A 57,290-nucleotide genomic window follows, 5' to 3' on the forward strand; every position below is an offset into this window, starting at 1 on the left:
ACGTAGTGGTGGTCCATCGCGGTGGTGACGCCACCCTTGGCCATCGCGGCGAGGGAGCCCTGCGCGGCCGTGTACGTCATCTGCTCGTCGATGCGCGCCCACGTCGGGTACAGCGCGACCAGCCAGTTGAAGAGGTTGTGGTCGGTGGCCAGACCACGCGTGATCCACTGGTAGAAGTGGTGGTGCGTGTTGACCAGACCGGGGGTCACGAGGTGCCCGGTGCCGTCGATGCGGCGGACGACGTTCTCGAGGTTCTCGGGGGCCTTGCCCGCACCGACGAACTCGATCTTGTTACCGGCGAGCACCACGTGACCCGAGGCGTACTCGGTGTCGTTGGCGTCGACGGTCGCAATCGCACAGTTTTCGATGACGATGCGCTCTACGGCGCTGTCATTGGCTGCCGATGCTGCCATGGGACTTCCTCGTGCTTTCAGTGGCGGTGCGGGCACGGCAAAACCCAGGGGATTTGAGTGCCGGAGCCGGGGGCCTTGACAGCTGACAGTACTGCCGCCCCGTGTGGTGCGTCCGGGTGCCGATTCAGGAAGTTCAAACGTGTCGAGAGTGCTGACAGGTGTCGCGCCGTCCCGGGGCCACTGCGGAGCCCCGGGACGGGCGTGCCACATCAGAGGTTGGTCATGTCCACGGGGATACGGGCGTCTACGCCGTCGCGGAGGACCGTCGCCTCGATCAGACCGTACGGGCGGTCCGCGGCGAAGTAGACCTCGTTGTCGTTCTTGAGACCGAAGGGCTCGAGGTCGACGAGGAAGTGGTGCTTGTTCGGGAGCGAGAAGCGAACCTCGTCGATCTCCGAACGGTGGTTGATGATGCGCGAACCCATCTGGTACAGGGTCTGCTGCAGCGACAGGGAGTAGGTCTCCGCGAAGGCCTGGAGCATGTGCTTCCGGGTCTCGGCGTAGGACTTCTCCCAGTTGGGCATGCGCTGCTCGTCATCCGACCAGGCGAAGCGCCAGCGAGCCGAAACCTGGGTCGCCAGGATGCGGTCGTAGGCCTCCTTCAGGGTCGTGTACTTGTCCTTCACGTAACCCCAGAACTCGGAGTTCGTGGAGTTCATGACGACCAGGTCCTTGAGGCCGGAGATGACCTCCCAGTTCTTGCCGTCGTACGTGATCTGGGTGACCCGGGTCTCCATGCCCTCGCGGACGAAGGAGTGGTTCACCTCGTCGGAGCCGATGAACTTGGAGTTCGCGTCCGAGGTCGCGATCCGGGACCAGGAGTACTCCTCGATCCGGATGCGGGCCTTCTGGATCGGCTCCTGGCTGTTGACGAACCAGCGCGCCAGGTGGATGCCGAACTGCTCGGCGGACTCGATGCCGTACTCCTTGGCGAACGCGTACACCGTGTTCTTGGTGGTGTCCGTCGGAAGGACGTTGGCGTTCGAGCCGGAGTAGTGGACGTCGTCCATGTCGCCCGAGAGGGCGACCGAGACGTTCAGGTCCTTGATGTGGTGGGTGTCGCCGTCCCGCGTGATCTTGACTACGCGGTTCTCTGCTTTGCCGTACTGGTTCTGGCCCAGAATGGTGGCCATGTGCTAGCTCCCTCGGTAAACGGAGTAGCCGAACGGGTTGAGCAGCAGCGGTACGTGATAGTGCTCGCCCGGGTTCACCGCGAAGGTGATGGTGACCTCGGGGAAGAACGCACCGCTGTCCCTTACGCGGGGGGCGTCCTGCTGTGCCTCGGCGGCTTGCTTCTTGGAGAAGTACGTCTCGGTCTCGAAGTCGAGGCGCACGTGGGTGGTGCCCTCCGGCAGCGCCGGCAGGTCCTTGCAGCGCCCGTCGGCATCGGTGGCGGATCCGCCCAGGGCCGCCCACTCGCCGTCGAGACCCGTACGGGCCGACAGGGAGATCGCGACGCCTTCGGCGGGCTTCCCGATGCTGGTGTCCAGGATGTGCGTGGACACCGACGCGGTGGTCTCAGTGCTCATGCTCGGTCTTACTCTCCTTCTACGGATTCCACGAGGCGGGTCAGGCGAATCCGGTTGATCTTGACGAGCTCGCCACGAGCGATTTCCCGCTCCTGTTCCGGCGAGTTCTCGATCCGGACCTTGACCGCGTCCCGCATGAACTCACCGGTCGCACCGGTGGCGCAGATGAGGAAGACGTGGCCGAACTTGTCCTGGTAGGCCAGGTTCAGTTCGAGGAGCTCGGTCTTGAGCTCCTCAGAGGCACCGGCCATGCCGCGCTGCTCGCGGGCGGAGGTCGGGTCTCCCGGCTTCGGCCGGCCGATCGGCGCGTGTCCACCCATCGCCTCGCCCAGATCCTCCGCGGTGAGCTCGGCCATGGCGGCCTCGTTCGCGGAGAACAGGGTGTCGACGCTGGTGAAGGGGCGCTGGGCGAGCAGCTTGCTGCCCCATGCCGAGCTGGCACACACCTCGTGCAGCTCGGCCGTGGCCGCACTGTCGTCCAAGGCGTTGAACCGGGTGAGACCCGGGGTCGGACTCGAAGTCACGGTAGGCCTCCGTGGCCTGTTGTTGCTTTGACGGGCTGCGCATAGCTAACGCCCTCGACAACACGGCGTCAACACTTTGTTGAAACTTCCCGTACACAAAAGCCGCCGCCCGGGTGAATTGGGCGGCGGCTCGTCACGGTGAGTTACTCAGGATTCACTCCTGGTTGGTCCCGGTGGACCCTTTGGGGGTCTCACCGGAGCCCTTCGGAGTGCTCGAGTCCCTGTTCAGGTAGTTGTAGACCGTGAAGCGGCTCACGCCCAGGGCGCCGGCGACCGTTTCCACACCGTGCCGGACCGAGAAGGCGCCGCGCGCCTCCAGTATCCGCACGACGTCCTGCTTGGACTTCCGGTCGAGCTGGGACAACGGTACGCCGTGCCGGCGCTCCAGCGCCGCCAGGATGTGGTCCAGCGAGTCCGAGAGCTGCGGCAGCCGTACGGCGAGCAGGTCCCGGCCCTCCCAGGCGAGCACGACGTCGTCGGGCTGGGCCAGGGACGGATCCATCAGCTCGCCGCCCATCGCGTCCACCAGCGGCTTGACCGCGGCGACGAACGGGTGATCCCTGGGCTCGGTCATGGCGTGTCCTCCCCGGTCCCGATCACATTGACCTGGAGCGAGACGCGCGTGGCTCCGGCTTCCAGGGAGTTGCGCAGCAGCGCGGCGACCGCGGTCAGCACCGCTTCGGACTCCCCCTCGGCCGTGTTGCCGAACGGGCCGACATCCACCGCGTCCAGCTGGGCCGTCTGGATGACCTCGCGAGCGGCTACGGCATGGGCAGGGGCCTCTTCTAGATCGAAGGGCTCGGTCGTGAACTCCACTCTCAATCGCACGCCGCTCAAGCTACCGGGACTGGAAGGAGTGGCGCGATAGCGCCCCCTTGAGGGGTGGCGGTCGGGCGAGGGGCGGGCCGGACTTTTCGGGAGGCGGTACTTGACAACCGGGCCGCCCTGCTTGCAGTCTTCCATCAGGCAGAAACTAACTTCCGCAATACGGAAGGAGCGCACACCCCTCATGGGATACACGGACCAGCGCTTCGATGTAAATCTTTCGATCCTCTTCACGGAACTCCCGCTCCTGGAGCGTCCCGCGGCTGCCGCCGCAGCGGGCTTCACGGCGGTCGAGCTGTGGTGGCCCTGGATCGAGACCCCCACCCCCGCTCAGGAGGAGCTCGACGCCCTCAAGACCGCTCTTGAGGACGCCGGCACCCAGCTGGTGGGCCTGAACTTCTACGCCGGCCAGCTGCCGGGTCCGGACCGCGGTGCGGTCTCGGTTCCCGGTGAGGAGTCGGAGCGCTTCAACGCCAACATCAACGTGGCTGCGGACTTCGCAGCCTCGGTCGGCTGCAAGGCGCTGAACGCCCTGTACGGCAACCGCGTCGAAGGCGTGGACCCGGCCGTTCAGGACGAGCTCGCGCTGAAGAACCTGGTCGTGGCGGCTCAGGCCGCGGACCGCGTCGGCGCGATCCTCCTGATCGAGACCCTGAACAAGCCCGAGTCGCCGCTCTACCCCCTGGTGAGCGCCCCGGCCGGCATCAAGGTAGTGGACAAGGTGAACGAGGCCACCGGCCTCGGGAACGCCAAGTTCCTGCTCGACCTTTACCACCTGGCGATGAACGATGAGGACCTCTCCGAGGTCATCGAAAAGTACGCCGCCAAGACCGGACACGTCCAGATCGCGGACAAGCCGGGACGAGGTGCCCCCGGCACCGGTGAGCTGCCCCTCGAAGAGCTGCTCGACCAGCTCCAGAAGGCCGGCTACCAGGGCTTTGTCGGTCTTGAGTACAAGGCCGCCGACGCCGCCGCCTCCTTCGCATGGCTGCCGGCCGAGGCCCGCGCCGCGAAGTAGGCGGAAAAGTCCGGGCGAACAGCCAGGCACCTGACGAACTTTTCGTACGAAGCATTAAGAGAAGGACCCTCATCATGAGCAACCTCCCCAAGATCGCGTGGATCGGTCTCGGCATCATGGGCTCCCCCATGGCCGAGAACCTCCTGAAGGCCGGCTACTCGGTCACCGGCTTCACGCTGGAGCAGGACAAGCTGGACCGCCTGGCCGCGGCCGGTGGCGGCGCCGCCGGTTCGATCGCCGACGCGGTCAAGGACGCCGACGTGATCATCACGATGGTGCCCGCCTCCCCGCAGGTCGAGGCCATCTCCTACGGTGAGAACGGCATCCTCGAGAACGCCAAGTCCGGCGCGCTGATCATCGACATGTCGTCGATCACCCCGCAGACCTCGATCGACCTGGCGAAGAACGCCGCCGCCAAGGGCATCCGCGTCATCGACGCCCCGGTGTCCGGTGGCGAGGCCGGTGCCATCGAGGCCGTCCTGTCGATCATGGTGGGTGGCGAGCAGGCCGACTTCGACCAGGCCCTCCCGATCCTCGAGGCCCTCGGCAAGGTCATCGTCCTGTGCGGCCCGCACGGCTCCGGCCAGACGGTGAAGGCTGCCAACCAGCTCATCGTCGCGGTGAACATCCAGGCGTGCGCCGAGGCCGTCGTCTTCCTCGAGAAGTCGGGCGTGAACCTCGAAGCCGCTCTGGACGTGCTCAACGGCGGTCTGGCCGGCTCCACGGTCCTGACCCGCAAGAAGGCCAACTTCCTGAACCGCGACTTCAAGCCCGGTTTCCGGATCGACCTGCACCACAAGGACATGGGCATCGTCACCGACGCCGCCCGCAACGTCGGCGCGGCCCTCCCGGTCGGCGCTGTCGTCGCCCAGCTGGTCGCCTCGCTGCGCGCCCAGGGTGACGGTGGCCTGGACCACTCCGCGCTGCTCCGCGCGGTCGAGCGCCTCTCCGGCGCCCAGATCTGAGCTCCGCTCCGATCGGCGGCCCGATCGTAGGGCCGCCACCCGCCCCGCTCGCGGGGCCCTGAGTTTCCGGATGGTGCCGGTGCTGACACCTGTCCTGTCGCGCCCAAGTGCCGGCACCGTCCGGATTACCTCTCCTCCACTCTTTCTTTCAACAAACTGTTGACGTCGAGTTCATGCCGAAATTAGGCTGTTCCGCATGACGGAAGACGGATTCCGTCAGCAGTTCCCCGTACGGAAGGTCACCATGTCGAAGCGCACGCTGACGACCGAGTCTGGCGCCCCGGTCGCCGACAACCAGAACTCCGCTACCGCCGGCGTCGGTGGCCCCCTGCTGATCCAGGACCAGCAGCTCCTCGAGAAGCTCGCCCGCTTCAACCGCGAGCGCATCCCGGAGCGCGTGGTGCACGCCCGCGGCTCGGCCGCGTACGGCTACTTCGAGGTGACCGACGACGTCACCGAGTACACCAGCGCCGCGTTCCTGAACACGGTCGGCAAGAAGACCGAGACCTTCCTGCGGTTCTCCACCGTGGCCGACTCGCTGGGTGGCGCGGACGCGGTCCGCGACCCGCGCGGCTTCGCGCTGAAGTTCTACACCGAAGAGGGCAACTACGACCTCGTCGGCAACAACACCCCGGTGTTCTTCATCAAGGACCCGATCAAGTTCCCCGACTTCATCCACTCCCAGAAGCGCGACCCCTTCACGGGCAAGCAGGAAGCGGACAACGTCTGGGACTTCTGGGCGCACGCCCCCGAGGCGACGCACCAGATCACCTGGCTGATGGGTGACCGCGGTATCCCGGCGTCGTACCGTCACATGAACGGCTACGGCTCCCACACGTACCAGTGGACCAACGCCCAGGGCGAGGCCTTCTTCGTCAAGTACCACTTCAAGACGAACCAGGGCATCCGCTGCCTGTCGGGCGAGCAGGCCGCCGAGCTCGTCGGCTCCGACGCCAACTCGCACCAGACCGACCTGCTCCAGGCGATCGAGCGCGGTGTGAACCCGAGCTGGACCCTGTACGTCCAGGTCATGCCGGCCTCCGAGGCCGCGGACTACCGCTTCAACCCGTTCGACCTCACCAAGGTGTGGCCGCACAGCGACTACCCGCTGCAGCGCGTGGGCCGTCTGGTCCTCGACCGCAACCCGGACAACGTCTTCGCCGAGGTCGAGCAGGCCGCGTTCTCCCCGAACAACTTCGTCCCGGGCATCACCGCCTCGCCGGACAAGATGCTCCAGGGCCGCCTCTTCGCGTACGCCGACGCCCAGCGCTACCGCCTCGGTGTGAACCACACCCTGATCCCGGTCAACGCTCCGAAGGCGACGAAGGCCGACAACTACGGCCGCGACGGTGTCATGGCGCTGCGCAACGGCTCGCGCCACGACAAGAACTACGAGCCCAACTCGCACCAGGGTCCGGCCGAGACCGGTCTGGCGCTGGGCGCCCCGAAGGCCGTCTCCGGCTACACGGGCACCCACGAGGCTCCGGCCCACACCAAGGACGACGACTTCTTCCAGGCCGGTGAGCTCTACCGCCTGATGTCGGAGGCCGAGAAGCAGCGTCTGGTGGCGACCATCGCCGGCGGCCTGTCTCAGGTCACCCTCGAGGACGTCATCGAGAAGAACCTGGCTCACTTCCACGCCGCGGACGCCGACTACGGCAAGCGCGTCGAGGAGGCCGTCCGCGCCCTGCGCGACGCCTGAGCCCACAAGCTGCGCCGGGATCCTGACGGGAGGTCAGGATCCGGGTGCTGAGCCCACACTGCGGACCCGGATGAGGGGTGGTACGCGGTGAGGGCAGGACGAGGACCGTGGCGAGCGTGCGAGCCAGTGCGGTGGTAATGGGTTCCGAGGCCCGTCTCTTGACCTGAGGGAGACGAAGCCGAAGTTCTCGTCGCCGTTCGCCACGGTCCCAGCCAAATCCTCTCCTCTATATACAGGGGCCACGCACAGAGTCCCCTGTACGTAGAAGAGAACCTCCCCCACCTCTCCGCCCGGCGGTGCGAACGGCCTCTTCTGGACGCCGTCCTCACACCGCTCCGCGGGCATCGGGCCGGCTGCGCCGGCCTCCGGCCGTCGGGTTCCGCCCGACGCCACCACAACTCCGCCCGGCGGTGCGAACGTCCTGTCGCGCCAGCCTCGTACCGTCGGGCGGTAACAAGCAACACACACTCAAAGAGCCGAGCCACGGACGGTCCCGTGACTCGGCTCTTTGTCATGCCCGGGGGCGGCGCCCTCAGCAGTCGTCTAGACGAGTTCCGCCGCCAGCAACGCGGCGGTCTTGGCCACCAGCGGGTTGTCGGACGGGGCGTCTTCCTCGGCTTTGGCCGTCAGGACGGCCATCACGATGGGTGCGTTGTCCGGGGGCCAGGTGATGCCCGCGTTGTTGTTGCCCCCGTACTTCCCGCCGCCGGTCTTGTCGGCGAGAACCCAGTCCGCGGGGAGGCCGGCGCGGAACCTGTCACCGCTGGTCGTGTTGGCGAGCAGCCAGCCGACGAGCCGTTCCCGGTCCTGGGGTACGAGTGCGTCGCCGAGCGTGAGGCGTGCGTAGGTCCGGCCGATGGCGCGGGGGGTGGTGGTGTCGGTGACCCGCCACGGTTCCGCCGAGTTGAGTTCGGGCTCCCAGCGATCGAGCCGGGTCCTGCCGTCCCCGATCGAGCGGCAGAACCGGGTGATGGCGGCCGGTCCCCCCAGCTCGCCGAGCAGCAGGTTTCCTGCGGTGTTGTCGCTGTGGCAGATGGCCGCGTCGCACAGTTGGGCGACGGTCATGCCGGACTCGAGGTTCTCGGCCTTTCCGGCTTCCGGTGAGTAGCCCGACTTCTTCACGTACTCCGCGGTGTACTGAATGCGCTTGGCCAGGAACTCGCCGTCGTGGTCGAGGTCCCGCAACACGGCCGCGGCGGCGATCGTCTTGAACAGGGAGCACATCGGGAAGCGTTCGTCGGCCCGGTACGCCACCGTCCTGCCGGTGCGCATGTTGCGGGCGAAGACCCCGAGGCGGGCGGAGTGCTGCTGCTCGAGCTCCCTCAGCCTCGAGGTGATGCCGTCCCCGGCGGGTAAGGCGTGTGCAGTTCCGCCGAGGGGCAGGGCGGCGGAGAGTGCCGCGCCGGCACCGAGAGCGAGCGCGGTGCGGCGGGACGGGCGTGGTCCTGGGGTGCGCAAGATGTTCCCCTTCCGAGGCGGTCATGACGTAGGTCGACACGCACGTCGACGCACGTGGCTGCCGGGCCGGATTCGCTACGGATGCGACACCTGGTACGAGGTGCCCGGCCAATGGCTCCTGCCACCCTTGCCCGGCTCGTACGCACATGCATGAGTACCCGTACTCAGAGACGCCGCAGGAACGAACCCGGCTCGCGTCACAGGAGTCGGCGCACGGCCTGGACGATCGAGCGGCGGCGGTCCTCGGCGCTCTCGGCCTCGGTCGTGGAGGCGGGCATCCCGATGGCATTGCTCGGGTTCCATGCGAGGGCGAGGCTCAGGACGAGGGTGAGCAGCGCGGTGGGGGAGAAATCGGCGCCGATGCCGTCCTCCTTCTGCACCGAGTCGAGCGCCTCCAGCTTCGCGTCGTGTGCCGGTGCCGCGACCGCGGGGTCCCGGTCGTGGCTGTCGCCGCGCTCCAGTCGGTGCCAGGTGGCGAGCCGGATGACCTCGGGGTGCTGCCGGCAGTAGTCGAAGAGCCTCCCCGCGTACCCGGGGAGGTCGTCGGGGGTGAAGGGAACCGCGTTCAGGCCGTGGGTGACGTGGGCGTCGAAGACGGCGTCGAAGAGCTGATCCTTGCTGCAGAAGTACACGTAGATGAGGTTCTTGTTGGCAGCCGCCGCCTTGGCGATCCGGTCCACCCGGGCTCCGGCGATGCCGTGCGCGGCGAACTCGTCGGTGGCGGCCTGGAGGATGCGGGCCTTGGTTGCGTCGGCGCGGGACATGCGAGTCATCGTAACCAGGAGACCAACCAGTTAGATCTTCGCCTGGAGATGCCCCGCGCCCAGGCCGGTCATCCGATCCCGAAGGCGTCGAGGACCGCCTCCGACGCGACCAGCAGAACCGTGCACCACAGGGTGACTCCGGCCATCAGCCAGCGGATCAGCCGCCACCGGGGGATGCCCAGCGCGGCTCCGAGCAGGGAGGAGCCCCAGGTGCCGAAGAGGGCGGGCCCCACGATGCCGAAGCCCACCACGCCGTACCGCTCGAAGACCCTCCGCGCCCGCCGCCCCGTGGCGCCGGAGAGCCGGTCGGCCGGCGGCGATCCGATGGCAACCACGCCGTCGGACGGTGCTCCGTCTGCGGACGGACCCGTCGCCGAACCAGCGCGTTCCGCGGGCGACTTCCGGCCGGTTCGCCAGGACTGCCAGCGCAGCCGCGCCCGTTCCATGGCGAACACCGCCACGACCACGCAGCAGGCAGAGCCCGACAGCACTGCGAACAGGGCGACCGGGCCGGGCAGGGAGAGCGAGAGGCCGACGGGTACCGCGGGCGTGCCGATGGCGAAGCCGGCGAGCAGGGTCCAGACGAATCTCCCCATGCGGATTCCCTTCGGCTGCGTCGTTCGCTTCGTGCGCGCTTCGTTCGCTTCGTTCGCTTCGTGCGTTTCGTTTCGCCGTACCGCCGGCAGCCTAATTGACTAACTGGTTACTTTACGACCGTGACCATGAATCATGGCGACATGGCGCTGGGCGAGTTGGCGGCCGGCAAGTACCGCCCGCCGGCCTGACGCCGCGTACCGCCCGGTGGAACGGCTCCGGGGCCTGGGGCCCGTAGGGAACGCGGAACGGCCCCCGTTCCTCCTGGCGGAGGGACGGGGGCCGTTCGGTGGTGCTGGACCAGCCTGCTGGGACTAGGCGGGCAGGGTGTTGCGGAGTGCGGTCGGGGCGTGACCCAGCTCGGTCGCGACCTCTTCGAACTCGGTGACGTCGCTCATGTCGACCGTCTTGCTCATCGAGATGTTGGTGATGCGCTCGAGGATGGCCTCGACGACGACCGGGACCTGGTGCTCCTGGGCCCACTTCTTGGCCGTCTCGAAGGCCTCGCCCAGCTTGTCCGGGTCGGTGACGCGGATCGCCTTGACGCCCAGGCCCTCGGCGACCTTGACGTGGTCGACACCGTAGACACCCAGCTCGGGGGTGTTGATGTTCTCGAACTCGAGGTTGACCTCGAAGTTGATGCCCAGACCGCCCTGCGCCTGGCGGATCAGGCCCAGGTAGGCGTTGTTCACGAGGACGTGAACGTAGGGGACCTTGTGCTGGGCGGCGACCGCCAGCTCCTCGATCATGAACTGGAAGTCGTAGTCGCCGGACAGGGCGACGATCGGGGTCTCCGGGTCCGCGGTGGCGGCACCGATCGCGGCCGGGATGGTCCAGCCGAGGGGGCCGGCCTGGCCACAGTTGATCCAGTTGCGCGGCTTGTAGACGTGCAGCATCTGCGCACCGGCGATCTGGGACAGGCCGATGGTGGTGACGTAGCGGGTCTCGGGGCCGAACGCCTTGTTCATCTCCTCGTAGACGCGCTGCGGCTTCATGGGGATGTTGTCGAAGTGCGTGCGGCGCAGCAGCGTCGCCTTGCGCTCCTGGGCGGAAGCGGCCCAGGCGCTGAAGTCGGGCAGCTTGCCCTCGGCCTTGAGCTCCTTGGCGATCTCGACGAAGAGCTCCAGGGCCGCCTTGGCGTCCGAGGCGATGCCGAAGTCCGGGGCGAAGATCTTGCCGATCTGGGTCGGCTCGATGTCGACGTGGACGAACTTGCGGCCCTTGGTGTAGGCGTCCAGGTTGTAACCGGTGTGACGGTTGGCCCAGCGGTTGCCGATGCCGAAGACGAAGTCCGACTCGAGGAACGTCGCGTTGCCGTAGCGGTGCGAGGTCTGGACACCGACCATGCCGGCGGCCAGCTCGTGGTCGTCCGGGATGACGCCCCAGCCCATGAGGGTGGAGATGACCGGGACGTTCGTCAGCTCGGCGAACTCGACCAGCAGGTCGGAGGCGTCGGCGTTGATGATGCCGCCACCGGCGACGATCAGCGGGCGCTCGGAGTCGAGCAGGAACTGCAGGGCCTTGCGGGCCTGGGCGCGGGTGGCGCTCGGCTTGTAGACCGGCAGCGGCGAGTAGGTCTCGGGGTCGAACTCGATCTCGGTCAGCTGGACGTCGATCGGGAGGTCGATCAGGACCGGGCCCGGACGGCCGGAGCGCATCAGGTGGAAGGCCTCCTGGAACACGCCCGGAACCTGGGCGGCCTCCAGGACGGTCGTCGCCTTCTTGGTGACCGGCTTGGCGATCGAGGCGATGTCGACGGCCTGGAAGTCCTCCTTGTGGAGCTTCGAGACCGGAGCCTGACCGGTGATGCACAGGATCGGGATGGAGTCCGCGATCGCGGAGTACAGGCCGGTGATCATGTCGGTGCCGGCCGGGCCCGAGGTACCGATGCAGACGCCGATGTTGCCGGCCTTGGCGCGGGTGTAACCCTCGGCCATGTGCGAGGCACCCTCGACGTGGCGGGCCAGGGTGTGCGCGATTCCGCCCACGTTCTTGAGCTCGCGGTAGAACGGGTTGATCGCAGCACCGGGGACGCCGAACGCTTGTTCGACACCCTCGAGCTTGAGGATCTCCACTGCAGCGGCGGCGGCTGTCATACGAGGCATCGAGTTCTCCTGCGGGTCTGGCGGGTCAGGCTTTTCCGTAATCCGGAAGTTTTGTTCTGCTATACGGAACAAGCTAAGCGGCGACTCCCCGCAACGTCAAGGCGGTACGGCACCCCGGAACGCACCAAAAGCCGCCGATGGGGCAGTGAGTTGTACGAAAATCCAGTGCCCGGCCGAAAATCGGAGGTCTGCCCACCCCTCCGGTGGCAGGTGGTGGACCATGGGGCTACGCACAGCGACGACGAGCGACCAGCGACCAGCGACCAGCGACGAGATGAATGACGAAGGGGGTCCGGCCCTCATGGCGGATGCGGTACCGGTGCGCTGCCCGGCGTGCCTGCGCGAGAACGGCTACGCCGCCCCGGTCTTCCCCTGCGCCTGCGGGAACCCGGTCACCCCTCCCCTTGACCTGGCGTCACCGCCCCGGGAGCTGACCCACCGCACCTGGACGGAGAGCTGGGTCACCGTGCGGTGCGAGGCCTGCGGCCGGGAGAGCGAGTGGCCGCATCCGGAGGTGGGGTGCACCTCCTGCGGGACGGTGGTGCTGGTTCCGGTACATCCGCTGGAGCCGGCGGGCGGCGTTCCGCGCACCCCGTCTCCCCCGGCGCCGGGGCGCCCGGTGTCGCCTTCGGGGCCGGCGCCCGTGTCGCCGGCCGGGTCTGCCGCGGCGGACCCCGTCCCGGGACCCCATCCGCTGAACGACTCGGCGCACACCCCCGACGGCCGGCCCCCGGCCGGTCCGCCGCCGGCCGACCCCGCGGTGCCCCGCCCCGCCTTCCGGCCCGTGACCATCCGTACCGCCCGGGACGCGGTGGTCACCGCCGCGCTGTACCTGCGCTGGCTCGGCTTCCAGGACGTGCGCCAGCCCGACGCTCGGCCGATCCCGTCGACGGCGGTGGACCTGCGCGCCCCCGGCCTGGTCGCCCAGGTGGACCCGACCACGGCCCCGGCCGGGCTGCGGGCGGTGGAGTGCGTCTGGCTGAACGGGCTCACGGCCTGCGCGACCAGCGTCTACTTCTCGCTCGCCGGATATACGCAGGACGCGCGCTCCCGCGCCGACGACCTCGGGATACCCCTCTTCGTCATGGACCTCACGGGCATGCCCCAGCCGGTCAACGACCCGGCGGAGGACCTCCTCGGCATGGGGGCCTAGGCTCGGGGGGGTATGACGTGCGTTTGCCTGCCGAGGAGAGCTTGATGAGCCTGTACGACATCCCGCTGACCACCCTGTCCGACGAGCCCACCAGCCTCGCCGCGCACAAGGGCAAGGCGATCCTGCTCGTGAACACCGCCTCGCAGTGCGGTCTCACCCCTCAGTACTCGGGCCTGGCCCGTCTGCAGTTCAAGTACGAGGAGAAGGGCTTCACCGTCATCGGTGTGCCGTGCAACCAGTTCGGCGGGCAGGAGCCGGGCAACGCCGACGACATCCAGACGTTCTGCGCGGCCGGCTTCGGCGTCACCTTCCCGATGCTGGAGAAGTCCGACGTCAACGGCGAGAACCGCCACCCGCTCTACGAGGAGCTGGTGAAGGTCCCGGACGCCGAGGGCGAGGCCGGTGACATCACCTGGAACTTCGAGAAGTTCCTGATCTCCCCCGCCGGCGAGGTCGTGGCCCGCTTCCGCCCTCGCACGGAGCCCGAGGCCGCCGAGGTCATCGCGGCGATCGAGGCCCTGCTGCCGGCCTAGCACCGCCTGGGCCCTCGGTCGTTCCCCTGTGCCTTGCCCCGGGGGCCTGCTGTCAGTTCACCTGCCGCTCCAGGCCCGACCAGTACGGCTCGCGGAGCTTGAACTTCTGGATCTTGCCGGTGGCCGTACGCGGGATGCCGGCGCGGAACTCGACCGTCGTCGGAGCCTTGTACCCGGCCAGTCGCTCCTTGCAGTGCGCGATGATCTCCGCCTCCTGGACGGACTCCCCCTCGGCGAGGACGACGAGCGCCTTGATCGTCTCGCCCCACTTCTCGTGCGGCACGCCGATGACGGCGACCTCCGCGACCGCCGGATGGCTGAAGATCGCGTCCTCCACCTCGATCGAGGACACGTTCTCGCCGCCGGTGATGATCACGTCCTTCTTCCGGTCGGAGATCGTCAGGTGGCCGTCGGCCTCGTCGACCGTGCCGCCGTCACCAGTGTGGAACCAGCCGTCGCGCAGTGCGGCCGCGGTCTCCTCCGGCTTGTCCCAGTACCCCTCCAGCACGACGTTCGACCGGGCCAGTACCTCGCCGTCCTCGGACACCCGCAGCTTGACCCCGAGCGCGGGCAGCCCCGCGCGCGACAGCCTGTGCGCCCGTTCCGCGGCCGGCAGCTCCGCGTCGGCAGGCAGGGTCCGGTTGAAGGTGAGCAGCGGAGAGGTCTCGGTCAGGCCGTAGATCTGCGTGAACTCCCAGCCGAGCTCCTCACCCATGCGCTGGATCGTCCGGCTCGGCGGCGGGGCGCCCGCGCAGACGACGCGTACCCGGTCGCGGCCCGGGATCTCGCCCTCCCAGGTCGCCGCCGCGTCCAGCACCGTGTTCCACACGGCGGGCGCACCGCACATCAGCGTGACGCCGTGCTCCTCGACCCGGCGCAGGATCTCGGCGCCGTCGACCTTGCGCAGCACGACCTGCTTGACGCCGAGCCCGGCCATCACGAAGGGCATGCCCCAGCCGTTGCAGTGGAACATCGGCAGCGTGTGCATGTAGACGTCACGCTCCCAGACCCGGGTGTGCAGGCCGAAGGTGAGCCCGTTCACCCAGATGTTGCGGTGGGTCAGCTGCACCCCCTTGGGGCGGGCGGTGGTGCCCGAGGTGTAGTTGATCGTCGCCGTCGCGTCCTCGTCCGGGTGCGACCAGGGGCGCGGTTCCACCCCGAAGCGCATCAGCACCGTGTCCGTCTCCGCCCCGAGGACGAAGCGGTGGCGGGCCTTGACGCCCGACAGCGCCTCGTCCAGTTCCGGGTCGACGAGCAGCACCGCGGCGCCGCTCTGCCGGACCACGTAGTCGACCTCCTCCGGCTTCAGCCGGAAGTTGACCGGTACGCAGACGCGCCCGCTCATCGGCACCGCGAACAGCAGCTCCAGCATCCGGGCGGAGTTGTGGCTGACCACCGCCACGCGCTCGCCCTCGCCGACCCCCAGCGCGTCGAATCCCGCCTGCCAGGCCCGTACCCGCTCGCCGAGCCTCCCGTACGTCGAATCGGGGACCGGTGGCCCGGGCTGATCCGGCTCGTCCACCACACCCGGACTGGACGAGAACCCCAACTCCGCCCGATCGAGGAAGTCCGTGACGGTCATGGGAATCCGCATTGCTCTCTCCTAGGTCCCGAATCCCGAACAGCTGCCTGTGCCTGGATGACGCGCCGCGCTCCGACGAGGGTCGAGCGGCCCGCCACGAACGAGAACGATCGCGGGTGATCTCAGTCGTGCCAGGCATCGTGCCGTGTCCGGCGTACGGGCCACCAGAGCGCGGCGGGACCGGGTCGCCCGGTCCCGCCGCGCCGTGGCTCAGCCGCGGATGGCCCCGAAGCGGACGGAGCCCCCCGACCGCTCCCCTCCCTCTCCCTCACTGCTGCTGCCCATGGCGGTGAGGAGTGCCTCCCCCTCGGCCACGATCTCGGCCTTGTCCGCCTTGGAGACCTCGGCGAACAGCTCGACGGTGAGCGTCGTCCCGCCGTCCAGCTTCCAGAGCCCGGCGAGGAAGCCGTCGAGGAGCAGCGTGCAGTGCGCCTGGTTCCCGGACCAGGTACTGCCCTTCAGATCGGGCGCGATCACCCGGGAGCGGTCGGCATGGGAGAGGAGCAGGTTGTCGAACTCGGGAAGGAAGCGGGGCGGCGCGGGCTGCTCGGCGTCGGGGCGGGGCCCGTCGGGCAGATCGAAGAGCTCGACGCCGTTCTCGTCCTGGAACACCTCGAGGCCGGGCCTGAGCCGCTCGAAGGCCTCGCGCAGCCGGGTGAGCCCGGCCCAGGTCTGCATGTCCTTGACGGAGGCGGGCCCGAAGGCCCCGAGATACCGCAGCACGACGTCATCGATCCCCGACGCCTCCCCGCCAAGCCCGCTCTCCTCCCCGCCAAGCCCGCTCTCCTCCCCGCCCACTCCACTCGCCTCCCCGCCAAGCCCGCTCCGCTCCCCGCCAACCCACTCGCTCAAGGTGGTGAGGCGGACCTGCCCGCTCTTCCCCCACACCCCGCGCGGGGTGACCTGGACGAGCGGCAGCCGGCAGCGCGCGGCGACGGACAGCGACTGCGGGTCGGCTCCGGGCCACTCCTTGAGCAGTTCCTCCCGTATCTCCGCCATGGTCCGCGGCTCGGCCTCCACGAAGGCGCGCGCCCGCTCGGCCAGCCTGTCCAGGTCCACGCCGACCAGGCCCTTGCGGAAGTAGTTGATCTCCCGGTCGCGGGCGGGCTGGACGAGCGGGCGCAGGGTGAGCGCGTCGCGGACGGTGTGGGTGTGGATGGTGGACCTCATGGTGACCATCCGGACCACCTGACGGGACTCCATCAGCCCGGCGAGTTCGGCCGGCTCGAACGCTGCGAGTCGGGCGTGGAGCTGGAAGTAGGGCGGCTTCACGTTCTGTGCCTGCAGTCCCAGCAGGTGCTGCGTGGCGTCCTGCGCGGACATCTCGGCGCGGGTCAGGAGCAGCTGACGGGCGAGCGTGGCACGGTTCAGCGCACGGGTGTCGAGTACGGGACGCGTCGTCTTGGAGGCCATGACAGCAACGTAGCGGCCCATGCGGACACCTTCTGTCCGCAACTCCGGACCGGTCGCACCCGCGCGCCGGACCCGCATGGACCCCTAGGGGGTGTCTTGCCGATCAGGCCGGGCTCGCAGGGTCTGGCACCGCGCCTCGCCGCGTTGTCGTCACTCGCCGACGCTCCGCGTCGACTCCCTCCTCCGCCTTGCGATCCACAGCACCAGACACCGCTCCCTGATCCGGCCCGATCGACAAGACACCCCCTAGGCCCATTCACCCGGATATCCTGCCCCTTGCCCGTAAACACCCGTTCGACCGGGAGCTGACCTGCGATGCCGGAGCGACCAGACGACCGCCGCCCCTCGCCCGCGAAGCGCGCGGGATGGCGGCGCCCAGCCGCCCCTCCCCCCGCCCCTCCCGCCACGCCCCCGCGGGCCCCGAAGCCGGCCCCGCCGGCCCCCACCCCCGCGGACCACCGCAGCGTGATCGACTCCGCGGTCTACCGCGACGGCGTCCGGGTCGCCTCCCCCACCACCCTCGCCGACACCTTCCGCCGGCTGCGCGAACTGCCCGACGGCATGGCCTGGATCGGCCTGCACCGCCCCACGGAACCCGAACTCCACTCCCTGGCCGGCGAGTTCAACCTCCACCCGCTCTCCATCGAAGACGCCCTGGAGGCCCACCAACGCCCCAAGCTGGAGCGCTACGGAGACACCCTCTTCGTCGTCCTACGGGCCGCCCGCTACCTGGACGCGCTGGAGGAGGTCGACTTCGGCGAGCTCCACATCTTCGTCGGCCCCGACTTCCTGATCACGGTCCGCCACGGCGCGGCCCCGGACCTCTCGGCGGTCCGCCGCCGCATGGAGGAATCCCCCGAACTCCTCTCCCTCGGCCCGGAAGCCGCCCTGTACGCCATCCTCGACGCGGTGGTCGACGGCTACGCCCCGGTCGTCGAGGGCGTCCAGATCGACATGGACGAGATCGAGACCGAGGTCTTCAGCGGCGACCCGGCAGTCTCCCGCCGCATCTACGAACTCTCCCGGGAAATGGTCGAGTTCCAACGCGCGACCCGCCCGCTGGTCGGCATGCTCCACAGCCTGATGGCCGGCTTCGCGAAGTACGGCACGGACGAGGAACTCCAGCGCTACCTCCGCGACGTAGCCGACCACGTCACCCACACCAGCGAACGCGTGGACGGCTTCCGCCAGGCCCTCACAGAAATCCTCACGGTCAACGCCACCCTGGTCTCCCAACAACAGAACGCCGAAATGCGAGCCCTGGCAGAAGCCGGCTTCGAACAGAACGAGGAGATCAAGAAGATCTCCTCGTGGGCGGCAATCTTGTTTGCTCCCACGTTGGTGGGAACGATCTACGGCATGAACTTCGAGGACATGCCGGAACTGAAGTGGGCAGGCGGCTACCCCTTCGCGATCCTGCTGATGGCAGTGGTCTGCGTGAGCCTGTACATCATCTTCAAGAAGCGCGACTGGCTGTAGCCGGCAGCCCGGGTGTGCGGTTGTCGGTTAGGAGTGTGATCGGGCCTCGAGTGATTCAAGCTGTGCAGCGAGGCTGGCTGCGGACCCCTTGCCGCATGACAGGACCACGACGAGTTTGCTGAGCGTGACGCCCTCGGGCCTTTTGGTGTAGGACCACCGCTGGCCAGCGCGCCATAGGGTTCTGAAAAACTCCTCGCGAGCGGCATCGTCCTCGGAAAGGACACTCTCGGCAGCGTCGACAATGAGGATGTGGTGGTCCGATGAGAGCCATCCGAGGTCGCGAAGGCAGTCAAAGAATGCATTCCAGTTCCATCCGAAGCATTCGGGGAACTTCAGCGATTCATCGAACTGCTGAAACGTCGAGATCTCGTCGGTCATATCCTGCCCGTTCAGGCGTGCCACGTAGACACTGCCGGACGTGGGCAGGAGTTCATCGAGGCATACGCCGCCGCCTGCCGTGATGACGTGCATCCACGGGGCGATACGGATTGCCGGTTCCTCTTCTGTCATCAGTTCACCCATCTGGGACTCTCGCCCACAATATACGTCTGGTAGTGAGTGGGAGTGTAGTAGGCGGACCCATCGCTGCCGAAAACCCCTTGGGGAGCGGCTGGGGAGGATCGGCCGTACAAACGGGCAGCACGGCGAAAGGGCCGGGAAGGTGGATCTTTGCAGGTCGAACCACCTGCACAACCGATTTCTGCAGGTCAGCGGTGCGAGGGTGACAACTTCAAGAAGATTTCCTCATGGGCTGCCACTTTGTTTATTCCCACACTCGTCGGAACCATTTATGGCATGAATTTCGAGTCCATGCCTGAGTTGGGTTGGACCTTCGGATACCCCCTTGCGATCTGCTTCATGGGGATGGTTTGCGTCAGTTTGTATGTGATTTTCAAGCGGCGGGACTGGCTCTAAGCCCCTCGCATCACGCTCAGTCAGCCTTTCGCACTTCCCTTTCGCATCACTCGCAGATCGGCCCAGAAGCGGCCTTGGGGAGTCCCTGGGGGAATAGATGCGGGTGATCTCCTCGCCTTGCCATCGACAGGCCCCTGACCAGGCCCTTTTGGGCTCGCGAGGGCTCTGGGGAGAATCCGGGGGAATCGAATGGCCGCGGAGGTGCCCTTCCCCGCCGCCGCCGGGCCGACAGGCCTCTCCGATCGAGAGCGGCACACGCGGAGCGGGTGGCCGCAACCGCACTTTACGGTCACCACTTTGGGCAATCGACCCATCATGGCAAGGATCGAGTCGGGTCATCTGCCGCACAGAACATCACGACGTCGGCCTGCGCCTGCGCAGGACCATGCGTGGAGCCGGAGCACGAGGGACTGTGCGGGTGAAAGTGCCAGGAAGGTCGTCATCCAGGGCGCCTTTCGCGCGTTGGGCACCATATGCCCGCACATCCATGCCTCCGCACAAGTCGCATCGTCAGGCGGACCGTCGGAGTGTTGTTCGCAGCCAGTGCGCTCCTGCTGCCCTCGGTGTTCGTGGCTCCGCTCAGGCAGGACTGCGAGACGCGGTACGCCCTGACCGCAGGCGTACGACTGACTGCCGTGGAGAGCCCCACCCGCTGGCTGAGTTACCGGTTGACCGAGGCTCCGGCGGGTCCGGGCTCCCTGGTGATGCTGGGCGGCCAGCTGTCCTCGAACCGGCCACTGTCGTCATTGGCGGAGGGCGCGGGTACGGGCGTACTGGCGGCCGTGAACGGTGACTTCTTCGACATCCACGGCAGTGGCGTTCCGCTGGGCCCGGTGATCCGGGACGGCCGACTCCTGAAAGGTTCAGCCGAATCGATGAAGGCGGTGGGCACGGACAACCGGGGACGTCTGAGGAAGGGGCGGGTGAAGATGGTCGGGGCCGTCTCTGTCGCCGGCGTTACGCGACCTTTTGGCTGCCTCAACTGCCTTGAATCGCTCCCGGGGTTCGCTGTCTACACCCCGGCCTGGGGGACGAAGGCACGGCCGGCCCACCGGGACGGACCGTTGCGGAGCATCCGCGTGTCGGCCGGTCGCGTGGTGGACGTCCACGCCGGGCCCGACGGGCGCCCTGTTCCACTGGACGGCTTCCTGCTGGTGGCGGTGGGCAGCTCTGCGCGCGAGATAGCGGGGGTGAGGCCGGGCGCCGTGGCGTCCTTCACCGCAGGGCAGAAGCCCAGGAAGAGGCCCTGGGCTCTGGCCATGGGGTATCGGGGCACCCTGCTGCGGAAGGGGAAGATCCCGGTCTTCCGAAATACACCCCGATACTGGTTCCGCGAGCCCCGCACCGCCCTCGGCTGGGACGACTCCGGCCGCCGCCTGTGGCTGTTGGTGGTGGACGGCCGTTCCCTGCGCTCGGCCGGGCTCACCATCGCAGCCACCGCACGGCTGCTGCAGAGCCACGGGGTCAGGAATGCCGTCATGCTGGACGGCGGCGGATCCGCAGAGATGCTTGCCCGGACCTCGCCGCACCAGGACTTGCGCATCGTCAACAACCCCTCCGAGGGTGAGGAGCGGCCGGTGCCGAACGGCCTGGCAGTCCTCACCTCGCAGGCGTTGCCCAACGACCGAAAGCACTGATCCCCAGCAGAGGGCCGATAGTGAATACCGCCATCTGGAATTCGATGCCGCTGATCAGGTGCGGTCGGAGACGAGAGCGGAGCAGAAGGTCGCGGACGGCGCCGTACCAGGGGACGACGTGCCGGAACTCCTTGTGTGGGTCGATCACTTCGCCGTTGACGGTCGACGGCTCGCCGCGTAATACATGCAGCCGAAGAAGGCTTCGACATGGGGTCCTCTCCCGCGGCCCGCGGCCACTGCGGCAAGCAGCCGGGCCACCTGATTCGGATTCGGAACGGAGATCGGATCGACCTCCTCACTGACCACCGGAGCGGTCCGTCTGACCCCGACCAGCGGGTTCTCGGCGAGGTGCCCCTTCTCGACCGCGGTCGCCAGCACCTCACTGAACGCTGCCCGCTTGCGCCGCAGGTCTTGGCCAAGGCAGCCTTCCCGTCCAACATGCGGTCCATCGCGTCCAACGCCCGACGCAGCACGTCGGCCTCCGCCATCGTGCTGACAGGGAGCGAGTCCCTCTTCATCCAGACGATGGCCTGCTACCACTCCTCACGCGGCTCCCTCCTCCCACGCCTACACCACGTTGCCGGTGCTCATCGGGGTGAGGTCACCACGAGCTGGGAGCCGTGTCCCATTCTGCGATGCGTCGTTTGCCTAGCGGAATCGCAACGATGGCAACACGGACGCGGATGATGGGTGGAACGATGCCTCTCGGCCGTGCGGGTACAGGTCGTACACCCTTGAGGCGGACCCCGACCGGCCAAGGGCCGATACAGCGCCGCATCGGCCAGTCCTACGCCCGCCGCCTGCCCGGGTCCGGCCCCTGCGGGCCACCACGACCCTGCCCACCCCGGCCATCGGGCACTGGTGGGGACACAAGCCCATCTCGCTCACCGGCCTTGTGGTCACTCGCACGTTGAACCAGCCATGGACCACCGACCACTTCCTCTGGCTCGGCGGATGATCCTTCGCGTTCCCCATCGTCCACGTCCTGGCCGCCGCCGCGGGCACCGCCGTGGCTGCCGCCTTCCCTCTCGGCGTCGAGAAGCCGGCCGACCGCCACATCCGCCGGGCCCTGTCCCGCCACCCGGCCAAGGCGCGGTTCGGTGAGACCGCGCCGGAGCACTCCTGTTGCTCCTCCGCCGAGCTGCGCGGAGTTCTCGATTCATTGCCTCTTGGTCCCATCCTCCTGCGCCTTTCCGCACACTGCTGCCCGCCCATGAACCCGTTGGAGCATCTCCACATGCCCGGATCCGCCCTCAGCCCCATCGACGAGGAATGCGCTGCCCGACTCACTCCGCTCAGTCGGGAAAAAGTGCGTCAGCTCGCATGTAAGCAGCGGGATTCCTGGTGGACGGTGATCCTGGTAGACCCGGTGGCGATTCCACTCGTGTACTGGGCTGCCCGCCATACGAAGATCACGCCGAATCAGATCACTTGGCTCTCGTTCATGGCGGGACTGGCTGCTGCCTCCTGCTTCTGGCAGGGAGATGCCGTGTGGCTGCTGGCCGGTGCACTCGCCTACCACGTGAGCTTCATCCTGGACTGTGTGGACGGGAAGCTGTCACGCCTCCAGGGCAACGGAAGCGTGTTCGGTGGGTGGCTCGACTACGTCCTGGACCGAGTCCGGGTGACGTGCTGCGCGGTTGCGCTGATGACAGGCCAGTGGCTGAGGCATGACGAGCCCGCGTATCTCCTGCTGGGCTGTGCAGTGATCTTCCTGGACATGTTCCGCTACCTCAACGGAATGAAGGTGAACGAGGTCCGAGCGATCATGCGTAACGAGGTGACGAGTCACCCCGCGTTCGACGGCACGGCGCCACCCCTGTTCATCGAGCACCTGATGCACGACAGGCGACAGGCCGGCACCAGCCCGGTACGGGCCTCTGGGGAGGTGATCGACCTGCACCGGAAGTTCCGACACGCGTTCCCCTGGTACGGCAGCACCAGGGACCTCCTGCTTCGCTCCCGAATCCGTCCACATCTGGTCAGTGGTATCGAGTTTCAGATGGCTGTATTCATCATCGGTCCGATGTCCGGGATGATTGCATCTTCTGTGGTGTTCGCCGGCGTCCCTTATCTCATTTTCGAAATCTTTTTCATCCATAAACTGCTGCTCTCCACACGTGATTTCCGCGACACGATGAACCGCCTTGACGTGGAAGCGGCTTCGCGGCGGGACAATGAGAAACTGGGCAAGGTAGTCCGACAGGCAGGAGATCCCGACTGGCTGGGGATGCCGAGGCCCTGACCCCCGGCCCGATTCCCCGGAAAAGCGCAGCCGTTCGCGGGCCTTCTCCCCCTCACACTGAGTCTCGGGCCACGGGGAGGGCCGGCTCCGGCCCTGCTTCCGAGCCCGTGATTCCGCTCGGAGCGTCGTTCAACCGTCCGCTCTCCCCGGACCGGGCAGAACGGAAGCGGGGTCCTCACGGGTGCATGGCCCGGCTCGGGGTGTCGTGCCGGCCGAGTTCCGCCCCCAGGTCCCCGTCTTCGGTGGTGGGGGTGGTCCGCTGCGTGACGAGCTCCGGGGGGCGTGAGGGCGTCCTCGTCAGTCTGGGGAGCGTCGTGGTTTCGCCCAGGAACACCTGGCGTACGACGCGCTCGGCTGCCCGCCCGTCGTCGAACGTGCAGAAGCGCGCCCGGAACGCGGTGCGCAGCATGCTGCTGCGAGGACCGTCCCAGTCGCCGTCGCAGAACACACGGAGCAGTTCATCGGTGGTGCGGGTGACGGGACCCGGGGTGTCGCCCGGCCGACCGGACACGACGTCGAAGGTGACGCCCCGTACCGCGCGGTAGGTCTCCCAGTCGGGGACGTGCAGGATGATCGGCCTGTCGAGGTGGGCGTAGTCGAACATGGCCGACGAGTAGTCGGTGATCAGGGCGTCGGCCGCCAGGTACAGGTCCTCGATGTCGGGGTGGGCCGAGACGTCGACGACTCCCGGCGGCACGGAAGCGGGCCCGGTGGCCTGCCAGTAGTGGGCACGGACCAGGAGCACGGTTTCGGGAGCGAGTTCGCGGATGACGCGCTCCACGTCGAGCCGGAGGGTCGGGATGCGCTCGTAGTCGCGGAAGGTCGGGGCGTAGAGCAGCGCCCGCTGGTCCGGGCGGATGCCGAACCGGGCTCGCGCGGTCAGGACCTGGTCCGCGGTGGCAGTGAGCAGGACGTCGTTGCGGGGGTAGCCGCTCTCCAGGTTCCGGGCGGCACACGGGTAGGCGCGCGCCCAGGTCTCGGTGGTGTGGGCGTTGGGTGAAAGGCTGACGTCCCAGCGGTCGGCCCTGATCAGCAGGGCGTCGAGATCCTGGCCCTTCGCGGACGAGGGATAGAGGTGCTGGTCCACCCCCATCGCCTTGAGCGGTGTGCCGTGATGCGTCATCAGGTGGACCTGGCCGCGCCGTTTGACGACCTCGTCGGGGAAGTTGACGTTGTTGACGAAGTAGGTCGCCCGGGCCATGACGCTCCAATACCGGCGGCTGCCTGGCACGACGTGGTCAATGCCCGTGGGCAGATCGGCCACCGCCTTCCTGGACACCACCCACACCGCGCGGACGCCGGGGGCGAGCTCGGCCGCCTTGCGGCAGATGGCCGCCGGATTGCACTTCACGCCCCGCCCCCAGTAGGCGGAGTAGACGGCGAGGTCGTCTTGGAGCGGCAGGAGGCGTTGGAGCCGGTAGTACGAGGGGATGAGGGTGTCCCGTGTCCGCCGACGCGCCCCGCGGATGAGGGAGAGCAGGCCGCGTCGGGCGGCGAGTGCGCCGTCCAGGACGGTGAGGAGCGTGGTGCGCCCGTGGGACAGCAGTCGCAGTCGCCGCCCCCTTCCGGCGTGTGCAAGGGGGCCGGGGGGCCGGTGGTCCCGGAAGAACGCGGCTACGGCGGCCGCGTACGGACGTCGCGCCCCCGGGGGCAGTCCGGCGTACGACTTCAGCAGGTGGGCCGAGACCGTGGCGAAGATCGGGGTGTGCGCCGCCTGGAAGGTCGGGAGGGTCCGCAAGTGCGTGAAGAGCGAGCCGTACTGCTCCACCACGTGGGCGGACGGGTGTGGCGCACCCGTTCCGGTCGCTGGTCCCGGCCGCTGTTCGCTGCGTTCCAGGAGTGGCCCGGGGAGCAGAGCGATCGAAGCTGCGGAGGCGAGAGTGCTCAGGGCGTAGAGGCGGTCGTCGGCCGGGCCGCGGTGCTCGAACGGCAGGAGCGCTCGGTGGTGGAGATCCCGCCTGACCACACGGTTCCAGCTGACCTGGGTGACGCCGAGGAGTTCCGGCAGTTCTGCGAGCGTGCACACCGGGCTGTCGCCGAGCTGGGCCAACCGCCGCAGGGAGCGGGTGGCCCTCGGGGTCCCGAGGAAGGGCACCGTGGTGTGTCCGAACAGCAACAGGTCCGGGTCGGCCGTCTCGGCCAAGCGGTCGACGATCCGCTGAAGCGTGCCCGGCAGGAGGACCGACCTGCCGTCCATGAAGAGCAGGTATTCACCTGTCGCCCGCTCCCCTCCCGCCTCGCGCCATCGACCCGGGTCCGACGGATCAGCGGCGCGCACCGTCTGGATCCGGGAGTCGTTGGCGGCCACCGCGGCCAACACCTCGGCGGAACGGTCCGGTTCCCCACCGGTCACGCCGACAACCTCGAATCCGGCGTACGACTGGGCCAGCAACGACTCCAGACTCCGTCGCAGACTTCCGTGAACGCCGTGCGCGGAGACGATGACACTGAGACGGGGGACGGACACTGACGCACATCCAAAGAGCAGCACACGGGTGGAACCGTATTAACGCCCACGGACCCGCGTGGTCACGTTCGGGCGGCGCCCACCTGAAAGCCGGGACGGCCACGCCGGGTTCGCCCCACGGACGGCCGAGCGCACCGTGACCGATGGGCGCCGGGAATGGTTCAGCTCCGAAACAGGGCTTGATGAACCGAGGTTCCTTTCGTGTCGCCGCAATTGAGCATCGTCGTGCCCGTCCACAACGTGGAGCCCTACCTGGCGGAGTGTCTGGACTCCCTGGCAGCGCAGAGCATGGCCGATTTCGAGGTAGTGATCGTCGACGACGGCTCCACGGACGCCGGCGCCGCCGTTGCGGAGAGCTTCACCTCCCGGGACCCGCGGTTTCGGCTCGTTCGCCAGACGAACCACGGTCTCGGTCACGCACGCAACACGGGCATCCGTCACACGGACCCCGCCACGAGGTTCCTGGCGTTCGTGGACAGCGACGACGTGGTGCCCGCGGACACGTACGAGAGGATGATCACCTGCCTGGAGGAGACCGGTTCCGACCTCGTCACCGGCAACGTCCTCAGGCTCCGCGAGGACGCACTCGTCCAGTCGGCCATGTTCAAGAAGGCGATGAGCAAGGACCGTCGGCGCACCCACATCACGCGCCACAAGGAACTCGTCCACGACCGGGTGGTCTGGAACAAGGTCTTCCGCCGCGACTTCTGGGAGAGGCACCGCTTCGCATTCCCGGAGGGCGTGCTGTACGAGGACAGCGCGGTCACGATCCCCGCCCACTTCCTCGCCGCCTCCGTGGACGTCATCAGCGCTCACGTCTACCACTGGCGTCTGCGCGAGGGCTCCATCACCCAGCGCCGCACAGAGATCCGGGGTCTCCGTGACCGGGTCGCCGCCGTCAACACCGTGAGCGCCTTCCTCGCCGAACAGCAGGGCGCATCCGCCGGCCCCGTCGCGGACCTGAGGCGGCACTACCACTCGACCGTGCTCAGCAGCGAGCTACCCCTGTTCATGGCCGTCCTCAAGCGGGCCGGCGCCGAATTCCAGCAGACCTTCGTTGACCTGGCCGCGGACTTCCTCACCGGGGTGGACCCCAAGGTGATCCGGGACATGCCGGTAGCGGCGCGCCTGAAATGGCACCTCGTCGAAGAGCGCAGGACCCAAGACCTTCTGGACCTGCTCGACTTCGACCACGACAACCCGCGCGTGTTCCGCAGTACCGGCCGCCTGATCCGCCGCGCCGTGCCCACCGCGCCGGACGGCCGGGTGATCACCGTGCCCCGCTCCGTGGCCCGCCTCTCCAGGCGCGACCTGCCCCTCCATGCCCGCCTCCGCGAGGCCCGCTGGGAGGATGGCAAGCTGGTCCTGCGGGGGTACGGCTACATTCGGGGACTGGACGCCGGGACTCCCGGCCGCTCACGCAAGGCGGCCTGGCTGCACAACTCCTCTGGCGGACGGCCCCTGCCGCTGCGCGTCACCAGTGTGACCTCCACGGAGGCCACGCGCGCCTCCCGCCAGCGCCTGTACTCCTACGACGCCTCGGGGTTCGAGATCACGATCGACCCGGCGCGCCTGCCGGCCGGTCCGGACACCACCACAACCTGGGTGCCGACACTGGGCGTGCTGACCGGGGGGCGCCTCAGGCGCAGCCGCATCGGCGGCGGCAAGGATCCCTGCGATCAGCCTGCGCCCCTGGACCTCGGAGACGGGCGTCGCGTCGTGTCAACCTTCAGCGGCGGCCAACTCAAGATCGTCGTGGAGAAGGTCGCGGCGACGCTGACCGGGCACAGGCTCGCCGGCACGGACGTGATTCTGGAGGGCAGGGTACGGTCGCACGTCCGACCCGTGGCCGTGCGCGTCACACACGACGTCTCCAAGGCCGTCCACGACCTACCGGTGAGGACCCATGACGTCGAGGCGGACGGATGGCACCGGTTCACCGCGCATCTGCCCCTGGTGACATTCACCGACGGCCGAGCAGAAGAGGAGTCGGGCGGACACGGCGACCGCTGGTCGGTGGCGCTCGTACGGGGCAACGGCAAGACACACCTGATCACCGCCCCGGCGGGCATCGAGGCGGGCCGGCTTCCTCTCGTCGCGGGCCCGGGGAATGACGGCGCGGCACGCAACCTCCATCTCTCCGCTGACCCGTGTGGACATCTCCTCCTCGCTGACCAGGCCGCGTACGTCCTCGCCGACGCGGTCTCCTGGACCACGGACGGCGAACTCCTCATTGAGGGCTCCTACGCCGGTGCCTCACCCTCCAGGCCGGATCTGGTCTGGCAGCACAGCGGCCACCGCAGGGAATTCACCGTCGGCGTCGACCTTCTTGAGGGCGGTCGCTTCAGCACCAGGCTGCGGCCCTCCGCGATGGGCTCCCAGCTGCTGCCCTTGCCGGAGGGGCGCTGGTCCCCCTTCCTCAGGACGATCGCCGGGGGCCGGACGGTCGACATGCCGTTGAGGCTGGCGTCCGCCCGCCAGGAACTCCCCCTGCCCCACCGCGGCGCGGACCGCGTCTTCGCCGTCAACCGGAGCTTCCACGACCGTATGAGCCTGCAGTCGGGCTCCGTGCTGAGTGACAGCGAGCGGGGCCCCTACCGGCAGCACCGGCTGGCGACGGTCCACTACCCGGCGTCCCGTGCCCGCCCAGTCGCGGACGCGGTGCTCTACAACAGCTTCGACGGCCGGCAGTACTCCGACTCCCCTCGCGCCGTCCACGAGGAGTTCGTCCGCCGGGGCGTCGCGGTCGAGCACCTGTGGACCGTTTCCGACGGCCAGGCCACGCCCCCGTCCACTGCACGGACGGTGGTCCTGGGCAGCGCCGAGTGGCACGAGGCCCTCGCGCGATCCCGCTACATCGTCGGCAACACCCAGTTCCCGACCTGGTTCGAGCGGCGGGAAGAGCAGGTCGCGGTACAGACCTGGCACGGCACTCCGCTGAAGCGGATCGGCCTCGACCTCGCCGACATGCCGTTCGCCGACCACCGTTATATCGAAGGACTCGCGCGACGATCGGCCCACTGGAGCTTCCTGCTGGCGCCCAACACGTTCAGTGTGCCCATCATGCGGCGGGCCTTCGGCTACGACGGAGAGGTCCTCGAGGCCGGCTACCCCCGCAACGACCTCTTCTACGCTGCGGATCGCGGCAAACGTGCCGCCCAGGTACGGGAGCGGCTCGGCCTTCCCGAGGGCAGGCGCGTCGTGCTGTACGCCCCGACGTGGCGCGACGACGCCCGGTACAAGGGCGGCGCGTACAAGTTCGACCTGCGCATCGACCTCTCGGCAGCCGAGGCGGCGTTGGGAAGGGACCACGTGCTGCTGATCCGCAAACACCATTGGGTCGGTGATGCCGTGCCCCGCTCGGGTACGGACTTCGTGCGCGACGTCTCAGATCATCCGGACGTCGCCGATCTTCTGCTGGTCGCGGACGTACTGGTCACCGACTACTCCTCGCTGATGTTCGACTTCGCCCACACCGGGCGTCCCATGCTCTTCTTCACCTACGACCTGGATCGTTACCGCGACGAAGTCCGCGGCTTGTACTTTGACTTCGAGAAGCGGGCTCCCGGCCCGTTGATCTCGGACTCAGGGGAGCTGATCGACGCGCTGGAGCGTCTCGCGCGAAACGCGCCCCCCGAGTACACGGCGTTCCGAGAGGCCTTCTGCGACCTGGACGACGGCCGGGCCGCCGAGCGGACGGTGGACCGGATACTGCGAGACCGCTGAACCGCGACGGCATCGCGGCCCTCGGGTCGGGGCAACCGCAGGCGGCCCCCGGCCCCCGCACATTCGTGGTGGAGTACCCAAGCAGCTGGGCGGCTCCCCCACCTCCTGCCCATGTCACGCGCAGACGCCGCCCCCGCACAACAACAGGCACAGCACCCTGACCTCACGGGCCGCGCGTGGTTTCGGCCGCAGGGTGCCGACTGTCAGTCGATTCCCCTGGATTCCCCCAGGGCTTGCCGACACCCTGACGTGCATCGAGGTGCGAGTAGTCCACGACCAGCAGGGCCAGATCGTCGCCCAGCGCATGGCCACGTCGGCCATACCAGTCGACGAGGCCTGCCGCCTGCGAGGAGGCTGGACTTGACCGAAGGCGTCGACTCGATCGACCGCGCACGGTAGGTGCCGATGCTGGGGGTTACGGGCAATTCGGGTGAACCATGATCACGAGACTGGTAACCGTCCGTAGCGAGCTGTTACGTTGCGCATGCATCCGGTTCGGGTGCGAACTCCCGTTCGTCGTATCACCCCGGAAGGGGCGTGTTCGGCATGCGCAAAACTCTCCGTATCCCCCGTATTCCCTCTGGCAACCGACTCCCTATCGCCGTGTCCATCGCGGTACTTACCCTGGTCTATGGCCTCTCGCCCGCGGCGGCCGCCCCGTCGTTGGCCGGCTCGCCGGCCTCCAGTCATGGGTTCACCACCCTCGCGGCGCCCCTCGACGGCGAGGAGCCCTGCCCCGGCGGCGAGGCCAAGCCGTGCTCGGCTTCTCCCGAGGAGCGCGGATCGGTCGACAAGGACCGCGACGCCGCGAAGCAGGAAAGCGCCGCCGCGAAACAGGACATCGGGGCCGCCAAGCAGGCGGCACAGAAGTGTCCGGCGGAATCCAAGTCGTGCATGACGGACCTGATCGGCGGCGGTGCGACGCAGGAGACCGACATGGCGCAGGCCCGCGGTGAGCTGGGCACCATGCGCCCCGAGCCGTCCGGCAACGCCGCGACCGCCCTGACCGGCACGTGTCCCTCCTTCGCCGCCGACCTCCCGGCCGGCCTGTCCGAGTCCTCCGAAATGACTGCTCTGTGTGGGGAGATGAACCGGTGAAGACGATCACCAATGCCCCGGGCCGGCGTACGGTCCTGGCCGCCACCGCGGTCCTCCTCGCGCTCGCCTGCACCACCGGCTCCTCGTACGCCGTCGCGCCGCCCGAGGTGCCGACCCCGATTGCCTACGAGGGCACGACCGCGCTGGCCTCGACGCAGAAGGTCACCGAGTACTGCGCCTCGCACCCCGGCGGCTGCCGGTTCGACATCAACCGGGCCGCGTCCGGCGAGTACTACAGCGCCGTCAAGTCCCTGGGCAACGCGGTCGTGAACTGCACCAAGGACGCCATCACGGTCGCGCGGGAGATCACCCTGCGCACGTCGAGCAGCGACAACCTGGGCGGTGAAATCACCGGGAAGATCTCGATCGAGGGCACGATCACCACCACCGGCGAGGTCACCGCGGGCGTCGACGCGAAGGCCAAGGGCGAGTTCTCCACCCCGGACAAGTCGAAGGGCCCGACTGCCACCGTCGGCGCCGAGGCCGGGGCTTCGGGCAGCGGGAAGATCGGTGGCTCCCTCGGCGTCAAGGGCGCCTTCGAAGGCGCCTTCAAACTCGCCTACCAGCGCACCTGGACGACCGAACAGACCGAGAAGACCACCTACAACACCACCGTCCGTCCCGGCGACGCACTCGTCTTCGGCGCCAGCTCCGCCATGCAGCGCATCGCCGGAGAGATCACCACGGGCAGCGGCCTCGGTATCCGCAAGGTCGTCGTCGACGGCCCTTCCACCGTCAACACCAGCACCTTCATCGCGGACACCTTCACCGTGCCCGGCAACACCTGCGACCGCCTGCGGCCGGAGGGCAAGAACGGTACGGAAGACACCACCGCTCCCGCCCCGCCCCGCGGCCTGACCCCCGCCAACCTGCCCGAGGGCTCCCGGTTGAAGGACCGCGACGTGCTCGTCCCCGGCACGCCCTGACCGTCCTGACCGCATGCCGAACCCCGTGGAGAACGTCATGGAATCCCGTCCGCGCCCTGCCGGACCCGCCCGCACCGCCATCCTCGCCCGTACCGCACCGGTCATCGGCCTGGGCCTGTGCCTCGGCCTTCTCGGCAGCACGACCGCCGCACAGGCCTCCGTGGCCGTCCCGTCCGCCCGGGCGGCCGCACCCGTACCGGTCACTGTCCTCAACGGCGACTTCGCCGGGCCGGCCTTCACCACCTTCAACACCGGCACCAACCCGTACGCCTGGTCGGTCGGTTCCACTGCCGGGCCCGGCACGACGGGCGGCGTCTGGCGCTGGTCGGCCGCCAACGGCGCCCACCCCGGCGGCCTGACCTCCGCGATGCTCCGGCTCCCCAGCGAGGCCACCCACGGCCTCAAGCAGCGGCTGCGCGGAGTGCGCAAGGGGGCACAGGTCACCATCACCTACGACGAAAGTCCCAGCGTCGGCAGCGCCTGCACGGCCGCCGCACTCGAACAGGGCCAGACCTACTCCCTCCGTGGCGAGGGCGGCTCCTGGGCCGGCCGGACCACCCTGCCCACCACTGAGAAGCTGTCCACCGGCTTCTGGAAGCCGGCCTGGCGCACCGGGGTCACCCTCGCCTTCACCGCCGGAGCCAACGAACCGCTGCTCACCTTCGTTTCCGGCGTCCCCGCCGCCCAGAACGCCAACGGCGCCTGCGGCCCGCTCATCACCAACGTCCGTGCCACCCAGGAGGCGCCGCCGGTCGACAAAACCATCCCGGCCGGCGCACTGCCGGCCTCCGAAGCCTTCCTCGGAAACGACCGCCGTACCGCGGCGGACGCCGTCGCCTACTGCAACGGCGCCGCGAACCGTTGCGCGTTCACCGCCGAGGAGGACTACTCGTTCAGCTACTACGCACCGGCCCGCGTCGCCGCCGAGACCTACCTCAACTGCACCCGCAACACCCTCAACCGCACCCGCCCCGTCTCCCCCGCCGACCGCTCCTACGGTGACCTCCCCGCAGCCGCCGGCCTGCCCGGCAGCGGCACCGGAGCCCCCACCAACATGGCCCAGCAGTACACCCAGGGCACGGGTCTCAGCCCCGCCTGGACCACCACGCAGACCCGCAACGTCACCGAGATCGTCCAACCGGCCGAAGCCTCCTGGATCGAGACGCAGGCCGGACGCCGGCGCACCGAAGGCTGGTTCACCGCCACCGTCAAGGCCACCGACCCCAACAACGACTGGCGCCTCCACACCGTCATCGACCACCCCGCCACCGACCTCTCCGACCGCATCTACCAGCGCACCGGCCCCCTGACCGCCTCGGAGAAGCAGCGCTGCCAGTCCGACCGCCCCAACGCACCCACCCCCGTCGGGGCGACCGCCCCCGCCGGCTCCGAGCGCTGACCACGCCCTGACGTCCGAGCCCCGCCACACCGGTCAGTAGGAGAGAAACGCCGGGGGCGGGGCCGGAACCAACGCTTCAGCACCACCCCAGAAGAGCGGGAGTCCCCACGACCGCCATCACACCCGGATGTACCACCCGCGCGCCGCGAGGAGCCGCGCGAGCGGAACGTAGAACAGCAACAGCCACAACAACGCCCACACGATGGATGCGAGCGGACCAGGCATCCACGAAGCAAGGCCGACCTCGGCGCCTACGCTCCATGCCGACCCCTCCTTCCCGTCGTACCGGACGGGAAGGGAACCCAGCGTGGTGATGACGAGCTCGGACAGGATGTAGAAGAACAGCGGGTTGCGGCCGAGAGCCACCAGGGTGTCTCCCACGGGCACCAACCCCCGGCGGACAGCGGCGGTCACGCTGCCGCCGAAGTACGGAAACCAGCTTCTGAGGCGATGGCCCCCGCCGGACCTGCCACCGTCGGCCGGGCGCGGAGGCAAGGGCCACAGCCCGCCGTCGAACGCCAGTAGGGCCAAGCCGAAGCCGGCAGTCATGATCCCGATGGTCACCAGGGCATACGACGGAGTCCACAAGTGCTTGCCGATCGGGATAACGAGACCCAGGACGAGGCCGAACCCGACGCACATCACGCCGCTGGTGATCAGCAGGGACGCACGCCGCCGTACACCGGCGATCACTTGGTAACGCCGCTTGTTCCGGACGATGTCCATGCCGACGACAAGACCTGCCCAGCAATTGACCAGTGCCACCAACGTCGACACGAGCCCTTCGGGGTCGAACTTCGCGCCGTCGTAATTGTGTTCAACACCCCATGCGCTTGTGTCGACGTAGGCTTGGAGCGAGCAGTTCGGTACCAGTGCATGGGCATCGGCGCATTCGGCCCAGGGGCTGTGAAAGGTGAACGTCGCCACGATCCAGACGGCGACACACACGAGCGGGAACCCGCCGAGCAGGAACGCCCGAACCAGAAGGCGGACAACACGGGTGCGCGCGTCTCCGGCGGGTGTCGCAACCTTCCTCTCGGAAGAGACCGGTCTGGTGACGGGCAGCATGGACCAGGCGCACGTGAGGTACAGCAGCGATACCACCAGGTATACGACCGCCAGTCGCTGCAGCACACCGACGAACCGCAAGTGCTCCCATACCCCGGGTGGAAACGGGAATGCGTTGAGAAACATGCCGATCGCATAGAGCAAGAGGGCTCGGCGCGCGATGCGCAGCACATGAGGCCGCCGGTACGGACGGCCCGGATCGTGTACTGCCGATGGCCGAAGGAATGCCGACATGGACACCGGAACCGCCATGCCCATGATGAACAGGAAGCCCGGAAAGACCAAGTCGGCGAGCGTCAGTCCGAATCCGTTCGCGTGCAGCAGAGCAGGAGCCGCCATCTCCGCCACCTGGCTGCCGATGATGATGCGCAACGCGACGGTGGAACCGCGAAAGGCATCCAATGAGTTGAGACGCCGACGGGCTGGTACGGGTTTCGACCCCTCAGTGATCGGTTGCGCCGTCGACGCGTCAGTGGCAGTGGGTATGGCGATGGGAACGGCCGCCGATGTCGTGCCCGACACGACGCCATCGCTTGTGCGGCTGATGTAGGAATCAATCCGCGGAAACATGCGGATGCCCCCAGTCCCGCTCATCCAACCCATGCATACCTCTCACTCGTGCCACGGTTCTTCATGTGTGGATCTCTGCGGCGTGACGTGAGCCGCCGGATCGCGGATCGAGAATTGCCGATCAGCGCAGAGCTTCGGGCATGCCGGCACGGATGGTCGCGCCTTTGCTGGCGAAATAGAAGTCTTCGCTCTCGAAGGCGGCTTGGGTCTGTTCACCGATGTACAGGTCAAGGTGCTTGGCGTCGTCGCAGCCGATGCTGCACAGGTCGTCGACGCGCCAGTGCGCGGATTTCACCCGTGCGCAGATCGCGCCGGATACGCCCGGACCGCAGTCGGTGACGCGGATCCGAGTGCCCGGTGCCAGGTGGTTGGCGGCGACGGACTGCCAGGGCACCAGGGCATTTTCGTGGGAGCCCACCGGGGAGGCGCTGGTCGTGAAGTAGCAGTGGCGGTCGAAGTCCCAGCCGAGATAGTCCCCGCGGGCAGTCTTGCCGAAGCCCTCCAGGCCCACGCGCTCCAGGTAGGCGGCGGGGTAACTGTCCGGGAGGTTGTGGCCGGCGCAGACCTGGCCGCGGATGCTGCGCCGCGGCCCGGGGTAAAACCGCTCGCTGGGAGTGAAGTAGACGGTGAGGGTGTATCCGCTTTGGGGCCCCGTGTGCATCTGCGGCATGTCGATGGTGTTCATCCGGTGGTGCAGACGCAGGCCGGCGTAGCCGAGAGCGGTGAGGGCCAGCAGGCCGCACGCCAGGCCTGCGAGGACTCTCCTGCCGCGCTTGGCGCGCGGGCGGCGTCCGGGTGATGGGGGCGCCCCGGGTGGGGCGGTGTTCAGCTGTGCGGTCATGGATGGATCTACTCCGTGCGTGTCGCAGAGGCAGAGGCTGACGCGGCAGCATCTGTGGTGACCGGGGCCGAGGCGTGCGCCACCTCCGGGCGGTCGACGGTCGTCACCCTGGCATGAGCATTCGAACGAACGGGCAGCGAAGCGAGCCAAAGAGCCGAAGTCACCCCGTTCGCCGCATCCGCCGTCAAGGGCGCGCGAATGCGGCTCATACCTGCGGAGTAATGTCCGCGCGCCACGGGAGACGCTCACAAACGATCTTCAATAGCATCTGGTGGCGTGATCAACGAGCTGCTCAGCCCGCCGCGTCCTCAGCCCTCCCCACCCGTTTTCGACGACCCGCGCGGCCACCGCCGCAGGATCGTGACCGTCGTGGGAGTGGCTGTGTGCTTCCTGTGCCTGTGCGTCCTCGCCGTGGGTGCCAGCGTGCTCTACGCCGACCCCAAGGCGCCGACGACAGGCCCGGCCAAGGCTGACGCGACCACCCGGCGATGAGGGCGATGTCGCCCCGCGGGCACTGGTGGGTCCTGGCCGGTGTCCTGACGGTGTTCCTTGCGGCCCTGGTCCTGGCGACCTCGATCCTGCGTGGCGTCGGTGCGCCGGGCACCACCCGGGACCGGGATCCGGACGGTCTCGTGCCCCAATCCGTGTCGGGCGGCGGCCCCGTCGTCGACACCCGAAGTGGCAACCCGGTCAGCCTGGACGTGCGCCCGGGCACGGTGTCGCTCACCTTCGACGACGGCCCGGACCCCACCTGGACCCCTCAGATCCTCGAGCTGCTGGCCGCCAAGCAGGTACCGGCGACGTTCTTCGTCGTCGGCCGGCACGTGGCCGAACACCCCGAGCTGGTCCGGGCACAGACCGCCGCAGGGCACGAAGTCGGCCTGCACACCTTCACGCACGCCGACCTCGCCACCGCCCCCATCTGGCAGGTGCGCGTGGAGCTCGCCGCCAGCCGGGCCGTCCTGGCCGGAGCCACCGGAACGAGCACGACGCTTCTGCGGCCGCCGTACTCCTCCATGTCCGACGCGGTCAAAGACCGCGACTGGCGCGCCACTCTGCGCACCGGTGCCCTCGGCTACCTGACCGTCCTGTCCACCCAGGATGGTCTCGACTGGGAGGCACGAAGCGCCGAAGACATCGTGCGCGACGCCTCGCCGCAGGACGGTCGAGGGGCCGTCGTCCTCCTGCACGACGGCGGTGGAGACCGGTCCCGGACCGTCGCGGCCCTGGGGCAGCTCATCGACACCCTCAAGGCACGCGGATACCGCTTCACCACCCTGAGCGAGGCGGTCGGCCTGCCGCCCCAGACAGCCTCGGCCCCATGGTTCGACCGCTGGTACGGGAGCGCCCTGATCGGCCTGATCCAGGCAGCCGTCGCCGTGCCCCCCGCTGCCGCGTGGCTGCTGTACGCGGTGGCTCTGCTCACCGTCTTCCGCCTGCTGCTGCTCGCCGTGGCTGCGGCAGCACACCGAAGGCGCACCCATACCCGGGCAGTGCCCGGACCCGTGCCCCGCGTCTCCGCCGTGATCCCTGCCCACAACGAGCAGGCGACCATTGCCTCCTGCGTACGCGCCCTGCTGGACGGCGGCTGCGAGGACATCGACATCGTCGTGGTCGACGACGGCTCCACCGACGACACCGCGGCAGCGGCCCGCTCCGTGGCGGACCCCAGGGTGCGCGTCCTGACCCAGCCCAACCAGGGCAAGCCCGCCGCCCTGAACGCGGGCGTCGCCCACGCCGCGCACGACGTGATCCTCATGGTCGACGCGGACACCATGATCGCCCCGGGCGCGGTGGCCCGCTTGGCCGCCGCCATGGCCGACCCGTCGGTCGGCGCGGTGGCCGGCAACACGAAGGTCGCCAACCGCAAGGGGCTGCTCCCCCTGTGGCAGCACCTCGAATACGTCATGAGCTTCGGCCTGGAACGCCGGCTGTTCGACCTGGCCGGCGCCAGCCCGACCGTTCCCGGAGCCATCGGGGCCTTCCGGCGATCGGCCCTGGCCTCCTGCGGCGGCATCAGCGCCGACACCCTCGCCGAAGACACCGACATCGCCATGGCCCTGTGCCGGGCCGGCTGGCGCGTCGTCTACCGCAGCGACGCACACGCCCGTACCCACGTACCCACGACCATCCCGGACCTCTGGCACCAGCGCTACCGCTGGGCCTACGGCACCCTGCAGTCCATCTGGAAGCACCGGCACGCAGTCAGGGAAGCCGGCACCGCGGGCCGCCTCGGCCGCCGCACCCTCCCCTATCTGCTGCTGTTCCAGCTCGCCCTGCCGCTCGCGGCACCCCTCATGGACGCCGCCGCCCTGTACGGGCTCGCCTCCGGGACCACACCCGTCCCGCTGTTCACCTGGGCCGTCTTCAGCCTCGCCCAACTCGCCCTCGCCGCCTATGCCCTGCGCACGGACAACGAGAGCCTGCGCCACCTGTGGCTCGTCCCGCTCCAGCAGATCTTCTACCGTCTGGCTCTGTGCCTGGTCACCATCCACGCCCTGGTCGCCGCAGCACTCGGGGCAAGCCCCCTGTGGCGGAATCCCTCGACGACCCATGCGGAGGTGCCGACGCATCCAGCGACGGTGTGACCGCCCATCCGTAACGGACATGAGCGAGACCGGCCGCAAGCGCGTCGGCGCCCCAGAGCCCGCGGGTCAGAGGGTGCTGCCGCGGTAACGGTCGAGGTAGGCGGCGGCGAGTTTTGTGTGAGCGTGCCGGGCCAGTCGCCGGTCAGGGGTGGGCGCATGCGGGATTCCGCGGCGTGTGCCGCGTGGTGGGCGGCGGCTTCTGGTGACGGCGTCGCTCGATGCTCGGACCATGGGCATCCCACCACCTGCCGGGGCGCGACCCAGGGCCCCCGACGGGTCGCACATACCCGATCCGGGATTCCGGTATGGAAAAACCGGCATCACAAGTCATATAATTTCGGACATGGAACTGGCGGAGCCCCGGACCAGCTGGACGTTCGTCACGAACCACGCCCGGATCCTCGCCATGATCCTGGGCGATCCGGAGATCCGCCTGCGGGATCTGGCCGAGAGCTGCCGACTCACCGAACGCGCGGCCCAGGCCATCGTCAAGGACCTGGAGAACGCCGGATACCTCACCCGCGTACGCCGCGGTCGCCGCAACCACTACGCGGTCACACCCGGCACCTTCTTTCGCCATCCGGCCCAAGGACACCACGAGATCGCGGGCCTCCTGCAGCTGCTGGCCTCCCCGGACCCAGAGGTCCAGACGGCCGGACACCCTCCAGCGGACGGTGATCACCATGAGCGCAACCTCCGCTGAACGACGAGGCGGCCCGTACCGGGCCCCCAGCGGGCCGTTTTCCTGCCAGACCTTCCCCGGCCGCGGGATCGGGAAGGGAGCACAGCCATGAGCTCGCACTCCTCGCGCCCCCGTGCCCCTACGTCACAGAGCGACGGCACCCTGCGCCCGCCCGTAGTGATTGTCGTCCTCGAGCCCGGACCACACCGGATACTCGCCCGCGTCCGCGGCGAGGTCGATAGCGATAGCGCCGGCGACCTGCGCGAGGACCTCACCCTGGCCCTCGCCTCCAGCCATGACGGCCTCGACGTCGACCTGTCCGCCGTCACCTTCTGTGACAGCTCAGGCCTCCACGTGCTCCTCGACCTGAACCGGCTCGCACTGGAAACCGGGAGATCTCTCATTCTCACCGCTCTCAGCCGCCCCGTCACCCGCCTGCTGATCCTCACCGGCACCCAGCAGGTACTCACCGTCCGCTGCCCACCCACAGCGAACCATCCGCTCCGTCCAGGAGCAGAAGCGGATTTATGGCCCGCAGGAAGAGTGCAAAGACCCATGCGGGCTGCGGCACGGTAGGTGCCTGCGGTGTCGGCGGCAGGACGGGCGCGGTGACGCCCGCACCTTTGGAGGCTGATGTGACGCGTGACCGGATCGGACTGGCCCAGGTTCTGGCAGCCGCGGAGGCCGCCGCGCCCGTGGACTCCCTCGATGTGGTGGCCTGCAACCTGCGTGACCGGTTCGGCGCCAGGTACGTGTCGTTCCTGTTCGTCGACATCGTCGGCCGGCGCCTGCTGCGCGTCCACGACACGGACGACACGGCGTCCCCGTACCGGGAGGAGCGTGCAGAGCAGGTACCACTTGTCGGCAGCAGTCTCTACGACGAGGTCCTGCGCTCCCAGGAACTGGTGTGCGCACCCGACGACGGGCAGGGCCAGCGGCTCCTCGCCCCCGTCACCAACCGCGGCGACACCATCGGCGTCCTGGAACTGTTCCTCAACGACGCCACCCCGGACGTACTGCAGCAGGTCAGGGAGGTGGCACACGCGCTGGCGTACATCATCGTCACCGACCGGCGTTTCACCGATCTCTATCACTGGGGCAACCGCACCACACCGGTCAGCCTGTCCGCGGAAATCCAGCGCCAGCTCTTGCCCACCGCCTCAGCCTGCGAAGCACCGCAGTTCGCTCTCGCCGGCGCCCTGGTGCCGGCCTCCAACATCGCCGGTGACACCTACGACTACAGCCTCAACAACCACACCCTGCACCTGTCGATCACCGACGCGATGGGCCACGACGTGGACGCCTCCCTCATGGCCACCCTCCTCGTCAACGCCTCCCGCGGAGCCCGCCGCGCCGGCGCAGACCTCTCCGAGCAGGCCCGCCAACTTCATCAGGCCCTCCTCGACCACGGCCGCCACACCATGGCCACGGGCCAGCTCCTGCGCATCGCCCTGGACGGAACCTGCGCCCAGCTCGTCAACGCCGGCCACCCCTGGCCCCTACGGCTGCGTGAAGGAGCCGTCACCGAACTGCACCTGGCCGTGAACCTGCCCTTCGGCTGCACCTCACTCAACGGCCCCTACGCGGTCCAGGACCTCGACCTGCAGCCCGGCGACCGGCTCCTGCTCCACACCGACGGCATGCAGGAACGCGACGCCGAAACCGTCGACCTCCCCGCCCTCCTTCGCAAAACCGCGGGCGACCACCCCCGCGAGGTGGTCCGCACCCTGGTCGGCGCCGTCAGCGACGCCTACGGCGGCCACCCGCCCAAGGACGACGCCACCGTCCTGTGCCTCGACTGGCACGGCCCCCACAACGAAAGCGCCCAGACGGACACCTGAATACGGGGGCGGCACATCGACGGAGTGGGTGGAAAGGGGGTGGACGGCCGCAGAGGGGGCAGGCGCCTTGCAAGCCCACCATGTTGGGAGACTCCGTGCTGACGTCCATGCTCGTCCTCGACCAGCCGGTGCCGCGCACCGGCCGGCCCACGACGACAGCACGGGGCGCCACCGACGACTTCCTCCATCACGCCGCCCAGGTCCGGGCCCCTGCCCGGCCCGAGTACACCGACGCGATCCTCTTGGTCGTCACCGAACTCGTCACCAACGCCATCCGCCACACCGACGGACCCGCCACCCTCCACCTCGAACTCCACGACGACCACATCGACATCCGCGTCACCGACACCAGCCCCGAACCCGCAGAACCCCGCCTCCCCCAGACCGACGGCACCGGCGGCTACGGCTGGCACCTCATCAACCGCCTCACCACCCACACCCACACCGAACCCACCCCCGACGGCGGCAAAACCATCCACGCCCACGCCCCCTGGTAACACCCGAGCACAGGAGAGCTCCCGCCCAGCTCCCGGGGCGCCGCATATGGCTGGGCCCGGTCTGGCCTTCCCAGGGGAAGCGTGACACGCTCGAAGGACCAACCAGCCTGGTCTGGTGGGAGACCCCGCGCCGCCAGGAGGCCAACCTATCGGGTGGCCGGCGGATGGTACGGGTGGTCTCGCTCGGCTTTGCGCGGCCCAAAACGGCCGTGCGCTTGACGGCCTTCTCCGCCCGAATCCGGGAGCCGACCGTAATGGGCTCCGATCCGAAGGCGGATCCGACCACCATGCACTCCACCCTGAGCGTCAGCACCACCATGGGAGCCGACCGGATCATCGTGACCATCGCGGGTCCCATCGACATGGACACCATCCCCCGCATCACCGCGGCCACCGACGTCCTCGCCCTGCACGACCGCACCCTCACCCTGGACCTGTCAGCCGTCACCTTCATGGACTCCAGCGGCCTCAACCTGCTCCTCACCCTGCGCGACCGCATACAGGCCGAACAGGGTGCGCTGGAGCTTCACGGCGTCCCCGCCCAGCCGCTGAAGGTCCTGGACATCACCGGCGCACGCGACCTGTTCACCCTCCTCACGGACGCCGCCCGTCTCCGGTCCGAGGTCCGTACGGGCCGACAAGACCTCGGCCAGGCCTGAGCGGCATCACCGGCCGTCCGAAGGGATCCCACCGACATGCGCCCCGCGGTTCCCGCACACAGGATGGGTACGCCTCCCTGCTCCCACGGTCAGGAACCGATCGCATGCCGGCACCATGCCCCCGAAAGCGGCGACTCCACTCACCCACCCGGTTCCCCGCAGCCGGCGGACACTCCTGCATGGGCGAGTGCGCGTGACGGCGCGGGACTCTTCGCCGGACCACACTGCCGACGGGCGCTACGTGGTCATCGACGGCCGACGCTGGCGTGCCACGGACCCGGACCTTCCCGCCGAGACTTCGGCTCGCCTGCGTGCTCACCTGATGGCGGCCCGGCGTGCCGTCGGCGCCGCCCTGCGGGCACACGACGAGGAGGCAGAACGCGAAGCCAGGCGCCGCGTGCAGACGGCGAAGGTCGCCCTCGGCGAACGCGGCACCCCGTGGTGGGACCAGACCGCCTCCGAACGCCGGACACGGTGGCTGGACGGACTCGCCGCACTGGATGGGGATCCCGGTCCGCGTTAGGCCGGGCGACGGGCGCGGGACCGCCAGGACCGCCAGGACAAGCAGGCCTACTCGATGCCCTCGTCGCGGTCGGACGCCGGCCAGACGTACGGCACGTCGTCCGGTACCCCGGGGAAGTGTCTGCCGTAGAAGTCAGGGTCTTTGCGCACCAGGGGTGCCTGCGCCACCCGTAGCCCGGGACGATCAGCCCCCGCAGCACCTGCACGGCCTCGACCCGCTGTTTGCCAAGTCGTCGGCTGTCGAGGACGGCGGCCGACGCCCGGAAAGATGCGAACGGAAGGAACGTTTGCACGGGGCTCTCCTCACTGCCTGCGCCGGGGTGTGTCCACGCCGCGCTGGCCGAAACCCGCGCCCCTCCTGCCTCCTCGCAGCTCAGGAAGCATCGCGGTACCGCTCGTCGGCGAGGCCTCCGGCTCCCAGCAGGCCGGTGGCTTCGAGGGGCTGGGCGGCCTCACGTCGCGCCAGTTCGGTGCGGGCGATGTGTGTGACGACGGGCGGGAGACATGCCCGGACGGGTTGGACGGCACGGAGCCATGCCGGCACGTAGACGGATGCCCTGCGCCGTTCCGCGGCGGTCGCCAGCCGATCGGCGACCTGTGGCGGACCAGTCGGGGCCGCGCGCTCCGTCCACCGTCCGGGGCGGTGCCCGGGAGAATCGGTCACGGATGAAAGGACGGCTCGCGCGCCGCGTGCAACCCGTGCGACCGGTTCGACGCCCGGAACGTGTCGCACTTGTTCGTCGACGTCGTCGGCCGGCGCCTGCTGCGCGTCCACGACACCAGGCCGCACTCCGCCTCGCCGCGATCCTCATCTGGGCACGACGCCGGCCAAAGAGACCGAATCCAGCGGCGCCTTGCTCAGGCGAGTTGCACCGGCGCGGTGCTCGAACCTCGGGCCGTGCCCGCTTTTCCCTGTACCGCTGCCACGCCGGTCGGCCCGTCGCCCACGGTCACCGTGTTCGTTACGCGGGCTGTCGAGGTGTCGATGACCGACAGGGTGTCCGAGTCGAAGTTGCTGACGTAGACGAGGGAGCCGCCCGGTCCGACAGCGAGGCCGTTGGGGCCGTCTCCCACGGCGACGGTTTCCGTGACGGCGCGGCCGCGGGTGCTGATCACGGACACGTTGTCGGACCCGATGTTGGCGACGTATACCTGTCGCCCGTCCGGTCGCACCCCGATTCCCGCAGGCTGGTCCCCGACCGGGATGCGGTCCGTTTCCGCGCCGTCGTGGACGTCGACCACCGACACGTCGTCCGAGGTCAGGTTGGAAACGTACAGGCGGCGGCCGTCGGGGGTGAGGACCAGAGCAGTCGGTCCGCTGCCGACAGGGACGGTGCCGGTGACCGTTCCGGTGGCGGTCCGGACCACTGAGACGGTGCCGGACGCGGCGTTGGCGACGTACAGGGTGCATCCGTCGGGCGCCACCGCCACGCCCAGCGGGGCATCGCCCACCGCGATGGTGTCCGTCACGGCACGGGTGCGGGTGCTGATCACCGACACGTCGTCCGACCCGACGTTGGCGACGTAGACGTTCCGGTTATCGGGAGAGACCGTCACTCTGCTCGGTTCGTCCCCGACAGCGATGGTGGCGATGACCGTCCTGGTACGGGCGTCGATCACCGACACGGTGTCCGCCGCGGAATTGGTGACATAGACGCGGGAGCCGTCCGGGCTGGCGGCCACGCTGTCCGGTCCGTCCCCGACGGGAACGCTCTCCACGACCGTGCCGGTGCCGGTGTCGACGACCGACACCGTGTCGGAGTGGAGGTTGGCGACGTAAACGAGGGCATCAGGGCTCGGGGACAACCCGACTGCCGTCGTCCCGACGGATGCGCCGGCCGTGTTTCCCGGTCCCATGAGCGCCGCTGTCACACAGAGCACCACGGCTGCTCGCCGCGCCAGGTCCTGACTCCTCATCATGGGGCCACGCTAAGACTCCGGAGCGGAAAGCCACGTGAGGCTCACGCTCAGGCTGACCGAACGGCGCATCGTGGCCGCCACCTACGCCGACTCCGTCTTCACAGAACCTAGTGCTGTGACCGGGCCGCCGACAGGATGTGGATCCCACCACGGGACTGTCTCCACCCACAGCCCGGCACGCGCTCGCACGGGCCGGGACCGGCTCTCAGACGGACGGTACGGAGCCGGTGATCAATGTGGTCAGCGCCGGCAGCCCGCCGTCGGCCAGGGCGCGACGCTGGCGGTCCGCAGGGGTTCCTTCTCGCAGCAGGCGGTGCGACAGGGCGCTCACCTCCCGGAGATCGCCGGAGTCTTCGAGAGCGGGCGTGATGTGGCGCATGAGGGCGCACAGAGCGTCGCCGCTGCTTCTGGGCCGACCGTCCGGCCCCATGAGGGTGCCGTTCAATCCGTACCGGGCCGCGTGCCAGTTCGCGGCCTGGAGCACCTCCGGATCACCCGCGGGCGCGGGCGGCATGCCCGCCTTCTCCTCGGCGATCGCCGTGGCGACCAGAGCCCTGACGACACCTGCGAGCATCACGGCGTCGTCCGGCCGCAGTTGTACGTCCAGGCAGCGCACTTCGACGGTCGGGTAGCGGTCGGACAGTCTCGCCTGCCAGTAGACCTGTCCCCGGTCGGCGATCAGTCCGGTGGCCACCAGTGTCTCCAGGCGGCGTTCGTAGTCGGCGAGCCCCTCGAAGTACGGTGGCGGGCCGCTGACGGGCCAGCGGCCGAAGACGATGGTGCGCCAGCTGGCGAACCCGGTGTCCCGGCCGTCCCACAGGGGAGAGTTCGCCGACATGGCCAGGAGCGTCGGCAGCCAGGTCCGGATCCGGTTCAGCACGGCCACGCCCGTTTCCGGGTCGGGGATTCCCACGTGGACGTGCATCCCGCAGATCAGCTGCTCGTCCACCAGTTGACGGGCCTCGTCCTCGATCTTCAGGTACCGGGGCGTCCGGGTGACGGGCACGGGAAGAATCCCGCGCACCGGCGCCGCTCCGGTCGCCGCGATCAGGCAGCCGTTCGATTCCGCCGCCGTGGCGAGCGCATGGCGCAGCCGGAGTAGGTGGCCCCCGACTTCTTCGAGGTTCCAGCAGACGGGCGTGGCCACCTCTATCTGCGCCTGGAGCAGCTCGTCCTGGACCTCTCCCTGTTCCGCAAGGGCTCCGAGTCCGGCCGTTCGCCGCACTTCCTCCACCATTGGCTTCGGTGCGCCGGTTGCCGGGTCCAGCAGCAGAAACTCTTCTTCGACGCCAAAGGTGATCACCTCCTGCGGCTACCCGCCCACTCCATGATCACCCCCATCTGTCCGGTGCGGCTGGGCCGCGGTGGGCGGGGAGGTCCACAGGGCACTGCGTCCGTCCTGCCAGGCCGTACGGATGTGGGTGGCCAGACGGTCCTCCAGGAGGCCGGTCGCCGCGCAGCCGAAGGCCACGTCCGGCTCCGGACCGGGCTCCTCGGCGAGGAGTCCTCCGATGACCTCGTGGCGTACCACCTGCTCGTGGACGGCATCGGCCTCGACGTGCCCGGCGTAGAAGTGTTCGGCGGCCGGACCGGCCCCGCAGCGCCGCATCGCCTTGGCCAGGCGGCGGGAGCCGGGGGAAGAGGTGACTCGACCCGCACGTCCGCCCCCGCTGGCACGTCCATTTCCGCGTGGCCGACCTGGAGGACCCGGCCGGGGCGGGGTCGGCCTGCACCCGGATGGCGACGGAAACACAAAGGGGACGAATGGGGTTTCTCGGGGACATCAAAGCCGGGTGAGGGGGTAGCCGGGGACCATGGACACCCCCGGAACACCCCGGCGCACCAGCGAAGAGCCCCGCGTCCCCGACCCCGTGACCCGCCACCCCCGCCCGCCCTTCCCCGATCAGAAGCAGGAGCACCCCGGCTCGACGGAGGAGATGGATCCCCGCCCGGACCACGGCGAGGATTCCTACCGGGGCCACGACATACTTTTGGGCCAGGCGGCCCTGGTCACGGGCGGCGATTCCGGCATCGGCCGGGCCGTGTGCCTGGCGTTCGCCCGTGAGGGGGCGGACGTCGTCTTCACCCACCTCCCCGAGGAAGCGGACGAAGCGGACGAGACCGCGCGCCTGGTCCGTGAGGCGGGCCGCAGAGCCGTACCCGTCCTGTGTGACATCCGCGACGAGGCCGAATGTGCGGCCCTGGTGGACCGGGCCGTGAGCGAACTGGGGCGCCTCGACGTCCTCGTGAACAACGCCGCGTACCAGATGTCCCAGCCGGACGGGATCGCGGCCATCACCACGGAGCAGTTCGACCGGGTCATGAAGACCAACCTGTACGGGATGTTCTGGCTGACCCGCCGCGCGCTGGCCCACATGCCGCGCGGCGGATGTGTCATCAACACCGCCTCCGTGCAGGGCTACCAGCCCAGCCCCCACCTCCTCGACTACGCGATGACGAAGTCGGCCATCATCTCCTTCACGCACGGACTGGCCCAGATGGTCGCCGAGCGCGGCATCCGGGTCAACGCGGTCGCCCCCGGACCCGTGTGGACGCCACTGATCCCCGCGACGATGCCCGACACCACGGAGTTCGGGAAGCAGTCCCCCCTGGGCCGGGCCGCCCAACCCGCCGAAATGGCGCCCGCTTACGTGTTCCTGGCCTCGCCCCAGGCCAGCTACATCACCGGGGAGATCGTCAACGCCACGGGCGGCACGCCCCTGCCGTAAGCTGCCGCGCGCGCCCGCAGGCAGGCCGAGGACCGGGCGGTCAGCTCTTGGCGTCGAATCGCGTACCTCCTGGGCTCCGTCGTACCGGGCGCCGCGGCCGGCCACCCCGACGGCATCCACCCGGCGTCCGGGCTCGGCGCCCGGCCGGAACCGGCGATCGACCCGAAGGGGTGACGCGCCTGCGCCGTCCGCCCGGGCGCACCGTGCCGGGGTCGGCCCGAGGCCGGGGACGAAAAGACGCCCCCGCCGTTCGACGATCGCTCCCCGCGAGGTACGGCGCTCCGGTCGATAAGCTGGTTGTCACGAGCCCTGCCGGGTCGGCAGACATCCGCGTGAGGGGTAGACGGTTGAACCGGTTCGCGCGCCTGGCCACCCGCCTCCTGGCCGCCCCCAGGGCGCTGGTGTGGGTGGTCGGTGAGGGTACCGCCGTGGTCGAAAGCTGGCCGACCGGTTCCGCCGGCGCCGAAATGGCCGCGCTGTGCCGTCGCGTGGCGCGGCTCGGCGGCCCCCTGACCCTGGCGGGGGACGGTGACGAGGGGCCGGCTTTCGCGGGCGTGCCCCTGGTCGGCCCCGAGGGCGAGCTGCTCGGTGTGCTGGCCGTCACCGACAGCGGTCCGCGCACGTGGACCGAGGAGGATCTGCGGGATCTCGGGGATCTCGGCGCGGCGTGCAGCGCCCAGATGCGGCTGCGGCTGCGCTCCGACCAGGTGCAGCGCGCCGGGGAGGCGGCCGACGAGGCGGCATCGCTCGCCGAGGCCGAGGCCGACCGGATGGAGACCTTGCTGAGCCGAGCGCAGTTGTTGCTGCGGGCCGCGGAGGATCTGGGTGACACCAGCGGTCTGGAGGAGGTCTGGGCGCGGGTGAGTGAGCTGGCGGGCGGTGACCTCAAGCCCTCCTACGTGGGGCTGGCGCTGGTGGGCGAGGACGGACTGCTGCGGCAGGTGGGCGGGCCCAGCACGGAAGCGGAGCCCCTGAGCGGGCCGGAGGAAGGGTACGGAATCGATGCGTACCGGCCCGGTGCGCGGGCGGTACGGGAGCGGCACACGGTGATCGTCGCCGACCGGCGGACCATGCGTACCGGCCCGGTGCGCGGGCGGTACGGGAGCGGCACACGGTGATCGTCGCCGACCGGCGGACCATCGCGGACGGCTACGGCCCGGAGGCCGCGGCGGACTTCGACGCGCTGGGCCTGCACGCCCTGGTGTGCGTACCTCTGCCGAGCAGCGAGGGTGTCCTCGGCGTCCTGGAGCTCGGTTGGGACACTCCGCACGTGGTCGATGCCCCCGAGCGGGCGGTGCTGGTGGTTCTGGCCGACTACACGGCGCGGGCCGTGGAACGCGCCACCTACCTGGACGAGCGCGTTTCCGTCGCCCGACGGCTGCAGGAGGCCATGCTCACCGATCTCGTTCAGGTGCCCGGGCTGGAGACCGCCGCCCTGTACCGGCCGGCCGGGCGGCAGGACATGGTCGGAGGTGACTGGTACGACCTCTACCCATTGCCCGGAGGGCATGGTGCGTGGGCCGTGACGGTCGGGGACATCACCGGCCATGACCTGCGCGCCGCGACCCTCATGGGGCAGGTCCGCAGCATGCTCCGGCAAGCCGACCTCGACCACCCCGGCAGACCCCCGCACCAAGCCGTCGAGGCACTGGTCCAGGCCTGCCAGACCCTGGGCCTCCCGGCCGGCGGCACCCTCGTCCACGCTCACCTCACCCCCCGCCCCGCCGGCCACTGGCAGCTCTCCTGGACCAACGCCGGCCACCCGCCCCCACTCCTCACCCACCCCGGCGCACCCTCCGAGCCCGCCGAGCAGCTCCAGGCCCACGACATCCTCCTGCACCCCGCCCTGCCGCCAACGCCCCGCACCACCCACACCCGGCTCCTGGCCCCCGGCAGCACCCTCCTGCTCTACACCGACGGGCTCGTCGAACACCGCGGGCAGGACCTCGACGCGGCCGTGGGCGAAGCCGCACACCGCCTGGCCGCGGCAAGCACCGGCACTCCCCTGGACGATGTCCTGCAGCACCTCGCCGGCACCGTCGCCCCCGTTCACCCCGAGGACGACACCGTTCTCTTCGCTGTCCGCATCGCGCCCCTTCCCCCGTCGGCCCAGTGAGCGCGAGGCGCTGCGCAGCCGTATAGGGGCCGGCCCGGAACGGGCCCGCCGCCGCCACGGTGGCGGCGAGCCCGCTTCCCGGCGTCTTCGCCGGGATCAGGCGGCGGGCGGGAACCTGTCCCAAGCCCGGTGTTCGGACAGGGCTGCGGCGACGGTTCCCACCACCACCGCGCCGTCCTCGCCCACGGCGATGCCAGGCTCGTTCGCTGTGATGCCGGCCGTTTCGAGCAGGTGCTGGGCGCCGTTCCAGCCGCCGATTGCCTTGCCGTGGCGGTACGCCTCGGTGACGAGCAGCAGCACGCGCGGGTCCGCTGCCTCCGGCGGCCTGGCCGTACCGGCCTTCGCGTCGCGGGCACCGTAAGCATCTGCGCCCGCCTGGGGAGCCCCGGCCAGGAGGAGGGCGTCGAATTCGACGGAGCGGGCGGTGGCGAAGGTGCGCTGGATGGCGATCGGCTCGCCGTCCGGGTCGAGGGTGCCGCCGGTAGGGGCGATGACGAGAGGGACCATCCCGGCGCCCAGGATGGCCTGCCGGGCCGTCCGTACGCCGTCCAGGTCGGCCGTCGGGTCGGTGATGATGCCGATCACGCGTCCGTCGGTCGGCCAGGTCCCTCCCAGCTGGGAGAGGGCGGGGCTGGGGTCGGCGGCGACGATCGGCACGGTGGCTCCGGGGGCCTGCAGGCCGAGGCCCGCGGCGACCTGTGCGCACAGCTCGGGATCGATGTTCGCCAGCACCTTCAGGGTGCGTTCCTTGACGGCCTGTTCATAGCATTTGTTCAGTTCGAAGGTGTAGGCGGCGATGATGTGTTCGCGCTCGGGCGGGGTCATGCTCAGCCAGAACAGCCGGGGTTGGGTGAAGTGGTCCGAGAACGAGGCGGGTGCCTCACGGACCTTGCTCGCCTCGGGGACCGTGACGGGCGTCTCGATGTAGGCGCTCATGTCGGTGCCGGCGAGGAACGGGCAGCCTCCGTCGAGGCTGTTGGGGTGGTAGGGGGCGACGCCGGTGTGGACTGCGGTCTGGTGCATGCCGTCGCGGAGCATGTCGTTGACGGGTGCGTGCGGCCGGTTGATCGGGATCTGGCCGAAGTTGGGGCCGCCGAGGCGGCTGATCTGGGTGTCGAGGTAGGAGAAGAGCCGACCGGCGAGCAGCGGGTCGTCGGTGACGTCGATGCCCGGGACCAGGTGGCCGGGGTGGAAGGCGACCTGCTCGGTCTCGGCGAAGTAGTTCTTGGTGTTGGCGTTCAGGGTCATCAGCCCGATGGGCTGGACCGGTGCGAGCTCCTCGGGCACGAGCTTCGTGGGGTCGAGGAGGTCGATGCCCTCGAACGTCTGGTCAGCGGTGTCGGGGAAGACCTGGATGCCCAGCTCCCACTGAGGGAAGGCGCCGGACTCGATGGCGTCGAAGAGGTCGCGGCGGTGGAAGTCGGGGTCCATGCCGTTGATCAGCTGTGCTTCCTCCCAGACCAGGGAGTGGACACCCAGCTTGGGCTTCCAGTGAAACTTCACCAGCACGCTCTCGTCGGCCGCGTTGACCAGCCGGAAGGTGTGTACCCCGAAGCCCTCCATCATCCGGAACGACCTCGGGATGCCGCGGTCGGACATGTTCCACAGGGTGTGGTGGGTGGCCTCGGTGTGCAGGGACACGAAGTCCCAGAACGTGTCGTGCGCGCTCTGCGCCTGCGGGATCTCGCGGTCCGGATGGGGTTTTCCGGCGTGGATGATGTCGGGGAACTTGAGCGCGTCCTGGATGAAGAACACCGGGATGTTGTTCCCGACCAGGTCGAAGGTGCCCTCGTCCGTGTAGAACTTCGTCGCGAATCCCCGTGTGTCGCGGACCGTGTCGGCCGAACCGCGCGAGCCGAGCACGGTGGAGAACCGTACGAACACAGGTGTCTCCACGTCCTTGGCGAGGAACGCCGCCTTGGACACCTCGCCCACCGTGCCGTAGCCCTGGAAGATGCCGTGAGCCGCCGCGCCGCGCGCGTGGACGACCCGCTCCGGGATCCGCTCGTGGTCGAAGTGCGTGATCTTTTCGCGCAGGTGATGGTCCTGAAGGAGGACCGGGCCGCGCGCTCCGGCTTTGAGCGAGTGATCGGTCTCGTAGAGCCGCGCGCCCTGGGCGGTGGTCAGGTACGCGCCGCTCTGCGCGACACGGGCCTGGTCCGCCCCGGTCGCCTGCCCCGTGGGGCTCACCGTCTCGGGGCCGTCCTGATCCGCCTTCGGCGGCAGCGGCTCCGCAGGCTGCGTGGGCTCCGCCACGGGCGGCGACACGGGCCCCGGCTTGCCCGGCAGGGCTGCCTCGCCCGGCTCCGGTGCCGCGGGAGTGTGCTTCGTAGTCATGTCGTCTCCTGCTCGGGTGGGATGGAGTGGTCTGCCGGACGGTTCAGCCATGACCCGCAGGCACGCAGGCGTCCGCTCCCAAACGACGCCCCGGCTTTCTCACCCGCCGCGACGGGGTTCACGGCATGTGCCCGGCGCGGCATGCCCCGTCGGCCGACCGCGCGGTTCAGGGGGTGAAGAGGACCTTGACGGCGCCGTCCTGCTTCTTCTGGAACATCTCGTAGGCGTCCGGGGCCTGTTCGAGGGGCAAGCGGTGCGTGGCGAAGTCGTCGACGCCGAGCGGGTCCCCGTCGGTGAGCAGGGGGAGGATGTCGTCGACCGGTCCCCCGGCTTCAAGGACGTGACCGCCGGCCCGACCTCCTCCACGATGCCCATGGGCTCGTGGCCCAGGATGTCGCCGGGGTCGAGAAACGCGCCGAGGACCTCGTAGAGGTGCAGGTCGGATCCGCAGAGGCCGGTGGTCGTGATCCTGACGACCAGGTCGTCCGGGTCGCGGATCGTGGGATCGGGCACCGAGTCGACCCGTACGTCGCGCTTGCCGTGCCAGGTGAGTGCTCTCATGGCGCCTCCTTGGGAACCGCCTGCCCGGCTCCGCATTTGTCCGCCTTGTCCTTGCGATCGTCACGGTGCGCGTGCCCCCGGTCGTACCGATCAACCGGATTCGTCCGGACTTACACGCACATGTATCCGCAACGACACGGTGCGTCACCGACGAAGCGTCCGCGCATCAGCCCCTCTCCACGGGGCAGTCGCCGGACATGAACCGATCTTCGAACGACGGCCGCTCGTACTGGATGCAGACGGCGGACCTGCCGTCCTTCGCTCCTCTCTCAAGGGCGGCGCAGGCGGATGCGGCGGTGATCGGCAGCGGCATCGTCGGGCTCAGTACGGCGTGGGAACTCGCCCGCGCGGGTCTGCGGGTCGTCGTGCTGGAAGCGGACCGGCTCGCGGGAGGCGTCACCGGGCACACGACAGGAAAGCTCACCGCCCTGCACACCGCCGTGTACGACAAGCTCCGCACGGAGCACGGCGAGGACGCCGCACACCGGTACGCCGCCTCCCAAAGCGCCGCGCTGCGTCACGTCTTCGACGTGGCCGCGGAACTCGGCATCGACTGCGAACTGGAGGAACGCCCCGCCTTTACGTACGGCCGCGACCCCGACGGCGTGGCGGCCCTGCGCGCGGAGGCCGGGGCGGCCCGGGCAGCCGGTCTCAACGCTTCGTTCGTCACCGCGACCGGCCTGCCGTTCCCGGTCGCCGGAGCCGTGAAGGTGGAGGACCAGGCGCAGTTCCATCCGCTCAAGTACCTGCGCGGCCTCGCCGCCGACATCGTCGCGCTCGGCGGCAGCATCCACGAGGGCACCCGCGTGACCACCCTCGACGACGGCGATCCGTGCCGTCTCACCACCGACTCGGGTGCCACCGTCTCCGCCCGGCACGTCGTGGTGGCCACCCACCACCCCGTCTTCGACCACGCCCTGCTCGCCGCCCGGCTGACCCAGCACCGCGACCTCGTGATCGCGGGCCCCCTGCCAGCCGGCCTGGATCCCCATGGCGTGTACATCACCGAAGAGGGCGGCAAGCGATCGGTCCGCACGGCGCCGCTCGACGACGGCGGCCGTCTCCTGATCGTCACGGGAGAGGCGTTCGCTCCCGGCGAGGGGGAAGACACCGAGGCCGGGTACGAACGCCTGCAGGCCTGGACCGAGCAGCGTTTCCCCGGCTTCACTGTCACCCACCGGTGGGCGGCACAGGACAACAGCGTCACGGACACCCTGCCCCTCATCGGCCGGCTGCCCGGCGGTGGCGAGAACGTCTACGTCGCCACGGGCTTCGCCGGCTGGGGCATGACGGGCGGGGTCCTGGCCGGGACGATCATCGCGTCCCTCGTCGACGGCGGAGAAGACCCGTGGGACGGTCTCTACGACCCCGCCCGCCTCGGCTCCACCCTGCGCTCCGCCCCGGAGCTCCTCAAGGCCCAGTGGGAGACCGGGAAGCACTTCGTGAAGGATCGCCTGGACACGCTCGGCGATGGCACCAACGGCCCCGTAGGCAGCCTGCGGCCGGGCGAGGGGACGGTGGTCAGGGCCGGCGGCAAGCCCTGCGCCGTGCACCGCGACGACCGGGGCGGGCTGCACGCCGTGTCCGCCGTCTGCACCCACCTGGGATGCCTCGTCGCCTTCAACAACGCCGAACGCACCTGGGAATGCCCCTGCCACGGCTCCCGCTTCGGCATCGACGGCGGCATCCTCCAGGGACCGGCACTCGAACCCCTGGAACAGCTGGATCCCGGAGAGCTCTGACCCTCGCCGGGCCCCCGACCACCGCACCGGCCGCGGGCCCGGATCAGCCGAGGTGCCGTTCCAGCCAGTCCGCCGAGGCACGCCGGTACAGGCGCCGGCTGTCCGCCCGCAGGAACTCGTGGCCCTCGTCCTTGAGCGTCAGCAGCCGAGCAGGGACACCCCGCTCGCGCGCGGCGCGGACGAACTGCTCGGATTCCGTCGGCGGCACGTGGGTGTCGTGTTCCCCGTGAACGGTCAGTACGGGGACGCGCAGCTGGTCGATCCGGCTCATCGGGGACAGGGCGAGCAGAAGTTCCCGGTCCCGCTGGGGGTGCGCGTACTTGGCGGCGGCGGACTGCGCGATCCACGGCTCCGTACCGGCGAAGAACGTGTCGAAGTCCGACATCCCGCAGACGGCGACCCCGGCGCGGAAGAGTTCCTGATGCCGCACCAGGGAGGCCATGGTCAGGTAGCCGCCGTACGAGCGGCCCATCACCCCAAGTCGCAGGGGGTCGGCGTATCCGAGGGCGACCGCGTGGGCCGCGCAGTCGGCGACGTCGTCGATCGCCGCGAACGATCAGGTCCGAGTACCGGAATTCGTCACCGTCCTCGCCATGCTCCGCCTCGAATCCCATCGCGAAGGTGGCGAGGCCCTCCTGCCCCTGCTCGGCCAGCAGGGCCACGATCAGGCTGGAGTCCAGGCCGCCCGACAGGAGCACGCCCACGGGTACGTCCGGGGCGCGGGCACCGTGCCGTGCCAGCTCAGGTACTGGTGGAGGGCCACCGGGTCGAGGGACGTGTCGACTCCCCCGCCCGCCAGTAGGGCCGGAAGGGAAGAGGCGAAACGCAGTCGGTCCCCGTCCTGGGTGACATACAGGGGCTTGATGCCGAGCCGGTCACGGGCCAGGACGACCCGGCCGGTGTAATGCTCGACCATGGCGAAGGCGAACATGCCGACGAGGAACTCGACGCACTCCGGACCCCACTGGGCATAGGCCTTGACGACCACTTCGGTGTCCGAATCCGAGAAGAAGCGGTGCCCGAGTCCTTCGAGGCGGCCGCGCAGCTCACGGTGGTTGTAGACGCAGCCGTTGAAGACGGCGGTCAGACCCAAGTGAGCGTTCGTCATGGGCTGGGCACCGCGCTCGGAGAGGTCGACGACCTTCAGGCGTCGGTGCCCCAGCGCCACGGAGCCCTGCGACCAGGCTCCCCTGCCGTCCGGTCCCCGCGGTTCCAGCACATCGGTCATCCTTTCGACGGCGGCGAGGTCGGGCCGTCCACCGTCGAAACGCACCTCCCCGCTCAAGCCGCAGATGTGGAGTGCCTGCCCGCACGGGCGGTTCTTAAGCGGACCCGTGCCCCACCCACCCCGGAGTGCGCCGTTGGCGTCAGCCCTCCACTCCGGTCGAGGTGTGGGCGGTGCCCACAGGCTTCGATTCGGGTGAGCCGCGCTGGCGCAGGTACACCGAGAGGATGACCATGGCGGCGACCGCCAGCAGCTCGGACTGCCAGTTCTGCAGCGTCCGGCTCCAGAAGTCGGGCCGTGTGAGGTACGCGCCCCAGCCGACGGGGGCCTGGAGCTGCCGCAGCCGCTGCTCGTCGTACGCCGACCTGCCCGAGACCGACTGCGCGAACCAGGACCCGGCGAACAGGAGCGCCATGACCAGGCCCAGCGAGCGGGAGTACAACCACTGGCGCCAGTCCTTCGTGCCAGCCCAGCGGGGCGAGTCCTCCTTGGCGTGATCCCCCAGGTGCTGCTCCTGATCGGACTCCGTACCGATCTTGTGCAGCTCCTTGGACTCTGGGGAGCCCCGCTGGACCAGCCACACGGTCCCGAAGATGTAGAGGAAGAACTGGAGGAACTCGGACTGCCAGTTCTCCGTGACGTCCACGGCGAAGTCGGAGGTCGTCACGTACTCGCCCAGGCCGATCCGCTGGAGGCCGTCGACGGCCAGCTGATCATTGAACTCGGCGTGTCCGACGAAGGCCTGCCCCGCCAGGACCAGCAGGAAGGCGGACCCGAACGCCAGGGTGAGGCTGTTGTCCCGCCAGAACCCGCTCCGCCGCGGCTTCGCGCGCGTGTCGCCGCTCACCGGTGCATCGCCCCGATCGCGGTGAAATAGGCGAGCCCGCCCACCACGACGACGAGGCACGTCACAAAGAGGAAGCGCATCCTCAGCCGCCCTTCAGCGCGCACTTGTAGGGCTGCTCTCCCTGAGGGGTGCAACCGGCCGCCACGACCTTCCATCCACCACCGAACTGCGACAGGAACAGCGTGTCTCCGTCGAGGCGCAGCATGGCCTGGCGCCCGTACACCTCGACCGCGCGCACCGCCCCCGTCTTGGGCAGCGCCTCCGCCCCGATCGCCTCCGCGCAGGTCTTCTTCTCGTCCTGCTCCAGCTGCCCCATCGTTTCGGGCGCCAGCAGCCCGCAGGCGGTCGTCCCGTCCCCGGAGGCCAGGGCCCGCTCGAAGCCTTCCCCGGCGGTCCGTGCCCCGTCCACCCTGCCCGCCGGTGCCCCGCACCCGACGATGAGCACACCCACCATGCCCGCGCACAGGGCCGCGCGAACGGCGGCCCCCACCGCCGGTTGCGCCGACGGGTACGGCGGAGCCTCGTTCACGCTACTTCTCGGGGAACACCACGACAGCGGCATCTCCTACATATGCCCTGGCCGCGGCCAGAAACCTGCCCGGTGCCCGCCGACCACCCGCCCGGCCCTGCCCGGGGCCCCGAACCGGTGCGTGGGCTCCGAGCCCCCCGCGTCGGCCGCTCTATGTCGCGGCCGAGCCTGCTGGGCCCTCTCGCGCACGTCTCCATCGGCCGGTGGCGGGAGTCAGAAGGCGTACCGGATCCGCAGCCACGGTGCGTGCGTGGCAACCAGCGTCCGCATCGTCTCAACAGCCTCACCCTTGACGCCGCCCCGGTAGCGGACGTTCCAGCTGCCGTTCTCGGAGCGTTTGGGCTGCTGGAGGTCGGGCCGCCACAGGACGTCCTCGGCGCGGGGGTGCCAGCCCAGGTTGAGGACGTGCAGGTCCTCGTTGTGCGTCAGCATGATCACCTCCGCGGCCGCCTGGTCCTTCACCGCGGCCGGTAGGACATCGTCCATGTGCCGCAGGAGAAGGGCCCAGTCCGTGTCCCACCCGGGGCGCAGTACGACGGGTGAGAGGTTGAAGTGGACCTCGTATCCCGCCTCCAGGAAGTCCCCGGCGGCGGCGATACGGCTCCCCACCGGGCTGGTGCGGATGTCGAGCAGCCTGGAGTCCTCCTGCGGCATCACGGAGAACCGCACGCGGGTGCGGCCCCGCGGATCCAGCAGGAGGAGGTCCGGATTGACGAACTTGGTGGCGAAGGAGGCTTTGGCGGAAGGCCACCGGGCGAAGGCCCGCACGATGTCGCCGACGTTGTCGCTGATCAGCGCGTCGACGGAGCAGTCACTGTTCTCTCCAACGTCGTAGACCCACGCAGTGGGGTCGCACTGGTTGGGCTCCGTCTTGGGGCCGAGGCGCGCGACGTGCCGGGCGAGGTGGGCGATGATGCGCTCGATGTTCGTGAAGACCGTGATCGGGTTGGCGTAGCCCTTGCGGCGCGGTACGTAGCAGTAGGCGCAGGCCATTGCACAGCCATTGGCGGGGCCCGGCGCGATCCAGTCCGCGGAGCGTCCGTTGGGGCGCGTGGTGAGCGTCTTCTTCTCCCCCAGCACCAGGACCTCGCTCTTGATGCGCACCCAGCGGTCGACGTTGCCCGCGTTGCCGTGCAGGTCCGGGATCCCCCAGTGCGAATCCACGGGGACGATCTCGGCGTCCGGGAAGCGAGCGAGGATCTGGCGGCCGCGCGGGGAGGCCGCGGCGGCGGGCTCGGCGCGGATCTCCCGTACGGAGAGCAGCCGACGGGCGGCCGGGGAGTCGCGGAACAGCGGGCCGGCGTCCGCCGGGACGTGCGCTTCCCGCCCCGTGTCGATCTCCTCGATGCCGAAGAGGGCGTCGGCCTGTCCCTCGTCCGGTCGGCCCCGGTGGTGCTGGGTGCCCATGTGCCGCTCCTGCTGTGTCTCGGCCCCTGGCGGCCGTGCCGTGAGGGCGACGGCAAGGGCGCAGCGCGGGGAAGCGGCCGATGCGTAGCGCTGCTCCTGGTCGGGAGCCCCTCTCCTCATCGCGACCGCCGGGAGTCGA

Annotated in this window: 49 protein-coding genes and 6 pseudogenes (2 of these 55 cut by a window edge); 26 read left to right on the forward strand and 29 right to left on the reverse strand. The window is 69.3% G+C overall.

The genetic code is table 11. The features are described 5' to 3' along the window. The 6 genes from ACFWBW_RS02080 to ACFWBW_RS02105 all read right to left on the reverse strand — a co-directional run. Nucleotides 1-413, reverse strand: partial view of an 8-oxoguanine deaminase gene (locus ACFWBW_RS02080; protein WP_266885243.1) — the beginning only. 991 nt of this gene lie to the left of the window's left edge; only the first 413 of its 1,404 coding nucleotides appear in the window; it begins with the start codon at nt 411-413; its stop codon lies off the left edge, out of view. Nucleotides 414-622: 209 nt separating this feature from the next. Then, nucleotides 623-1,546 (reverse strand): factor-independent urate hydroxylase, encoded by a 924-nt coding sequence (gene pucL, locus ACFWBW_RS02085; RefSeq protein WP_327255912.1) that lies wholly within the window; start codon nt 1,544-1,546, stop codon nt 623-625. Between the two features lie 3 nt (nt 1,547-1,549). Beyond that, nucleotides 1,550-1,942 (reverse strand): hydroxyisourate hydrolase, encoded by a 393-nt coding sequence (uraH, locus tag ACFWBW_RS02090; protein ID WP_250740538.1) that lies wholly within the window; start codon nt 1,940-1,942, stop codon nt 1,550-1,552. Nucleotides 1,943-1,950: 8 nt separating this feature from the next. Next, nucleotides 1,951-2,466, reverse strand: coding sequence for a 2-oxo-4-hydroxy-4-carboxy-5-ureidoimidazoline decarboxylase (uraD, locus tag ACFWBW_RS02095; protein ID WP_327255910.1), 516 nt, complete (start codon nt 2,464-2,466; stop codon nt 1,951-1,953). A gap of 154 nt (nt 2,467-2,620) precedes the next feature. Next, nucleotides 2,621-3,040 carry a helix-turn-helix domain-containing protein gene (locus tag ACFWBW_RS02100; protein WP_385367570.1) on the reverse strand — a complete coding sequence of 140 codons (420 nt, stop codon included), beginning with the start codon at nt 3,038-3,040 and terminating at the stop codon, nt 2,621-2,623. Then, nucleotides 3,037-3,294 carry a hypothetical protein gene (locus tag ACFWBW_RS02105; RefSeq protein ID WP_385367571.1) on the reverse strand — a complete coding sequence of 86 codons (258 nt, stop codon included), beginning with the start codon at nt 3,292-3,294 and terminating at the stop codon, nt 3,037-3,039. The genes ACFWBW_RS02100 and ACFWBW_RS02105 overlap by 4 nt, the downstream gene beginning before the upstream one ends. Nucleotides 3,295-3,475: 181 nt before the next feature. Between ACFWBW_RS02105 and ACFWBW_RS02110 the strand changes: the two genes are divergently transcribed. The 3 genes from ACFWBW_RS02110 (at nt 3,476) to ACFWBW_RS02120 (ending at nt 6,976) form a co-directional block, all read left to right on the forward strand. Beyond that, a complete protein-coding gene (locus ACFWBW_RS02110) occupies nt 3,476-4,309 on the forward strand; it encodes a TIM barrel protein (protein ID WP_385367572.1) in 834 nt (277 codons plus the stop codon). 74 nt (nt 4,310-4,383) lie between these two features. Next, the gene (locus ACFWBW_RS02115) at nt 4,384-5,274 is read left to right on the forward strand and encodes a 2-hydroxy-3-oxopropionate reductase (RefSeq protein WP_385367573.1); all 891 of its coding nucleotides are present in this window, start codon (nt 4,384-4,386) and stop codon (nt 5,272-5,274) included. Nucleotides 5,275-5,518: 244 nt separating this feature from the next. Beyond that, nucleotides 5,519-6,976 carry a catalase gene (locus ACFWBW_RS02120; protein ID WP_385367686.1) on the forward strand — a complete coding sequence of 486 codons (1,458 nt, stop codon included), beginning with the start codon at nt 5,519-5,521 and terminating at the stop codon, nt 6,974-6,976. Nucleotides 6,977-7,519: 543 nt separating this feature from the next. Here the strand turns inward: ACFWBW_RS02120 and bla are convergent. From bla to gcl, 4 genes are all read right to left on the reverse strand, one after another. Beyond that, nucleotides 7,520-8,434, reverse strand: a complete 915-nt coding sequence (gene bla / locus ACFWBW_RS02125; protein ID WP_385367574.1) for a class A beta-lactamase — start codon at nt 8,432-8,434, stop codon at nt 7,520-7,522. Between the two features lie 197 nt (nt 8,435-8,631). Continuing rightward, a complete protein-coding gene (locus tag ACFWBW_RS02130) occupies nt 8,632-9,198 on the reverse strand; it encodes a TetR/AcrR family transcriptional regulator (protein ID WP_385367575.1) in 567 nt (188 codons plus the stop codon). Nucleotides 9,199-9,266: 68 nt separating this feature from the next. After that, nucleotides 9,267-9,794 (reverse strand): hypothetical protein, encoded by a 528-nt coding sequence (locus tag ACFWBW_RS02135; protein WP_385367576.1) that lies wholly within the window; start codon nt 9,792-9,794, stop codon nt 9,267-9,269. A gap of 312 nt (nt 9,795-10,106) precedes the next feature. Further along, a complete protein-coding gene (gcl, locus tag ACFWBW_RS02140) occupies nt 10,107-11,888 on the reverse strand; it encodes a glyoxylate carboligase (protein ID WP_266912577.1) in 1,782 nt (593 codons plus the stop codon). A 310-nt stretch (nt 11,889-12,198) separates the two neighbouring features. On the opposite strand from gcl, the gene ACFWBW_RS02145 reads away from it, so the two are divergent. Together ACFWBW_RS02145 and ACFWBW_RS02150 are read left to right on the forward strand one after the other, a co-directional pair. Then, on the forward strand, nt 12,199-13,050 hold the full coding sequence (locus tag ACFWBW_RS02145) for a hypothetical protein (RefSeq protein WP_385367577.1): 852 nt from the start codon (nt 12,199-12,201) through the stop codon (nt 13,048-13,050). A 44-nt stretch (nt 13,051-13,094) separates the two neighbouring features. Further along, on the forward strand, nt 13,095-13,583 hold the full coding sequence (locus tag ACFWBW_RS02150) for a glutathione peroxidase (RefSeq protein ID WP_385367578.1): 489 nt from the start codon (nt 13,095-13,097) through the stop codon (nt 13,581-13,583). 52 nt (nt 13,584-13,635) lie between these two features. Here the strand turns inward: ACFWBW_RS02150 and ACFWBW_RS02155 are convergent, their stop codons facing one another. Both ACFWBW_RS02155 and ACFWBW_RS02160 read right to left on the reverse strand, forming a co-directional pair. Further along, a complete protein-coding gene (locus tag ACFWBW_RS02155; protein ID WP_385367579.1) occupies nt 13,636-15,177 on the reverse strand; it encodes an AMP-binding protein in 1,542 nt (513 codons plus the stop codon). Nucleotides 15,178-15,375: 198 nt separating this feature from the next. Continuing rightward, entirely contained in the window at nt 15,376-16,578 is a 1,203-nt protein-coding gene (locus ACFWBW_RS02160; RefSeq protein WP_385367580.1) for a winged helix DNA-binding domain-containing protein, read from the reverse strand. A 315-nt stretch (nt 16,579-16,893) separates the two neighbouring features. Here ACFWBW_RS02160 and ACFWBW_RS02165 point away from each other — a divergent pair, with 315 nt between their 5' ends. Then, entirely contained in the window at nt 16,894-18,057 is a 1,164-nt protein-coding gene (locus tag ACFWBW_RS02165) for a magnesium and cobalt transport protein CorA (protein ID WP_385367581.1), read from the forward strand. Between the two features lie 27 nt (nt 18,058-18,084). Here the strand turns inward: ACFWBW_RS02165 and ACFWBW_RS02170 are convergent, their stop codons facing one another. Further along, complete coding sequence (locus ACFWBW_RS02170) at nt 18,085-18,579, reverse strand: barstar family protein (protein WP_385367582.1); 495 nt, start codon at nt 18,577-18,579, stop codon at nt 18,085-18,087. Nucleotides 18,580-18,786: 207 nt separating this feature from the next. On the opposite strand from ACFWBW_RS02170, the pseudogene ACFWBW_RS02175 reads away from it, so the two are divergent. Next, nucleotides 18,787-18,972: pseudogene (locus ACFWBW_RS02175) on the forward strand (CorA family divalent cation transporter); the annotation flags it as partial. A gap of 530 nt (nt 18,973-19,502) precedes the next feature. After that, entirely contained in the window at nt 19,503-20,609 is a 1,107-nt protein-coding gene (locus ACFWBW_RS02180) for a phosphodiester glycosidase family protein (RefSeq protein WP_385367583.1), read from the forward strand. A gap of 144 nt (nt 20,610-20,753) precedes the next feature. Here the strand turns inward: ACFWBW_RS02180 and ACFWBW_RS02185 are convergent, their stop codons facing one another. Further along, a complete protein-coding gene (locus tag ACFWBW_RS02185) occupies nt 20,754-20,987 on the reverse strand; it encodes a hypothetical protein (protein ID WP_385367584.1) in 234 nt (77 codons plus the stop codon). Nucleotides 20,988-21,618: 631 nt separating this feature from the next. Here ACFWBW_RS02185 and ACFWBW_RS02190 point away from each other — a divergent pair. Continuing rightward, on the forward strand, nt 21,619-22,854 hold the full coding sequence (locus tag ACFWBW_RS02190) for a CDP-alcohol phosphatidyltransferase family protein (RefSeq protein ID WP_385367585.1): 1,236 nt from the start codon (nt 21,619-21,621) through the stop codon (nt 22,852-22,854). Between the two features lie 175 nt (nt 22,855-23,029). On the opposite strand, the gene ACFWBW_RS02195 is transcribed toward ACFWBW_RS02190, so the two are convergent. Further along, entirely contained in the window at nt 23,030-25,345 is a 2,316-nt protein-coding gene (locus ACFWBW_RS02195; RefSeq protein ID WP_385367586.1) for a CDP-glycerol glycerophosphotransferase family protein, read from the reverse strand. Between the two features lie 177 nt (nt 25,346-25,522). On the opposite strand from ACFWBW_RS02195, the gene ACFWBW_RS02200 reads away from it, so the two are divergent. From ACFWBW_RS02200 to ACFWBW_RS02215, 4 genes are all read left to right on the forward strand, one after another. Further along, nucleotides 25,523-29,047: a CDP-glycerol glycerophosphotransferase family protein gene (locus tag ACFWBW_RS02200; RefSeq protein WP_385367587.1), complete on the forward strand. Its 3,525-nt coding sequence runs from the start codon at nt 25,523-25,525 to the stop codon at nt 29,045-29,047. Nucleotides 29,048-29,650: 603 nt separating this feature from the next. Then, entirely contained in the window at nt 29,651-30,145 is a 495-nt protein-coding gene (locus ACFWBW_RS02205; RefSeq protein WP_385367588.1) for a hypothetical protein, read from the forward strand. After that, entirely contained in the window at nt 30,142-31,071 is a 930-nt protein-coding gene (locus ACFWBW_RS02210; protein WP_385367589.1) for a hypothetical protein, read from the forward strand. The genes ACFWBW_RS02205 and ACFWBW_RS02210 overlap by 4 nt, the downstream gene beginning before the upstream one ends. 13 nt (nt 31,072-31,084) lie before the next feature. Further along, nucleotides 31,085-32,470 (forward strand): hypothetical protein, encoded by a 1,386-nt coding sequence (locus tag ACFWBW_RS02215; protein ID WP_385367590.1) that lies wholly within the window; start codon nt 31,085-31,087, stop codon nt 32,468-32,470. Nucleotides 32,471-32,587: 117 nt separating this feature from the next. Here the strand turns inward: ACFWBW_RS02215 and ACFWBW_RS02220 are convergent, their stop codons facing one another. Both ACFWBW_RS02220 and ACFWBW_RS02225 read right to left on the reverse strand, forming a co-directional pair. Next, on the reverse strand, nt 32,588-34,141 hold the full coding sequence (locus ACFWBW_RS02220) for an acyltransferase family protein (protein ID WP_385367591.1): 1,554 nt from the start codon (nt 34,139-34,141) through the stop codon (nt 32,588-32,590). A gap of 88 nt (nt 34,142-34,229) precedes the next feature. Beyond that, the gene (locus ACFWBW_RS02225) at nt 34,230-34,949 is read right to left on the reverse strand and encodes a hypothetical protein (RefSeq protein WP_385367592.1); all 720 of its coding nucleotides are present in this window, start codon (nt 34,947-34,949) and stop codon (nt 34,230-34,232) included. Between the two features lie 276 nt (nt 34,950-35,225). Here ACFWBW_RS02225 and ACFWBW_RS02230 point away from each other — a divergent pair, with 276 nt between their 5' ends. From ACFWBW_RS02230 to ACFWBW_RS02265, 8 genes are all read left to right on the forward strand, one after another. Next, nucleotides 35,226-35,441, forward strand: coding sequence for a hypothetical protein (locus tag ACFWBW_RS02230; protein WP_385367593.1), 216 nt, complete (start codon nt 35,226-35,228; stop codon nt 35,439-35,441). Next, nucleotides 35,438-37,537: a bifunctional polysaccharide deacetylase/glycosyltransferase family 2 protein gene (locus ACFWBW_RS02235; protein ID WP_385367594.1), complete on the forward strand. Its 2,100-nt coding sequence runs from the start codon at nt 35,438-35,440 to the stop codon at nt 37,535-37,537. The genes ACFWBW_RS02230 and ACFWBW_RS02235 overlap by 4 nt, the downstream gene beginning before the upstream one ends. Nucleotides 37,538-37,880: 343 nt before the next feature. Beyond that, nucleotides 37,881-38,240: a helix-turn-helix transcriptional regulator gene (locus tag ACFWBW_RS02240; RefSeq protein WP_385367595.1), complete on the forward strand. Its 360-nt coding sequence runs from the start codon at nt 37,881-37,883 to the stop codon at nt 38,238-38,240. Between the two features lie 87 nt (nt 38,241-38,327). Next, complete coding sequence (locus ACFWBW_RS02245; protein WP_385367596.1) at nt 38,328-38,795, forward strand: STAS domain-containing protein; 468 nt, start codon at nt 38,328-38,330, stop codon at nt 38,793-38,795. Between the two features lie 59 nt (nt 38,796-38,854). Beyond that, complete coding sequence (locus ACFWBW_RS02250) at nt 38,855-40,060, forward strand: PP2C family protein-serine/threonine phosphatase (protein ID WP_385367597.1); 1,206 nt, start codon at nt 38,855-38,857, stop codon at nt 40,058-40,060. 95 nt (nt 40,061-40,155) lie between these two features. Further along, a complete protein-coding gene (locus tag ACFWBW_RS02255) occupies nt 40,156-40,557 on the forward strand; it encodes an ATP-binding protein (RefSeq protein WP_385367598.1) in 402 nt (133 codons plus the stop codon). Between the two features lie 254 nt (nt 40,558-40,811). After that, the gene (locus ACFWBW_RS02260; protein WP_385367599.1) at nt 40,812-41,216 is read left to right on the forward strand and encodes an STAS domain-containing protein; all 405 of its coding nucleotides are present in this window, start codon (nt 40,812-40,814) and stop codon (nt 41,214-41,216) included. A gap of 193 nt (nt 41,217-41,409) precedes the next feature. Continuing rightward, nucleotides 41,410-41,739, forward strand: a complete 330-nt coding sequence (locus ACFWBW_RS02265) for a hypothetical protein (RefSeq protein ID WP_385367687.1) — start codon at nt 41,410-41,412, stop codon at nt 41,737-41,739. A gap of 47 nt (nt 41,740-41,786) precedes the next feature. On the opposite strand, the pseudogene ACFWBW_RS02270 reads toward ACFWBW_RS02265, so the two are convergent. The 4 genes and pseudogenes from ACFWBW_RS02270 to ACFWBW_RS02285 all read right to left on the reverse strand — a co-directional run. Next, nucleotides 41,787-42,031, reverse strand: a pseudogene (locus ACFWBW_RS02270) (pyrimidine dimer DNA glycosylase/endonuclease V). Between the two features lie 565 nt (nt 42,032-42,596). Further along, nucleotides 42,597-43,658, reverse strand: a complete 1,062-nt coding sequence (locus tag ACFWBW_RS02275; RefSeq protein WP_385367600.1) for a beta-propeller fold lactonase family protein — start codon at nt 43,656-43,658, stop codon at nt 42,597-42,599. Between the two features lie 205 nt (nt 43,659-43,863). Beyond that, on the reverse strand, nt 43,864-44,961 hold the full coding sequence (locus tag ACFWBW_RS02280; RefSeq protein WP_385367601.1) for a glutamate--cysteine ligase: 1,098 nt from the start codon (nt 44,959-44,961) through the stop codon (nt 43,864-43,866). 9 nt (nt 44,962-44,970) lie between these two features. Continuing rightward, nucleotides 44,971-45,309, reverse strand: a pseudogene (locus ACFWBW_RS02285) (iron-containing redox enzyme family protein); the annotation flags it as partial. A gap of 163 nt (nt 45,310-45,472) precedes the next feature. Between ACFWBW_RS02285 and ACFWBW_RS02290 the strand changes: the two are divergent. From ACFWBW_RS02290 to ACFWBW_RS02305, 4 genes and pseudogenes are all read left to right on the forward strand, one after another. Then, nucleotides 45,473-46,387 (forward strand): SDR family oxidoreductase, encoded by a 915-nt coding sequence (locus ACFWBW_RS02290; protein WP_385367602.1) that lies wholly within the window; start codon nt 45,473-45,475, stop codon nt 46,385-46,387. Between the two features lie 332 nt (nt 46,388-46,719). Beyond that, complete coding sequence (locus tag ACFWBW_RS02295) at nt 46,720-47,505, forward strand: GAF domain-containing protein (RefSeq protein WP_385367603.1); 786 nt, start codon at nt 46,720-46,722, stop codon at nt 47,503-47,505. Beyond that, nucleotides 47,466-47,663 (forward strand): annotated as a pseudogene (locus tag ACFWBW_RS02300) (serine/threonine protein phosphatase); the annotation flags it as partial. The gene ACFWBW_RS02295 and the pseudogene ACFWBW_RS02300, both read left to right, overlap by 40 nt. Before the next feature lie 114 nt (nt 47,664-47,777). Further along, the gene (locus ACFWBW_RS02305) at nt 47,778-48,503 is read left to right on the forward strand and encodes a PP2C family protein-serine/threonine phosphatase (RefSeq protein WP_385367688.1); all 726 of its coding nucleotides are present in this window, start codon (nt 47,778-47,780) and stop codon (nt 48,501-48,503) included. 96 nt (nt 48,504-48,599) lie between these two features. Here the strand turns inward: ACFWBW_RS02305 and ACFWBW_RS02310 are convergent, their stop codons facing one another. After that, nucleotides 48,600-50,840: a catalase gene (locus tag ACFWBW_RS02310; RefSeq protein ID WP_385367604.1), complete on the reverse strand. Its 2,241-nt coding sequence runs from the start codon at nt 50,838-50,840 to the stop codon at nt 48,600-48,602. 318 nt (nt 50,841-51,158) lie between these two features. Continuing rightward, a pseudogene (locus ACFWBW_RS02315) lies at nt 51,159-51,401 on the reverse strand (alcohol dehydrogenase catalytic domain-containing protein); the annotation flags it as partial. 197 nt (nt 51,402-51,598) lie between these two features. On the opposite strand from ACFWBW_RS02315, the gene ACFWBW_RS02320 reads away from it, so the two are divergent. After that, entirely contained in the window at nt 51,599-53,143 is a 1,545-nt protein-coding gene (locus ACFWBW_RS02320; protein WP_385367605.1) for an FAD-dependent oxidoreductase, read from the forward strand. A gap of 43 nt (nt 53,144-53,186) precedes the next feature. On the opposite strand, the gene ACFWBW_RS02325 is transcribed toward ACFWBW_RS02320, so the two are convergent. The 6 genes and pseudogenes from ACFWBW_RS02325 to ACFWBW_RS02350 form a co-directional block, all read right to left on the reverse strand. Continuing rightward, complete coding sequence (locus ACFWBW_RS02325; RefSeq protein WP_385367689.1) at nt 53,187-53,687, reverse strand: alpha/beta hydrolase family protein; 501 nt, start codon at nt 53,685-53,687, stop codon at nt 53,187-53,189. Beyond that, nucleotides 53,668-54,437, reverse strand: a pseudogene (locus ACFWBW_RS02330) (asparagine synthase-related protein); the annotation flags it as partial. The gene ACFWBW_RS02325 and the pseudogene ACFWBW_RS02330, both read right to left, overlap by 20 nt. A 73-nt stretch (nt 54,438-54,510) precedes the next feature. Next, the gene (locus ACFWBW_RS02335; protein ID WP_385367606.1) at nt 54,511-55,215 is read right to left on the reverse strand and encodes a DUF6766 family protein; all 705 of its coding nucleotides are present in this window, start codon (nt 55,213-55,215) and stop codon (nt 54,511-54,513) included. 82 nt (nt 55,216-55,297) lie between these two features. Continuing rightward, nucleotides 55,298-55,744, reverse strand: a complete 447-nt coding sequence (locus ACFWBW_RS02340) for a hypothetical protein (RefSeq protein WP_385367607.1) — start codon at nt 55,742-55,744, stop codon at nt 55,298-55,300. A 213-nt stretch (nt 55,745-55,957) separates the two neighbouring features. Further along, a complete protein-coding gene (locus ACFWBW_RS02345; RefSeq protein WP_385367608.1) occupies nt 55,958-57,151 on the reverse strand; it encodes a spore photoproduct lyase family protein in 1,194 nt (397 codons plus the stop codon). Between the two features lie 116 nt (nt 57,152-57,267). Continuing rightward, nucleotides 57,268-57,290, reverse strand: partial view of an isochorismatase family cysteine hydrolase gene (locus ACFWBW_RS02350; protein ID WP_385367609.1) — the end only. 532 nt of this gene lie beyond the right edge of the window; 23 of the gene's 555 nt are visible here — the last part of the coding sequence; the start codon falls outside the window, past its right edge; its stop codon occupies nt 57,268-57,270.

The sequence above is a fragment of the Streptomyces sp. NPDC059957 genome (assembly GCF_042730015.1).
In the GTDB taxonomy this organism is placed as follows: domain Bacteria; phylum Actinomycetota; class Actinomycetes; order Streptomycetales; family Streptomycetaceae; genus Streptomyces.

Coding starts and splice junctions, on each gene's coding strand:
- ACFWBW_RS02130 (WP_385367575.1), bottom strand. CDS start 9,198: ATGTCCCGCGCCGACGCAACCAAGGCCCGCATCCTCCAGGCCGCCACC.
- ACFWBW_RS02165 (WP_385367581.1), top strand. CDS start 16,894: ATGCCGGAGCGACCAGACGACCGCCGCCCCTCGCCCGCGAAGCGCGCG.
- ACFWBW_RS02145 (WP_385367577.1), top strand. CDS start 12,199: ATGGCGGATGCGGTACCGGTGCGCTGCCCGGCGTGCCTGCGCGAGAAC.
- pucL (WP_327255912.1), bottom strand. CDS start 1,546: ATGGCCACCATTCTGGGCCAGAACCAGTACGGCAAAGCAGAGAACCGC.
- uraH (WP_250740538.1), bottom strand. CDS start 1,942: ATGAGCACTGAGACCACCGCGTCGGTGTCCACGCACATCCTGGACACC.
- ACFWBW_RS02110 (WP_385367572.1), top strand. CDS start 3,476: ATGGGATACACGGACCAGCGCTTCGATGTAAATCTTTCGATCCTCTTC.
- ACFWBW_RS02160 (WP_385367580.1), bottom strand. CDS start 16,578: ATGGCCTCCAAGACGACGCGTCCCGTACTCGACACCCGTGCGCTGAAC.
- ACFWBW_RS02100 (WP_385367570.1), bottom strand. CDS start 3,040: ATGACCGAGCCCAGGGATCACCCGTTCGTCGCCGCGGTCAAGCCGCTG.
- ACFWBW_RS02120 (WP_385367686.1), top strand. CDS start 5,519: ATGTCGAAGCGCACGCTGACGACCGAGTCTGGCGCCCCGGTCGCCGAC.
- ACFWBW_RS02240 (WP_385367595.1), top strand. CDS start 37,881: ATGGAACTGGCGGAGCCCCGGACCAGCTGGACGTTCGTCACGAACCAC.
- ACFWBW_RS02150 (WP_385367578.1), top strand. CDS start 13,095: ATGAGCCTGTACGACATCCCGCTGACCACCCTGTCCGACGAGCCCACC.
- ACFWBW_RS02155 (WP_385367579.1), bottom strand. CDS start 15,177: ATGCGGATTCCCATGACCGTCACGGACTTCCTCGATCGGGCGGAGTTG.
- ACFWBW_RS02245 (WP_385367596.1), top strand. CDS start 38,328: ATGAGCTCGCACTCCTCGCGCCCCCGTGCCCCTACGTCACAGAGCGAC.
- ACFWBW_RS02220 (WP_385367591.1), bottom strand. CDS start 34,141: ATGGGTTGGATGAGCGGGACTGGGGGCATCCGCATGTTTCCGCGGATT.
- ACFWBW_RS02310 (WP_385367604.1), bottom strand. CDS start 50,840: ATGACTACGAAGCACACTCCCGCGGCACCGGAGCCGGGCGAGGCAGCC.
- ACFWBW_RS02225 (WP_385367592.1), bottom strand. CDS start 34,949: ATGACCGCACAGCTGAACACCGCCCCACCCGGGGCGCCCCCATCACCC.
- gcl (WP_266912577.1), bottom strand. CDS start 11,888: ATGACAGCCGCCGCCGCTGCAGTGGAGATCCTCAAGCTCGAGGGTGTC.
- ACFWBW_RS02115 (WP_385367573.1), top strand. CDS start 4,384: ATGAGCAACCTCCCCAAGATCGCGTGGATCGGTCTCGGCATCATGGGC.
- ACFWBW_RS02275 (WP_385367600.1), bottom strand. CDS start 43,658: ATGATGAGGAGTCAGGACCTGGCGCGGCGAGCAGCCGTGGTGCTCTGT.
- ACFWBW_RS02235 (WP_385367594.1), top strand. CDS start 35,438: ATGAGGGCGATGTCGCCCCGCGGGCACTGGTGGGTCCTGGCCGGTGTC.
- ACFWBW_RS02215 (WP_385367590.1), top strand. CDS start 31,085: ATGCCGAACCCCGTGGAGAACGTCATGGAATCCCGTCCGCGCCCTGCC.
- ACFWBW_RS02320 (WP_385367605.1), top strand. CDS start 51,599: ATGAACCGATCTTCGAACGACGGCCGCTCGTACTGGATGCAGACGGCG.
- ACFWBW_RS02290 (WP_385367602.1), top strand. CDS start 45,473: ATGGACACCCCCGGAACACCCCGGCGCACCAGCGAAGAGCCCCGCGTC.
- ACFWBW_RS02135 (WP_385367576.1), bottom strand. CDS start 9,794: ATGGGGAGATTCGTCTGGACCCTGCTCGCCGGCTTCGCCATCGGCACG.
- ACFWBW_RS02260 (WP_385367599.1), top strand. CDS start 40,812: ATGGGCTCCGATCCGAAGGCGGATCCGACCACCATGCACTCCACCCTG.
- ACFWBW_RS02305 (WP_385367688.1), top strand. CDS start 47,778: ATGCTCACCGATCTCGTTCAGGTGCCCGGGCTGGAGACCGCCGCCCTG.
- ACFWBW_RS02170 (WP_385367582.1), bottom strand. CDS start 18,579: ATGGGTGAACTGATGACAGAAGAGGAACCGGCAATCCGTATCGCCCCG.
- ACFWBW_RS02345 (WP_385367608.1), bottom strand. CDS start 57,151: ATGGGCACCCAGCACCACCGGGGCCGACCGGACGAGGGACAGGCCGAC.